This window comes from Curtobacterium sp. VKM Ac-2852, assembly GCF_013205045.1.
GTDB lineage: Bacteria > Actinomycetota > Actinomycetes > Actinomycetales > Microbacteriaceae > Curtobacterium > Curtobacterium flaccumfaciens.
Genome location: NZ_JABMLI010000001.1, coordinates 944343 through 1001397 on the forward strand (window position 1 = coordinate 944343; position 57055 = coordinate 1001397).

Sequence of the window (57055 nt, forward strand, 5' to 3'; positions counted from 1 at the left end):
GCGCACCGACGACGACGAGCCCGGCGGCGGCGACCTCGAGCGGGACGACCTGGGTGAGCGGCGTGAGGAACATCGACGCCAGGAACAGCAGGCCGGTGACGACCGAGGCCATGCCCGTGCGGGCGCCCTCGCCGATGCCGGAGGCCGAGTCGATGAAGACGGTGTTCGACGACACCGATGCGCCACCACCGGCGATCGCGCCGACGCCCTCGACGACGAGCGCCGACTTCAGGCGGGGGAACGTGCCGTCGGGCTTCGCGACACCGGCGGCCTTGGCCAGACCGGTCATGGTGCCCATGGCGTCGAAGAAGTTCGTGAAGACGAGGGTGAAGACGAGCATCGACGCGGCGAGCGGGCCGATGCGGGTGAAGGCACCGAAGACGTCGGCGTGGCCGACGAGCGACAGGTCCGGCACGGCGAACAGCGCGCTCGGCAGGCCGGGGGCGTTGAGGTTCCAGCCGGTCTTCGAGTCGACCGACGTCGGTACCTGGAAGATCGCCTGCAGGATGATCGCGATGATCGTGGTCGCGACGATGCCGATGAGCAGCGCACCCTTGACCCGGCGGGCCATGAGCGTGCCGATGATGATCAGGCCGATCAGGAACACGATGGTCGGCAGGGCGCCGACGGAGCCGTCCTCACCGAGCTGCAGCGGCGGCGACGCGAGCCCGGAGGACCGCACGAAGCCGGAGTCGACGAGCCCGATGAACGCGATGAACAGGCCGATGCCGACCGTGATCGCGGCCTTCAGCTGTGCCGGGACGGCGGTGAAGATCATCGTCCGGATGCCGGTCAACGCGAGGATCACGATGATCACACCGTTGATGACGACCAGCCCCATCGCCTCGGCCCAGGTGACCTGGTGCACGACGCTGACGGCGAGGAACGAGTTGATCCCGAGCCCCGCGGCGATGCCGAACGGCAGGTTCGCGATGATGCCCATCGCGATGGTCATGACGCCGGCGACGAGGCCGGTCGCCGCGGCCACCTGAGCGTTCTCGAGCCATCCGCCGCTGACGTCCTTGGCGGCCTGGTCGGCGCTGAACCCGCCGAGGATGAGGGGGTTCAGGATGACGATGTACGCCATCGTCACGAACGAGACGAGGCCACCGCGGACCTCGCGGGGGATCGACGATCCGCGTTGCGTGATGGAGAAGAATCGATCGAGGCCGGTCGCGAAGCGGTTCCGGGGCGTGGTGTCGGTCTGCGGGGCGCTCACCACGAGAGTTTAAAGGACGCTGGGTTTCGGGCGTGTCACACCGGTCTCACAGGTTGTGACAGCCGGGAGGCCCGTTCCACGCGGATCGCGCACCTCGCGCTGGGCGTCTGCCCGCGTTCTCCGGCCACGGCTGGTGTTGGATGAGCGGGTGACGTCACCCATGGACCGCGCCCGTGTCGAGGCCGCCGTCCGCGAGCTGCTGCTCGCCATCGGCGAGGATCCCGACCGCCCGGAACTCACCCGCACCCCCGCCCGTGTCGCCGACTCGTACGCCGAGTTCTTCTCCGGGATCGGCACCGACGCGGTCGCCATCGCCCGGGAGGGCACCGTGCACGCCGAGGACGGCGAGCGCGGTCGGCTCGTCATCGTCCGGGACGTGAAGTTCCGCTCCGTCTGCGAGCACCACCTGCTGCCGTTCCTCGGGGTCGCGCACCTGGCGTACGCGCCGGGTGACCGCCTCATCGGGCTCGGCACGCTGGCGCGGGTGCTCGACGCGGTGGCCTCCCGTCCGCAGCTGCAGGAGCGGCTCGGCGAACAGGTCGCCGCGACCATCGCCGAGGGGCTCGGCGCCGAGGGCGTCCTGGTGGTCCTCGACGCGCAGCACCAGTGCGTCACGACGCGTGGGGAGCGTCAGACCGGTTCGACGACCGTGACGGTGGCGGCGACCGGTTCGCTGGCCGACACGGCGGGACGGGCCGAGGCGATCGCGCTCATCGGCGCGGGGCGTGCGACCGACGCCGGGCACGACGCGAGTGCCGGGGCGGACGCATGACGGGCCTCCCCGACGGCACGGCCGGACCCGGCTGGATCGTGCCGGACCTGCGCCACCCGGTCCGGACGTTCGGCCGCCGCACCATCGATTTCGACCACCGCATCGCCGTGATGGCGATCGTGAACCGCACCCCCGACTCGTTCCACGACCGGGGCGCCACCTTCGAGCTCGACCGGGCCGTCGCCGCCTCGGTGAGGGCCGCCGAGCAGGGCGCCGACTGGGTCGACATCGGCGGCGTGAAGTTCGCCCCCGGCCCGGAGCTGCCCGCCTCCGACGAGATCGACCGCGTCGTGCCCGTCGTCGAGCAGCTCGCCCAGCAGTCCGACGTCGTCATCAGCGTCGACACCTTCCGTCCCGAGGTCGCCGCGGCGGCGATCGCGGCCGGGGCGACCGTCGTCAACGACACCACCGGCCTGTCCGACCCGCGGATGGCCGCCGTGGTCGCCGACTCCGACGCCACCGTCGTCATCACGCACTCGCTCGCCGAACCCCGACGGCCCCTGCCGGTGCCGCCGCAGTACGGCGACATCGCGGGCGAGGTCGTCGTGTTCCTGCGCGAACGGGTCGACCGGGCACTCGCCGCGGGCATCCCCGAGTCGCGGATCATCGTCGACCCGGGTCACGACCTGCACAAGAACACCGTGCACACCCTCGAGCTCACCCGTCGACTGCCCGAGGTCGTCGCGCTCGGCTACCCGGTCCTCGCCGCGGTGTCCAACAAGGACTTCGTGGGGGAGTCGCTCGGCCGCCCCCGCGGTGAACGGCTCTCCGGATCGCTCGCCGTGGCGACCGTGAGCGCGATGCTCGGCGCCCGGATCGTCCGGATGCACGACGTCGCCGAGAGCGTCGACGCGATGCGCATGGTCGAGGCCACCCTCGGATGGCGCACCCCCGTGGAATCGAGGCACAACACGTGAACATCCTGCCCCCGTCGATCGCGGACCTGTCCGACGACGACCTGCTCGAGTTCTACACCGCCGACGCCGGGGCCCCCTGGCTCCGCGTGAACTTCGTCGCCACGCTGGACGGTTCGGCCTCGGCCGCCGGGGTGTCCGGGTCGCTCGGCGGCGACGACGACCTGCGCGTCTTCGACCTGCTCCGGCGGGTGGCCGACGTCGTGCTCGTCGCCGCCGGCACGGTCCGCGACGAGGGCTACGGGCCGATGGTCCTGCACGACACCGACGTCGCCTGGCGGCGGGCCCACGGCATGCCGGACCACCCCGTGTTCGCGATCGTCACCGGGTCGCTGTCGCTCGACCCGACGTCGCGGGTGTTCACCGAGGCGCCGGTGCGCCCGATCGTCCTGACGTCGGCGACGGCGGCTGCGTCGTCGAAGGCCCGGGCGCTCGCCGAGGTCGCCGACGTCGTCCCCTGCAGCGCGGACGACGACCCGGACTCGGTGGACGCCGGACGGATCCGTGGGCTGTTGGCGGGCCGTGGCCTCGGGATGATCCACTGCGAGGGCGGGCCGTCGTTCCTCGGGGCGCTCATCGCCGCGGACGCCGTCGACGAGCTGACCCTGACGATCGACCCGTCGCTCGAGGGCGGGGCGGGGCCGCGCATCGCCCGGGGGTCCTCGCCGGAACTCCGGCGGATGCGACCGGCGCACGTGCTGCTCGGCGCCGGCGGCGTGCTGCTCACCCGGTACGTCCGGGCGCGCTGACCCCGCCCGTGCGGGCGTCGGGGGCGCGCTGACGCCCGTGGGCTAGGGTCGGGCGCGTGATCGACATCGTGGCGTCCGGGGTCCTCTTCGACATGGACGGGACCCTCGTCGACTCGACCGCGGTGGTGGAGGCGACCTGGACCCGGTTCGGGACCGCGAACGGCATCGACCCCGACGAGATCCTCGCGTTCTCGCACGGGCGGCAGGCGATCGACACCCTGCGGCGCTTCCTGCCCGACCTGCCCCTGGCCGAGCAGCAGCGGATCGCGGCGGAACTCGTCGCCGAGGAGACCGCGAGCACCGAGGGCATCCTCGAGATCCCCGGAGCCGTCGCCTTCGTGCAGCGACTCGTCGAACTCGGTGTCCCGGTGGCCCTCGTGACGAGCGCCCCGCGTGACCTCGCCGCGGGCAGGATGGCGGCCGCCGGGTTCGCCGTGCCCGAGGCCTTCGTGCCCTCGGAGGACGTCGAGCACGGCAAGCCCCACCCCGACGGCTACCTGCGCGGAGCTGCCCTGCTCGGCGTCGACCCGACCGACTGTGTGGCGTTCGAGGACGCCCCCGCCGGACTCGAGTCCGCCATCGCCTCCGGCGCGACCACGGTCGTCGTCGGGTCCCTCGAGCACCCGGTGACGGCCGGCCTGCACCGGGTCCACGGGTACGACGGCCTGACCGTCGAGCGCGACGGCGACGCCTTCCGCATCCGCGGCTGAGCGCGGCGCCCGCCCTGCCCGGCGCGTCGGCCCGCCGGCCGGTCAGGACTCCCCGCCCGGCCTGCGCTGAGTGGTCAGGAACCGTCGGCTGCGCCGCCGCCAGCCGACGCTTCGTGACCGCTCGGCGGACGTGAGCGGGGGGTTGCGACCGGTCGGGTGGCGGCCTGGAGGCCCGTGGCGGGCTGGCACCGTGCCTCCAGGCCGGCTGTGGGCGCGTCCACGGCGCCTCGCCGGCCGGTCGGGCGTCCCCGCCCGGCCTGCGCTGAGTGGTCAGGAACCGTCGGCTGCGCCGCCGCCAGTCGACGGTTTGCGACCGTCCGGCGGACGTGAGCGGGGGGTTGCGACCGGTCGGGTGGCGGCCTGGAGACCCGTGGCGGGCCGGCACCGTGCCTCCAGGCCGACTGTGGGCGCGTCCACGGCGCCTCGCCCGTCGGTCAGGGCACCCCGCCCGGCCTGCGCCCAGTGGTCAGGAACCGTCGGCTGCGCCGCCGCCAGCCGACGTTTTGCGACCGTCCGGCGGACGTGAGCGGGGTGTTGCGACCGCCCGACCGCCCGACCGTCCGACCGTCCGACCGGACCCCGAGCCGCCCCTGCACGCCTGCCCAGCCGACGCCGACGACCCTCGGGTGTGCGGCCGGAACGACCGGGCCGCGGAAGGAGCGATCATGGCAACCCTCGACGGCAAGAAGATCCTCGTCATCACGACGAACTACGGCGTGGAGCAGGACGAGATCGTCGTCCCCACCGAGCAGCTGCGTGAGCGCGGTGCCTCGGTGACCGTGGCGGCGAAGGAGACCGGCACGATCCAGACGCTGGTCGGCGACAAGGACCCGGGGCAGACGCTCGAGCCGGACACCACCATCGCCGGTGTCGACGCGAAGGACTTCGACGCCCTCGTGATCCCCGGCGGCACCATCAACGCCGACACGCTGCGCCAGGAGTCCCGCGCCGCGACGCTCGTGCAGGCCTTCGCCGAGGCGAGCAAGCCGGTCGCGGCGATCTGCCACGGTCCGTGGACCCTCGTCGAGGCGGGCGTGCTGTCGGGCAAGACCGTCACGTCCTTCCCGTCGCTGCAGACCGACCTGCGCAACGCCGGAGCCGAGTGGGTCGACCAGGAGGTCCAGGTCGACGGCGGCTTCATCACCTCCCGCACCCCGGACGACCTGCCGGCGTTCGTCGACGCGATCGAGAGCGCCCTCACCGCCTGAGCACTGCGCCGACGAGCGTCTCGCCGCTCGGCGACCGCGTCAGCCGAGCGCCACGGAGCGGGCCGTGCGGAGCACCGCGGGTCCGAGGGTGAGCACACCGTCGGACTCCGGGTCGCACCGCACGCCGCCCCGGCCCCGCATCGCCCGGAACGCCCCGGGGGCCACCTCGTGGTCCATCCAGGCGCAGGGGTTCGCCGCACGGTAGCCACGGAACCGGACCGGTCCGTCACCCGCGTCCGGCGTCACGCTCTCCAGCGAGAACGGCTCGCCCCGAAGTGCCTCGACGTCGGCGCCCCGCAGGAACACATTCCGCCGGGTCGCAGCGGGGTCGACGGTGGCACCGATGGCCTGACCGACGGCTTCGAGCCCCTCCAGGCCGATCACCGTGACCGAGGCGTGCACGTGCGCCCGGGCCGCGAAGTACCGGTCACCGACGATGCCCAGCCCGGCCCGCAGCTCGATCCGGTCGCGTGACTCGTCCGGATCGTCCGCGCGCACCGGCAGCGCGCCGTCGGCCGGGCGCCCCTCGTACCGGTGCCGCGGCGAGACGAGCAGCAGCGCGACCTCGACCTCGGTCCGGAACGGCAGGTCGTCGAGACCGGCCACGTCGTCTGCGGGAGTCACGTGGCCAACGCTAGCCGGGCCTCCCGGCCGTGCGCTGCTCCGTCCGATTCCCGCCAGTCGACGTCGGCGGCGCATGTCAGGCTGAGCCCATGACCAGCCCGGACACCGACGCGCAGCCCGACGCGCTGCACGCCGAACGGCACCGCGCCGTCGCCTCGCGCGACGCGCGCTTCGACGGCCAGTTCGTCACCGCCGTGCACTCCACCGGCATCTACTGCCGGCCCAGCTGCCCGGCCCGCACGCCGAGGGTCTCGGGCGTCACCTTCTACCGCACGAGCGCCGCAGCGCACCTGGCCGGCTTCCGCGCCTGCAAGCGCTGCCTGCCCGAGGCGACCCCCGGCAGCCCCGAGTGGGACCTGCGCGAGGACGTCGCCGGCCGGGCGATGCGGCTCGTCCTCGATGGTGTCGTCGAGCGCGACGGCGTGCCCGGGCTCGCCGCGCGCGTGGGGTACTCGGAGCGGCAGCTCAACCGCATCATGACGGCCGAGCTGGGCGCCGGGCCGAAGGCGCTCAGCCGGGCGCACCGGGCGCAGACCGCGCGGACCCTGCTCACCTCGTCCGATCTGCCCGTCGCCGACGTCGCGTTCGCCGCGGGGTTCGCCAGCGTCCGACAGTTCAACGACACCGTGCGCGAGGTCTTCGCCGTCACCCCGACCGAGCTCCGCGCACGCCGGTCCGGGGGAGTCGACGGCGCCACGGACGGCGGCGACGGCGCACTCCGCGTCCACCTGCCGGCCCGGGCACCCTTCGACGCGCAGGGCCTGCTCGACTGGCACGCGCTGCACGCCCTGCCGGGCACGGAGCAGGTGGACACCGACCCCGCCGGTCGAGTCACGTCGTACGGGCGGCTGGTCGACCTGCCTGGAGGCCCGGGTTGGTTCAGCGCGTCGGCCGCCGTCCCCGACGTGGCCGGGCGGGGCACCGGGATCGACCTGCGTGTGCGGGTCACCGACCTCTCCGACCTGCCGGCCCTCGTGGCGCGTGTCCGGGCACTGTTCGACCTCGACGCCGACCCGGTCGCCGTCGACGCCGTCCTCGGGGCCGTGCCCGAGCTCGCCGGACCCGTCGCCCGCGTGCCCGGTCTCCGGCTCCCCGGCGCGGTGGACGCGCACGAGATCGTGTTCCGCACCCTGATCGGGCAGCAGGTCTCGGTGGCCGCGGCGCGCACCGCGCAGAGCCGGCTCGTGGCCGCACTCGGTGCGACGGTGCCGGACGCCATCCGGCCAGGCGGGCTGCTCTTCCCGTCGGCGGCGGTGATCGCCGAACGCGGGCGCGAGGTCCTGCGCGGTCCGGCCGCCCGCGTCGACACGATCCTGCGGGTGGCCGCCGCGCTCGCCGACGGGTCCCTGGTGGTGGACGGTGGGCAGTCCCTCGGTGACCTGCGCGACGGACTCCTCGCGGTGAAGGGCATCGGGCCGTGGACCGCCGACTACGTCGCGCTGCGGGTCCGGCACCACCCCGACATCTTCCTCCACAGCGACCTCGCCGTACGGAACGGTGCACAGGAACTCGGGCTGCCCGGAACGGCGCGCGAGCTCTCCCTATGGTCGGAGCAGGTGGCCCCCTGGCGGAGCTACCTCACGATGCACTGCTGGCGACCGATCATCGACCGCGCGATGACCGCGACCGCCGGCGCCCGTGCAGCCCGTGCCCCCGAGGACCCCCGGAAGGACGACCGATGACCGACGCAACCATCCAGACCCTGGACACCCCCGACGGGCCGTTCACCGTGCTCGAGGACGCCGAGGGCAGGGTCCTCGCCTCCGGGTGGACCGACTCCGTCGAGCGGATCCTCGCCCGCCTGGCCGATCGCCACCGCCCCGACCGCGTGCTCGACGGCGTGGTCGCCTCGGCCGACGCCGTTGACGCCTTCTACTCGGGCGAGGTCGAGCACGCCATGCAGGTACCGGTCCGGCAGTTCGGCACCGAGCTCTTCACCGAGGGGTGGCGCCAGCTTCGCCGGATCCCCGCCGGCGGCACCCTGACCTACACCGGGTTCGCGGCGGCGATGGGCCGGCCCGACGCGGTGCGGGCGGCGGCGAGCGTGTGCGCCCGGAACGCCCCCGCGCTCTTCGTCCCGTGCCACCGGGTGCTGCGCTCGGACGGCACGCTCGGGGGCTTCGCGTGGGGGCTCGACGTCAAGCGGTCCCTGCTCGAACGGGAGTCGGTCGGCACCACGGCACTCGTCTGATTTGTACAAAACGCTCTAGAATGTACAGGTGAGCGAAGTGTCGATCTCCGAAGCCCGTGGCCGTCTGGCGTCGATCATCGACGATGCCCGACACGAACCCGTCTACCTGACCCGGCGGAACAAGCGCGTCGCCGCCGTGGTCGACGCGGCCGTCCTCGACCGGTTGCTCGAGGCGGCGGAGGACCTGGACGACCTGGTCGCCTACGACGAAGCCGTCGCCGAGAGTGCCCGCATCGGTGGCGAGAACGTCAAGTGGGACGACCTCAAGCGCGAACTCGGCCTCGGGTGACGTACTCGGTCGAGGTCATCCCGGCCGCGCAACGCGTCATCCGCAAGCTCCCGCTCGACGGACGGCGGCGGATCGAGGGGCTCCTCGCGATCCTCGCCGAGCACCCCCGACCACCCGCCGCACGCAAGCTCGTGAACCGGCCCGGGTGGCGAGTCCGCTCGGGGGACTACCGACTGATCTACCGGATCGACGACGGCGAGCTCGTCGTGGTGGTCGTCGACGCTGGGCACCGGCGCGAGGTCTACCGGGACCGCTGAGCCGGCAGCCGTCAGTCGTCAGTCGTCAGCCGTCAGCCGATCGCGCCGCGCAGGCTGTCCACGTGCAGCTCGACGAGCGCCAGGACCCGCTCCGGCGCACGTGCCGTCGGGTCCCACGTGTGCTCGATCGCCAGCCCGTCGATCAGCGCGTGCAGCCGGTCCGCCTCATCGGTCAGGTCGCGATCGGCACCGAAGCTGCCGTCCTCGCGCAGGATCTCCAGCGCCCGGGTGCACACCCGGCTGACCCCGTCGTTCAGGCGTCGGGCGCTCGCGGCCAGGTGTTCGTCGGTGCGCGCGAGCACGCCGAGCTGCACCTGCGCCAGGATCTCGGTCGTGCGCTCGGCGTCGAGCGGCAGCACCTGGGCGAGGACGTCCAGTGCGAGCGCACGACCCGTCGAACGCAGGGCGGCGAGCCGAGCGGTGACCCGTTCCTCGATGATCGTCAGGCAGTGCTCGCGCAGGGCGTCCTGCGTCGGGAACACGCGGCGGAGTGACGCCGGGGCGATGCCGGCCTCGTCCGCGACGTTCCGCACGGACAGTGCGCTGAGGCCGTCCCGCTCCAGGATCCGCAGGCAGGCCGCGGCCACCAGGGATCCCCGTTCCTCGAGGTCGACACGGCGGGGCACCGGGTCAGCCTACGGCTGGCTCGACGCGCCGGCCGGGTCCGCGGCTGCGGTGGTGACTCGGCGTGGCCAGATCGTGTAACTGATCGCCCACAGCAGTTCGACGCCCAGGACCACCCCGAGCAGTGCGACCGTGCCCTGCAGTTCGTCCGTGCGCTCCGGGTCCCCGACGACGAGGACGAGTCCGCCGATGATCCCACCGGCGATCAGCACGGCGAGCCCGGTCCGCAGCACGTCGCCCCAGCACCGGGCCGTGTACCGCCGTCCACTCAGGCGTTCCGGTGCCGGACCGCCGGCGAACCGGTGCGTGAACCGGACGTCCGCCCACGCGATCATCCGGTGCCCGTACGCGACCGAGAAGCCGATGTAGATCGCCGCGAGTCCGTGGTGCCACGACGCGGTCCCACCGCCGAGCAGGTCGACCGTGACGACCGCGAGCAGCACCACGTCGATCACGGGTGCCGCGACGAGCATCGCCGCACCCGTCCGCGGCCGGCGCAGCAGGTACCGGGTGGTCAGGCCGCCGAGGATCGCGACCCAGAAGGCGATCTCGCAGGCGACGATGGCGATGAGTGTCATGGTTCCCCGTTGCAGTGGCGGTGATCGTGTGAGTACAGGTGTACTCAAACAGCATGGCACGGCGACCACCACGGTGTCGAGCGGTGGGGTTCTGCCCCTGGAAGCGGGGGGAGACACGGGCTCCCACGCCTGCGACACTCGGAGGACCGGTAATCCGCACGGTCCCCTCCGAGGCCCGACGCATCGCCGTCGACAGCTCGCAAAGGACCCCATGCTCCCTCCAGTCGACCGAACGGTCGTCTCCTCCGACGGCACCACCATCGCCGTCTCCGAGGCGGGGGACGGGCCGGCGGTCGTCGTCGTGGGCGGTGCCTTCGACCACCGGGGGACCCCGTACCTCGACCGCGTGGTCGCCGAGCTCGGCTCGACCCACCGCGTGGTGACCTACGACCGCCGTGGCCGTGGTGCCAGCGGTGACTCCGCGACGTGGGCGATCGAGCGCGAGGTCGACGACCTGCGCGCCGTCGTCGAGAGCATCGGTGCACCGACCACCGCCGTCGGCATCTGCGTCGGCGCCGGCGTCGTCCTGCACGGGCTCGCCACCGGACTGCCCGTCGACGGTGCCGTCCTGTGGGAACCGCCGTACCGCGCATCGGTCGACCCCCACGCCGACGACGTCGTGTTCGCCGACCTGCTCGACGAACACGTCGGTGCCGGCCGCCGGGCCCAGGCCGTCCGCGGGTTCCTGACCCAGGTGCTCGGGGTCCCGATGGGCCAGGTCACGGCACTGCGGCTCAAGGGCTCGCTCTGGCGCTCCCTGGTCGTCGACGCCCACGTGCTCAGCCGCGAGGTCCGTGTGCTGAACGGCCTCGCCGTGCCCGAGCGCGTTGCTGCCGCCGTGGGGGTGCCGGTGCTCGTCGGCGCCGGTGGCGACGGACTCGAGTGGATGCGTCGTGCGGCCCGCGCCCTCGTCGACGCGGTGCCCGGTTCGGAGTACACCGAGGTGCCCGGGCAGGGACACGTCCCCGCCCCGGCGGCCCTCGGAGCCCTGATCGACCGCGTCCGGAGCCGGATCGTCTCGCCCAGCAGCTGACTGCGAGAGGATGGGCGGGTGAACGCACCCCGCCTCGGTCTCCTGCTCGACGTCGACGGGCCCATCGCCAGCCCGGTCTCCCGCACCATCGCGATCCCGAGCATCGTCGCGGACCTCGTCGCGCTCGCCGCCGAGGGCATCCCGATCGTCTTCAACACCGGGCGCAGCGACGCGTTCATCCGCTCCGAGGTCGTCGGCCCGCTGCTCGCCGGTGGCCTCGCCGAAGGTGGCCGGGTCCACGCCGTCTGCGAGAAGGGCGCCGTGTGGTGCTCGATCGGTCCGCAGTACGACGGCGGCATGGGCGAACTGACGGTCGCCGAGGACCTCGCGCTGCCGCGGGACTACGCCGACGAGATGCGCGAGCTGGTCCGCGACGAGTACGCCGACCTGGTGTTCTTCGACGAGACGAAGCGCGCCATGGTGTCGATCGAGCAGCGCGTCGAGGTGCCGAACGCCACCTACCTGGCTCGCCAGCCGGAGTTCGACGCGAAGGCCGTGGCAGCGCTCGAGCGTCGCGGGCTCGGTGTCCGCCGACTCGACGACGTCCGACCCGACGCCGACGGCGCCGTGCAGTGGCGCATCGACCCCACGATCATCTCGACCGACGTCGAGTCCGACCGCAGTGGCAAGGACCTGGGGGCCGAGCGCTCGCTCGAGCTCCTCGGGCAGGACGGCGAGCTCCCGGTCACCTGGCGCACCGTGGGGGACTCCCGCAGCGACTACGCCATGGCGGACTGGCTGCACGCCCACGGCCACGAGGTCGCCCACGTCGACGTCCGTCCCGCCGACGGGGTGCCGGCCACGCCGTACCCGGTGCTCACCGCCCCCGAGGGCGTGATCCACGACGAGGCTGGCGCCCGGTTCCTGGCGGACTGGCGCGCGGGCCGCTGACGCGAGCACAACCGCACCCCGCGACCGCGGCCCTGGACGCATCCGTCGGCCGACCGAGCGGTGCGTGCCGGACCGGTGCCGGGCCTCCTGGCCGTCGCCGGACCCGGCCACCGTCCGGGCGGACGCTTTGCGTGACACAGTGGTACACCAGTACCCTTCCGAGGTCCGCCGCCAGCCGATGACGGGATCCACCCCATGGCAACGAAGCTCCGCATCAAGTCGATCGAGGCCTCCCTGGCCGACTCCGAGGAGCAGGGCAGGTCCCTGAAACGCTCCCTGAAGACGTTCGACATCGCCGCGATGGGGATCGCGGTCGCCGTCGGCGCCGGCATCTTCTCGGTCGGCGCGAACGCCGCCGCGAACTTCGCCGGGCCCGGCGTCATCATCTCCTTCCTGCTCGCCGCCGTCACCTGCGGCCTGGCGATCATGTGCTACGCCGAGTTCGCGTCGACGATCCCCGTCGCCGGCTCCGCGTACACGTTCACCTACGCCACGATGGGTGAGCTCCTCGCCTGGATCGTGGGCTGGGACCTCATCCTCGAGACCCTCACGGCCAGTGCCGTGATCGCGAAGTACTGGGGTATCTACCTCAGCGAAGCGTTCAAGGTGTTCGGTGTCGGCCTGCCGAGCACGATCCAGCTCGGTCCGATCCCGTTCACCTGGGGTCCGGTGCTCATCGTCGGGATCTTCACGGTGCTCCTCGCCTTCGGCACCCGCCTGTCCTCGCGGGTGTCGGCGGTCATCACCGTCATCAAGGTCGCCATCGTCGTGTTCGTCATCGTCGCCGGTGCGTTCTTCGTCAAGGCCGCGAACTTCACCCCGTTCATCCCGCCGGCCGAGCCCGCCAAGGGCGCCGAGGGCAGCGTCTGGACCCAGTCGCTCGTGTCCTGGTTCACCGGTGCCGAGCCCGCCCAGTACGGCGTCTTCGGCCTGCTCGCCGCGGCGTCCCTGGTGTTCTTCGCCTTCATCGGCTTCGACGTCGTCGCCACCAGTGCCGAGGAGACCGAGAACCCCCAGAAGACCCTGCCGCGCGGCATCTTCATCGGCCTCGGCATCGTGACCCTGCTCTACGTCGGCGTCAGCATCGTCATCACCGGCATGGTCTCGTACCAGCGCCTGGCGGAGGAGAAGACGCCGTCGCTGGCCTCGGCGTTCAACATCGTCGGACTGCCGTGGGCCGCCGGCATCATCGCCATCGGCTCGCTGATCGGTCTGACCACCGTCGTCATGGTGCTGCTGCTCGGCCTGTCCCGCATCGTCTTCTCGATGAGCCGCGACGGCCTGCTGCCCCGCTGGTTCTCCAAGACCAACCCGAAGACGCAGACGCCGGTGCGCGTGCAGGTCGTCGCCGGTGTCGTCGTGGCGCTGCTGGCCGGGTTCACCGCGGTCGACAAGCTCGAGGGCATGATCAACATCGGCACGCTGTCGGCGTTCGTCCTGGTGTCGATCGGCATCGTCGTGCTGCGTCGGTCGCGGCCCGACGCCCCGCGGGCCTTCCGGGTGCCGTGGTCGCCGGTGCTGCCGATCATCTCGGCGGTGCTGTGCTTCTGGCTGATGCTGAACCTCGAGGTCGAGACCTGGCTGCGGTTCGTCGTCTGGCTGGTCATCGGCTTCGTCATCTACTTCGGCTACAGCCGTCGCCACAGCCGCGTCGGCCAGCGCATGCAGTAGGGCGGTTCCGCAAGACACCGGTGTTCGCACGTTGCACACCCGCACAACGCGGTTCGGCGTGTGGACACCGGTGTTTTGCTGCCCGCCGCCGCCGCCGCCGCCGCCGCCGCCGCGGCGCGTCGCTACGCGCCGACGAGCAGGAGCACGCCGAACGCGAGCATCACGACGGCGACCAGGCCGTCGAACACCCGCCAGGTCAGCGGCTTCTCGAACAGCGGCCGCAGCAGGCGTCCGCCGAACCCGAGCGCACCGAACCACAGGCAGCTCGCCGTGACGGCACCGATCGTCCAGAGCCACCGGTCGTCCGCACCCTGCTGGTTCGCCACCGACCCGAGGAACACCAGCGTGTCCAGGTAGACGTGCGGGTTCGCCCACGTGAAGACGAGCATGGTCAGCACCGCCGTCCGCATGGTCACCACCTGGCCGGGAGGCGCGGTGCGCGTCCGCCCCGCCGCCACCGTCGTGCCGGTGGTCGCGCCGACCCCCGCGCCCGCGCTGGCGCCCACCGCGCCATCGTCGGCCGCCTCGTCGGCCACGCGCATCGCGTCCCCCGAGGGCCGCAGCGCACGCCGCGCCGCGAGCACCCCGTAGGTGAGCAGGAACGCGGCACCGACGAACCGGACCACCAGGAGCGCCACGGGGAACCGTTCGACCACGGCGCCGACCCCGAGCACCCCGGCGACGATGAGCAGCGCATCCGAAGCGGCGCACACCACGACGGCAGCGGCCACCACCCGGAGCCCGGCGCTCACGGCGAGGCGCAACAGGTAGGTGTTCTGCACACCGATCGCGACGATCAGTGCGAGGCCGGTGCCGAGGCCGGAGAGCAGGGGCAGGAGCGTGGTCACGGTCCGACGCTAAGGCCCGACCCGGGTGTAGTACAGCTCACATTCCTGCAGCGCCGTAAGCTCAACTGCATGAGCCGGTTCCAGCGCGAGCACCTCGAGACGCTGCTCGCCGCCGTCGACCACGGCACACTCGACGCGGCCGCCCGCGCGCTGGCGATCACCCCGTCGGCGGTCTCGCAGCGGATCAAGTCCATGGAGCAGCTGGTCGGTCGGGTCCTGCTCCAGCGCACCACCCCGGTGCGCCCGACCGCGGACGGTGCAGTGGTGCTCCGGCACGCACGGCAGGTCCGGCTGCTCGACGAGGAGACCTCCCGAGCACTCGGCGGCGGCTCCTCGGTGGTGCCGTCGATCCCGCTGGCCGTGAACGCCGACTCGCTCGGCACCTGGTTCCTCGACGCCCTCGCCCTCGTCCGGGCCGACACCGAGGTGGTCTTCGACCTGCACCGCGAGGACCAGGACCGCACCGCCGAACTGCTCCGCGCCGGCACGGTGATGGGTGCCGTGACGGCCGAGGCGGATCCGGTCCAGGGCTGCTCGTCGGTGCCGCTCGGCATCGACCGGTACCGGGCGGTGGCGTCCCCGGCGTTCGTCGCCCGCTACCTCGGCGACACCGGCACCGAGCGGCGGATGCTCCGGCGGCTCGACGAGGTCCCGCTCGTCGACTACGACCGCGACGACGACCTGCAGCAGGGGTACCTGCGGCAGATCCTCGGCCACGCTCCCGGAGGCCCGCGCCACTTCGTCCCGACCTCTGCCGACTTCGCCCGTGCGGTCACGCTCGGGTTCGGGTGGGGGCTGCTGCCCGAGGCGCAGTGCCTCGAGGCGATCGACCGCGGTGTCCTGGTCGAGCTGGCCCCGGGTCGGCACGCCGACGTGGCGCTGTGGTGGCAGCGCTGGAACCTGGCGTCACCGCTCCTCGAACGGGTCACCGACGCCGTCCGTGCGACCGCCTCGTCGCGCCTGCACCCCGCGCGTCAGGTCTGACAGCGCGGACACCAGTAGGTGTCGCGCAGGGTGAGTTCCGAGTCGCCGAGTTCGCCGTGCCGGATCGGGGTCCCGCACCGCAGACACGGCTTGCCGGCGCGACCGTAGACCCAGAAGCGTCGCCCCGGGCGGTCGACGCCGGTGGTGACGCGGGCACTGCGGTCACGGTTCGCCAGGATCAGTCGGCTCGCGAGCGTGATCGTCCGCGCCGGGTCCGGTACCTGCCCGACCGGACGCGTGGGCAGCACACCGCGCAGGAAGCAGAGTTCGTTCCGGTACACGTTGCCGAGCCCGGCGAGCACCCGCTGGTCGAGCAGTGCCAACCCGACCGGGCGCTCGGGGTCCTCGGTCAGGTTGGCGAGCGCCAGGTCGGCGTCCCAGTCCGGGCCGAGCAGATCGGGCCCCAGGTGTCCGACGACCTCGGACTCCTGGTCGCGCGGCACGACCTCGAGCACCCCGAGGGCGAAACCGACGGTGGAGACCCCCTCGGCGTCCAGGATCGCCCGGGCCTGGTGCGCCGGGCGTCGCCAGCGGTCACCGGGCGCGTAGACGTCCCACCGGCCCTCCATCTTCAGGTGCGAGTGCACGGTCAGGTCGCCGATGCGGTGCAGCAGGTGCTTGCCGCGGGGGACGACCTCGTCGACGGTGCGGCCGACCAGGTCGAGCGTCGCGAACGCGGGGACCCGGAAGTCGCTCTTCGTCAGGACCTTGCCCGCCAGCGCGGTGTGCAGGCGGCGGGCAGCCCGGTAGACGGTGTCGCCTTCAGGCACGGGTCACCTCCGGCACGCGGTCGCTGCACTGCCGGGAGGCGCGGGTCGCCTCACACACGGAGCCGCAGCCCCTGCGGGGTCGCCGTGAACCCCGCGGCGCGGAGCGCGCCACCGAGCGGCGTCTCGAGCACGAAGTCCCCGTCGACCCGCTCGACCGAGAGCTTCCGCAGCCCGGTCCGGACGATGCCGGCGATGGAGGAGGCGGCGGCAGCGAGGTCGGCGGCGTCGTCGGTGAAGGTGAGCACCGACTTGCCCCCGCGCTCCACGTACACGGTGAGCTTGCCGTCGACGGTCGTCACCAGTGCGCCCGCCTTCCGGCCCGGGCGGTGGCCCCGCGTGGTCTTCGAGGCGCTCGCAGCGCCGCTCGCGACACCGTTCGCGGCGGTGCTCGTCACGGTGCCCGCCGCGCCGGCGACCTCGGCGTCGTCGGCGGCGACACCGTGGTCTGCGTCGCCCGTCGGCCACGGCAGCGAGGCCCCGAACGGGTTCGCCGGGTCGGTCGCGGCGAGCGTGAGCGCCTCGCGCTTCCGGTCCGGATCGTCGCGCTCGTCGTCGCCGAGTTCGCGAGCGTAGGTCCGCAGCCGGTCGACGGTCGGGCCGGTGGCGAACTGGGCGGCACCGAGACCCTCGACGAAGTACCCGCGACGGGCCCGGCCGGACTCCTCGAAGCGCGAGAGCACCCGGTACACCCCGGCGAAACCACCCCGGACGCCCTCGACCTGCACGGCGCCGCGGGTGACGACGCCGTAGCGTTCGAGCAGCTGTTCGGCGGTCGCGGCGGCCCGCACCGTCGAGTCGGACTCGGCCAGCGGCAGGAGTGACCAGCGTCCCCCGACGGACGGCGGCCCGGACTGCGTCGGCATCGTCGGACGCCGACGGCCGCGGTAGGCCCGAGCCCGCGGAGCACTCGAGCTCTTCGCCTTGCCACCGAGCATCGAGCGCAGCGGGGCGAACGTGTCGTTCGTGATCTGCCCGGCCCAGACCAGGTCCCACAGCGCGGTGGTGAGTGCCTGGTCGTCGCTGCTGCCCACGGCCTGGCCCAGCTGCCGGAAGAAGTACGCGCCACCGCCGGCCAGGGCACCGAGCACGTCCCGCTGCAGCTCGGTCGTCTCGTCCCCGGAGGGCTCGGCGAGCGTCGTCGCCGCGGTGTCGGCCAGGTGCAGGCGCACCCAGCCGTCGTTGCCGGGCAGGGTCCCCCCGCCGGACCACAGGACCTCGCCGGTGGCGGTGAGTTCGTCGAGCATGCTCGTCGCGTAGTCCGTGACGCGCGACGGCAGCACCAGGGTCTCCCAGGCGCTGGCGGGCAGGGCGACCCCGGCGAGCTGGTCGATCACCTGCAGGACGCCGTCGACGCCACGGAGCCCGCCGCGGGTCCCGTGCGTCTGCACGTGCTGCCACGCGGGCAGGAACCGGGCGAGGGTGTCCGGCGAGACCGGTTCGACCTCGTGCCGCAGGGCTGCGAGGGACTTCGTGCGGATCCGTCGCAGGACCTCGGCGTCGCACCACTCGGCGCCCTGGTGGTCGGGGCGGAACTCGCCCTCCACCACCCGGCGGTCGGCGACGAGTCGGCGCAGGGTGTCCTGCACGACGGCGATGCCCAGCCCGAGGCGACCGGCGGCCTCCTGCGCGGAGAACGGCCCGTGCGACCGGGCGTAGCGGCCGATCAGGTCGCCGAGGGGGTCGGCCACGGGCTCGATGAACGCCGTGGGCACCCCGATCGGCAGCGGGACCCCGAGGGCGTCGCGCAGACGGGCGGCGTCCTCGATCACGGCCCAGCGCGTCGCGCCGGCGTGCGAGAACGAGAGCACCCGGCGGTCGCGCTCCAGGACCTGGAGCGTGCTCCGCAGTTCGGCGGTGGCCGCTGGACGGTCGGCGGTGTCGGCGAGCCAGCTCCGGTCGACCGCTTCGTCGAGGTCGAGCGCGCCGACGAGCCGCAGCACGTCCACGAGTCCTTCGGCGTCACGGGCACGGCGGTCCGGCGACAGCCGCTGCAGGTCGCGCTCCACCGCGGTGATGACCGCCGGGTCGAGCAGCTCGCGCAGCTCCGCGCGTCCGAGCAGTTCGCCGAGCAGGGTCGAGTCGAGCGACAGGGCCGCTGCCCGGCGTTCGGCGAGCGGGGTGTCGCCCTCGTACATGAAGGCCGCGACGTACCCGAACAGGATCGACCGGGCGAACGGCGACGGCTGCTCGGTCTCCGTCTCGACCAGGCGGATCCGGCGTCCGGCGATGTCGTCGGCGATCCCGAGCAGCGCGGGCACGTCGTAGACGTCCTGCAGCACCTCGCGCACGGTCTCGAGCACGATCGGGAACGTCGGGTACTTCTGCGCGACCTCGAGCAGCTGCGAGGCCCGCTGCCGCTGCTGCCAGAGCGGCGACCGCTGCCCGGGGTTCCGTCGGGGCAGCAGCAGGGCGCGCGCGGCGCACTCGCGGAACCGCGCGGCGAACAGCGCCGAGCCGCCGACCTCGTCGGTGACCAGGGCCTCGAGGTCGTCGCGCTCGAACACGAACAGGTCGGCGCCCGGTGGCTCGGCGTCGGTCTCCGGGATGCGGACGACGATGCCGTCGTCGGCGGCCATCGCGTCACCGTCGATGCCGTGCCGTTCGCGCAGCCGTGCGGCGACGGCCAGGGCCCACGGCGCGTGCACCTGCATGCCGTAGGGCGAGTGCAGGATGAGCCGCCAGTCCCCGAGCTCGTCGCGGAACCGCTCGATGACGAGCGTGGTGTCGTTCGGCACGTGACCGGTGGCCGCGCGCTGGTCGCGCAGGAAGGTCAGCAGGTTGGTGATCGCACGCTCGTCCAGTCCACCGGCGGCGACGCGGGCGCGGGCGTCGTCGTCCGAGGCACCCTCGACCTCGCGCACGAACGCACCGGTCGCCCGGCCGAGCTCGGCGGGCCGGCCGATGCCGTCGCCCTTCCAGAACGGCACGCGTCCGGGCTGCCCGAACGCCGGGCTCACGACGACGCGGTCGTGGGTGATCTCCTCGATCCGCCAGCTCGTCGCACCGAGGGCGAAGACGTCGCCCACGCGCGACTCGTAGACCATCTCCTCGTCGAGCTCGCCGACGCGGGACGCCTTCTCGCCGACCATGAAGACGCCGAACATGCCGCGGTCGGGGATCGTCCCGCCGCTCGTCACCGCGAGTCGCTGTGCACCGGGGCGCCCGGTCAGGGTGCCGTGCACGCGGTCCCAGACCAGCCGTGGCCGGAGTTCGGCGAACTCGTCGCTCGGGTACCTGCCCGTGACCAGGTCGAGCGTCGCCTCGAACGCCGATCGGGGCAGGCCGCTGAACGGGGCGCTCCGCCGCACGAGCTCGAACCAGTGCTCGACGTCGAGGGTGTCGATCGCCCCGGCGGCCACGGTGTGCTGCGCCAGGACGTCGAGCGGGTTCGCCGGCACCGAGATCGACTCGATCTGACCCGTGACCATCCGCTCGACCGTGACCGCGCTGTTGACCAGGTCGGCCCGGTGCTTCGGGAACAGCACGCCGCGGGAGATCTCACCCACCTGGTGGCCGGCGCGACCGACGCGCTGCAGGCCGCTCGCGACCGACGGCGGCGCCTCGACCTGGACGACCAGGTCGACCTCGCCCATGTCGATGCCGAGCTCGAGTGAACTCGTCGCGACGACGCACCGCAGCCGACCGGACTTCAGGTCGTCCTCGATGATCGCGCGCTGGTCCTTCGACACCGAGCCGTGGTGTGCGCGGGCGAGCACCGGGACGGAGGCGTCCGAGCCCCCGCCGCCCGTCTGCCCGGACCCGCCGATCAGCTGCGCCGGCGGTCGCTTGGCCCCCTGTGGTGCGACGGCGTGCGCCGAGGTGCGGGCCGGTGACTGTGGTCGGCCCCGCGCCACGGGGAGCCCGTCGTCGTCCGGGGACGCCCCCGCCGGCACCAGCACGCCGTCACCGGCGGCGGCGAGCACGCGTTCCTCGTGGATCTCGTTGAGCCGGGCCGTGAGTCGTTCGGCCAGCCGGCGCGAGTTCGCGAACACGATGGTCGAGCGGTGTTCCTCGATCAGGTCGACGACACGTTCTTCGACGTGCGGCCAGATCGACCCGTTCGTCGGCGACTCGGACGCGTCCGCGCCGACCGGCGGCGCCCCGAGCTCGGTCATGTCGTCGACGGGCACGACGACCCGCAGGTCGAAGGTCTTCTGCGCAGGCGGCGCGATGATCGTCACCGGTGCACGGCCGCCGAGGAACCGCGCGACCTCTTCCGGCGGGCGGACGGTCGCGGACAGCCCGATGCGCTGCACCGGCTTGTCGAGCAGGTCGTCGAGGCGCTCGAGCGACACGGCCAGGTGTGCACCGCGCTTGGTCGAGGCGACCGCGTGGACCTCGTCCACGATGACCGTGTCGACGTTCACCAGGGTCTCGCGCGCCTGCGAGGTGAGCATCAGGTAGAGCGACTCGGGCGTGGTGATGAGGATGTCCGGCGGCTGGCGCAGGAGCTTCTGGCGGTCGGACGACGGGGTGTCACCGCTGCGCACCCCGACCGTGACGTCCGGCGGTTCGGTGCCCAGGCGCCGAGCGGTCTGGGTGATGCCGACGAGCGGGCTCCGCAGGTTGCGCTCGACGTCGACGCCGAGGGCCTTGAGCGGCGAGACGTAGAGCACCCGCGTGCGCTGCTTCGCCGGCGGACGGTCCGTCGCGCTGATGAGCCGGTCGATCGACCACAGGAACGACGCCAGGGTCTTGCCGGAGCCGGTCGGGGCGATCACGAGTGCGTGCTGCCCGGTCGAGATGGCGTCCCACGCCCCGGCCTGCGCCGGCGTCGGTGCGTCGAAGGCGCCGCGGAACCACTCGGTGGTCGCGGGGGAGAAGCGCTCGAAGACGTCCGTCATGGTCCCTCCCATCCTGCCCGCCACCACCGACAGCAGGCCGAGCGCACGTACCCCTTGACAGAGCGATAGTTACCGATCTATCGTAAACACATCGCGATACGACGAAGACGATCAGGTCAGACCGGTCGCGAGCCGACTCAGCACGATGAAAGGACTCCTCATGCGCCCCTCGTACGACGACGACAGCAACACGTCCCCCCGCGACCAGCGCGGGTTCGGCCCGCGCGGCCCCCGCTTCGGCGGCGCGCGGCAGCACCACGGCGCCGGGTTCCCCGGCCGTGACCGCGGTGACCACGACCACGGCGGCCGCGGCTTCGGTGGCCGCGGGTTCGGCCCCGGCTTCGGCCCGGGCATGGGCTTCGGCCCCGGTTTCGGCGGGCCCGGCTTCGGTCGCGAACGCCGTCGCCGCGGTGACGTCCGCCTCGCGATCCTCGGTCTGCTGGCCGAGGGCCCGCAGAACGGGTACGCCGTGATCAAGACCATCGCCGAGCGCACCGGCGGCGCCTGGAAGCCGAGCCCCGGCTCGGTCTACCCGACGCTCCAGCAGCTCGTCGACGAAGACCTCGTGGTCTCGTCGGGCGACGGCCGCAAGACGCTCTTCGAGCTCACCGACGCCGGCAAGGCCGAGACCGAGGCCAAGGCCGACGAGATCGCTGCGGCACTCGACGGGGCCCCGGGCATCCCGGACGCCCAGCGCGAGTTCTTCGAGGCGCTGCGGAAGACCATGGGCGTCCTGCAGATGTACCGCAGCACCGCGACCGAGGAACAGGCCAAGGCCGCCACGGCCAAGGTGGACCAGCTCCGCAAGGACCTGCTCCAGATCCTCGCCGACTGACGGACGTCACCCATGACGGACAGGAGGCCCGGTGCCAGCTGGCACCGGGCCTCCTGTCCGTCGTCGTGCGCCTACACCGCGTCGACGAAGGCCGCCACGTCCGCCAGCTCCGCCGTCGACACGGCGTGCGGCAGGCCCGCGTAGGAACGGTCGGTCACGTCGGTGTGCGCTGCGGCCCACGCCTGCGTCCGGGCGGTGGCCTCGGGCGGGATCACCGGGTCGAGGTCACCGTGCCCGAGGAACACCCGTGGTCGCACGGCCGACACGGCCTCGTCGCGGGAGTCCGTGATGCCCGGCACGACGAACCCCGACAGCGACACCGCGAACGCGAACGCCGCGGGCCGGGCGCGCAGGAGCTGGAGCGCCATCGAGCCGCCCTGCGAGAACCCGAGCAGCCCGATCCGCGGGTGGTCGGCGGCGACGGAGTCGATCCAGTCGAGCACCTCGGCGGTCGCGGCGTCCACCGCCTCGGGCGCTGGGGAGCCGGGCGCGCCGAGCGGGTACCAGCTGAAGCCGGGCCCCCACGGCATCGGCGCGCGGAGCGACGCGACGGTCCACGCGGGCGGCAGCGCGGGGGCGAGCCCGAGCAGGTCGTGCTCGTTCGAGCCCACCCCGTGCATCGCCACGAGCAGGGGTGTGCCCCGCCGGTCCGAGGCACTCCGTGTCCACTGCACCAGGTCCGCATCGATCATGTGGACAACGCTAACCATCCCCAACTCCCGCGCCTTCCGCCGAACTCGCCGCCGTCCCTGGTAGACACGGTGCATGTCCTCGCTGCGCACCCCCGATCCCGACTCCGGCTGGCTGTCCGACGAGGAGCTCGCGAACGTCCGCCGTCGTCTGCCGATCTGCTACGTCGAGGCGGTCCCCGTCCGCACCGACGGCCTCGGCGTCGTGACCGAGGTCGGCGTGCTCCTGCGTGTCTCCCCGAGCGGTCTCATCGCCCGCACCCTGGTGTCCGGCCGCGTGATGTTCGGCGAGTCGATCCGCACCGCACTGTTCCGCCACCTCGAGAAGGACCTCGGACCGATGGCGTTCCCGCAGCTGCCCTCGAGCCCGACGCCGTTCACCGTGGCGGAGTACTTCCCGCTGCCCGGCGCCTCGGTGTACACCGACGAGCGGCAGCACGCGATCTCGCTGGCGTACGTCGTCCCCGTCACGGGAACGTGCGAGCCCCGGCAGGACGCCCTCGAGCTCACGTGGATGAGCCCGATGGAAGCCGCGTCCGACGCCGTCGCCGACGAGATGGAAGGTGGCCGCGGCGCACTGCTGCGGGCCGGCCTGGCATCGGTCGGCGCTCTGCACTAGCCCGATCGGGGCGTCCACGCCCGGCGCACGAGGAAGCCCGCGCACGACGAAGCCCCCGGATCCGATCGGATCCGGGGGCTTCGCAGCGCGGTCGCGAACCGGCTTAGTGCTTGTCGTCCTTGAAGCTGTCGGCGACGCCGTGCGCGGCGTCCTTGACGTCGGTGACGCCCTGCTTCGCCGAGGCCTTGCCCTGGTCGGTCTGGCCTTCGGCCTTCAGCCGGTCGTTACCGGTCGCGTTGCCGGCGGCTTCCTTGACCTTGCCTGCCGCCTTCTCAGCGGCGTTCTTGATGTCATCGATGCCAGCCATAGGCACTCCTTCCAGAAGCGGACGTGTTCCCCGTCAGCCGCTTGCGCGGCATCCGGTGAGTGAGACCGTACGCCCGGCGGAGTACCCCACCCCCAGCCCCCGCCAAGGTTCGTGCGAGCCCGGACGCAAAACACCGGTGTTCACGGAACACACCGCGGGATGCGGGGGTTCGAAACGTGAACACCGGTGTTTTGCGTGCACCGACGGGCTCAGGCCGAGCGGGTCAGGCCGCGTGGGTCAAGCGCGCAGGTCAGTGGCGGTCGGCAGCGCCGGCCGGACGGGAGGCGCGGCGCGAGCCACCACGACGGTTGCCGCCCGACTCGTTGCCGGACCGACCCGCGGCGTAGCCGCCCTCGGACGACCAGACGGCCGACGAGCCGCCGCGCACGACGTCGCTGCTGCCCGAGCGACGGTTGCCGCCGCTGCGGCGACCACCGGTCGAACCGGCGGCCGCGGCACCGGAGCGCCCGGCACCCTCGGTCCGTGCGCCACGGGCCGGACGGCCCTGACGGCCCCCGGCCGAACCGGCGGACTCGCCAGCCGAGCCGGAGCGCGCGGGCTGCGCCGCGCCTCCAGACCGACCGCCGCGACCACGGCGACGACCGCCGCCGTCACCGGCGGACTCGGCCGAGCGCTGCTTGGGCTGACGCTGCTGGGTGGGCTGCTCCTCGGCGACGTGGCGGATCGGAGCGACCTCGCCGACGAGCGCGGTGACGGCCGGGGAGGTCGCCGTGACGTGCTGCGGGGTGACCTTGATCGCGGCTGCACGCATCATCTGCGCGACGTCGCGACGCTCGGCGGGCATCGTCACCGTGACGACGTCACCGGACGAACCGGCACGCGCCGTGCGGCCCGAGCGGTGCAGGTACGCCTTGTGCTCGGTGGGCGGGTCGACGTGCACGACGAGCTCGACGTTGTCGACGTGCACACCGCGGGCGGCGACGTCGGTGGCGACGAGCACGAGGGCCTCACCGGAGGAGAACTTCGCGAGGTTGCGCTCACGGGCACCCTGCGACAGGTTGCCCTGCAGGTCGACGGCCGGGATCCCCTGGCTGCTGAGCTGCTTGGCCAGGCGCTTGGCGTGGTGCTTCGTGCGCATGAAGAGGATGCGGCGACCGTTGCCCGAGGCGAGGGCGCTCACGAGGTGCTTCTTCGCGTCTGCGTCGGCGACCTCGAACAGGTGGTGGGTCATCGCCTCGACGGGGCTGTTCGCCTCGTCGACGGAGTGCATCACGGGGTTGTGCAGGAACTTCTTGACGAGCTTGTCCACGCCGTTGTCGAGCGTGGCGGAGAACAGCAGTCGCTGCCCGTTCTCGGGCGTCGCCTGCATGATCTTGGTCACGCCGGGCAGGAAGCCCATGTCGGCCATGTGGTCGGCCTCGTCGAGGACGGTGACCTCGATGTCGCCCAGGTTCACGTGGCCCTGCTGCATGAGGTCGGCGAGGCGACCCGGGCAGGCGACCACGACGTCGACGCCGCCGCGCAGGGCGTCGACCTGGCGACCCTGACCGACGCCACCGAAGATGGTCGTGGTGTTCAGGCCCATGGCCTTGGCGAGCGGGGCGAGGGCGACGTCGATCTGCGTCGCGAGCTCACGGGTCGGCGCGAGCACCAGGGCGCGGGGGCGGCCGGCGCGGCGCTTGCGGCCGCTGGCGGCGAGGCGGGCGACGAGCGGGATCGCGAAGGCGATGGTCTTGCCGGAGCCGGTGCGGCCGCGGCCGAGGACGTCCTTGCCCTGCAGGGAGTCCGGGAGGGTGTCCGCCTGGATGGGGAACGCCATGTCCTTGCCCTGGTCGGCGAGGACGGAGACCATCGGCGCGGGGACGCCGAGGTCGGAGAAACGGATGTCTTCGGTGGTCATGGTGACCTTTCGAGCCGGAGCAGTCCGGCTGTGGGCGCGCTCTGAGGCAGCGCGCGGGCGGGATGCGCGCCAACGGATGTGGCTGGCGCAGTCGCCGCAGCAGAGAAGCCTGGGCACCTTCGTGAGGTGCTCGATCATCGACCGGAGTCTGGAGACAGCTGGTCGGGAGTTCGGGGCGTCCGTACGACGCACGAGGCGATCGGCGCCTCGAGTACGACCAGCATAGCGTGCACATCCCCGGAACGGCGAGGGCAGGGTCGTTCGCCCGTGGCGTGCGAGGATTCCGGGGTGCGCACGCCATCCGTCCTGTTGACCACCGCGATGGCCCTGGTGGCCGTCCTCGGCACCGCCGGCTGCGCCGAGGCCGCCACGACCAGCGCGGCCGGGAGCTACCGCAACCTGCCGACCTCGGGCCGCGTGGACTACCAGCTCGGCGGCGGGTACACCCCGCCCTCGGGCGTGACGATCGTCGAGCGCGACAGCACCGACCGCCCGGCGAAGGGCAAGTACAACATCTGCTACGTCAACGGGTTCCAGACGCAGCCCGAGGCCGCCAGCACGTGGAAGAAGTCGTACCCGTCGGCGATCCTCCGCGACCGTGCGGGCAAGCCGGTGTCCGACCCGGGGTGGCCGGACGAGATGCTCCTCGACACCCGGACCGCGGCGAAGCGTGCCCTGATCACGAAGGTGCTCGCGAAGACCGTCGCCCGCTGCGGTGACCGCGGGTTCGACGCGGTGGAGTTCGACAACCTCGACTCGTGGACCCGGAGCGGCAAGCGGCTCACCCGTGCCGGTAACCTGGCGCTGGCGAAGTCGCTCGTCGCCGAGGGACACCGGCACGGGCTGGCCGTCGGGCAGAAGAACACCCCGCAGCTCGGGGCGTCCGGCAGGAAGCAGACCGGGTTCGACTTCGTGGTCGCCGAGGAGTGCGTGCAGTACCGGGAGTGCGCCGCGTACACGAAGGCCTACGGCGGACGGGTCATCGACGTCGAGTACTCGGACACCCTCAAGGGCCCGTGGGCGTCGGTCTGCGGGCTGGGGAGCCGTCCGGCCATGACGATCCTGCGTGACCGTGACCTGGTGACCCCGACGGACGACGCGTACGTGTACGAGCACTGCTGAGCGCTCGGAACGGTCCTTCCCGGAACGACCAGGTACGCCCGGAAGCGCCAGCCAGCCACCCGCGCCCGCACGCCCGCCGGCGCTAGGCCGGCCAGGCCTCCCGCAACGCGGTCGCCGCCTGGTCCGCCGACAGCCCCGCCGAGCGGGCCGCAGCGGCCAGGGCACGAGCGGCCTCGGCCACGGCGTCCGGTACCGCTGCCGGCCGCACCACCCGGGTGCCGGCGCCCCGTGCGGTGTGCACGAGCCCGGCCTCCTCGAGCAGCTGGTAGGCCTTCGCGACGGTGCCGGCGGCGAGCCCGAGCTCGTCCGCCAGCCCACGCACGCTCGGCAGCCGTTCGCCGTCCACCAGGTACCCGGCGGTGATCTGCGCGGCGATCTGCGATCGGACCTGCTCGAACGGCGGCACGCGGCCACCGACGTCGAGGGCGACGAGTCCTGTCATGCGTTCCACCCTAGAAGTCGTACTGCTCGCCGACGGGGATCGGGACCGGCACGGTGTTGCCCGGAGGCGCGAGCGGGCACGCCCACGCCGGGTCGTACGCGCACGACGGGTTGTAGGCGAAGTTGAAGTCGAGCACGAGCGACCCGAGGTCGTCGCCGCCCAGGTCCGAGCCCTTGATGGTGTCGAGCAGGTAGCGTCCGCCGCCGTAGGTGCCGCGGGCCTTGCCGGCGCTGGCGTCCTTGACCGGGACGAACACCCCGCCCGCGTAGCCGCCGTGCTTCCAGACGTCGAGCGTGCCGACCCCGGGGACCCGCACGAGTCCGAGCCGGTCGAAGTGGACGACGCCGTCGGTGCCGGTCTCGAAGTCGAACTCGGCGGGCTCCGTGGCCTCGATGCGCACCTGGAACCGCCACGCGGGGTCGTAGTCCGGCACCGGCAGGGACTCGAAGTCGCGGGCGTCCTCGTCGAGCAGCGGCGACGCCGGGTGCTCCGCGAACATCGCGTCCCGGGTCTCGCGCCAGAGCGCGTGCGCCGTCTGGGGGTCCGGGGTGGCGCGGACGCGGCGGTACAGGTCGAACGTCATCCGCCGCCAATCCGTCGTCGCCAGCGTGCTGCGCACGCGGTCGTCGGTCGTCGGCTCCTGGGGGCGCGTCTGGCTCACGTGGTCGAGGCTACGCCCGCTCCGCGGTGGACGGGAGGCCCGACCCGCGTCACGTCACTCGCCGTCGGTCCGCCAGGTGGGCGCGAGGGCGCGCATCCGGAACGCCCGCCACTGCCAGATGACCCACATGCCGGGCCACAGGGCGAGCCCGAGGACGGCCGGTCGCATCCGGTAGGTCAGGCGGTCGAGCAGCAGGGTGCGGCCTCCCGGTGCGGGGACGACGGCCATCCGGTGCGACATCGTCATCCGCCCGAACAACCCGGACGTGCCGCCGCCGTTGTCACGCTGCACGGGGACTCCCCGGACCTCGTACAGGTCGAGGTCGACGTGCGTGTCGCCGCTCGGCACCAGCCCGAAGGCGTCCGCGGTGATCGGGTGCGGGTGCCCGGGCTCCCAGCGCTCCGGGAACCCCCGGGGGTCGCGCGAGCGGTACGCCAGGAACGGTTTCGTCACCGCCACCATCACGGACGGGGACAGCAGGGCATCGCGCACGGCGTCGACCGGCGCATCGAGGACGATCCGGAGGCCGACGTGCATGACGGTGACGCTACGCCCGCGGGCTGGACGGCGCGCCGTGGCCCGCTGGGCGAGACGATGCAGACGCGACGATGCCGGCGCGACGATGCCGGCGCGACGACGCAGACGCGACGCCTCAGGCGTGCCGGGCCGACCGACGGCGGGATCCCTCGGCGCGGTCGTGCCGCCGGAGCCGCTCGGCCAGCGAGAGGCGGACCGCCGGCCACTCCGACGCGATGACGGAGAACACCACGGTGTCGCGCAGGGTGCCGTCACGGCCGATCGCGTGGTTCCGGAGCACGCCGTCCTGCTTGGCGCCGAGGCCCGCGATGGCCGCTCGGGACTGCAGGTTGTGCCAGTGGGTGCGGAACTCGACCGCGATGCACTGCCACGCCTCGAACGCGTGGGACAGCATGAGCAGCTTCGACTCGGTGTTGATCCCCGATCGCTGCGCGGACCTGGCCAGGAACGTGCTGCCGATCTCGACACGGCGGTTGCCCGAGTCGATGTTCATGAAGGTCGTCGCACCCACCACCCGGCCGGTCGGGCGGTCCCGCACGGCGAAGGGCACCATGCGGCCGGCCTCGTGCTCGGCGAGCCGCCGGTCGATCTCGGCCTCGACCTGTGCCGGGGCGGGCACCGAGGTGTACCAGGTGCGCCACAGATCGCCGTCCGCGACCGCCGCCCGCAGGTCTTCCGCGTGCTCCTGCCCGAGGGGCTCGAGCGTCACACGGTCGCCGGTCAGGGTGGGTACGGGGGCGATCTCCATGACCATGCATCCTAGGGTCGACGACCCTGGCGGAACCCGGTCGGACGGCGACCCTGTGGAGAGGGACAGCATCGCCCGGGCGGCTATCGTGACGGACGTGGCAGAACGCACCCAGGAGAAGTACCAGGTCCGGTTCGCGTGGGGTCCCGGAGGTGCGGCTCGCATCGCCCACGGCACCCACCTGCTCGTCTGGGTCGACGCCCTGCCGCCGACTCCCGACGCCGCTGCACAGCGTCGCGCGCTGCGGAACGTGACCGCCCAGCTGCCGCAGGGTCCGGAGGTCGTGCTCGGCCACCTCGGCAACGCGGCGGCGGTCGCGGAACGGGTGACGGGCCTCCAGGCCGCACGCGGTGACCGGTGCGTCGTCGCGATCGTGGCCGCCGGGCTGCACCACACCGCTGCCCTCGACGACGCGGCCGAGGCGGCGGGGGAGTCCGTCGACGTCGCCGACGCACCCGACTTCGCCGTCGAGGACCTGCTCGCCGCCGGAGCCGTCGTCGACGCGCTCACCGAGGTCGGCATCGACCACACCTCACCCGAGGCCGCCGCGGCCTGCGCGGCGTACACGGGGCTGCGCCGCGCAGTGCGGCACCTGGTCAGCGCGTCCGAGGGAGCCGCCGTCCTGAGCCGTGACGACGTGCACGCGGCGCTCGCCGCGGGCCCCGGCCTGACCGTCCTGCGGGAATCGGGGGAGCGCGCGTAGCGTTCGCCCCGTCACGGAACCAGCGAGCGAAGGAGCAACGCCATGAAGGCAGTCGTCGGCGACACGGTGATCGCGGAGGCCCCCGAAGAGGACCTCATCAAGATCGAGGGCAACTGGTACTTCCCGCCGTCGAGCGTGAAGACCGAGCTCTTCACCGAGAGCCCCACCCAGTACCACTGCCCGTGGAAGGGCGACACCCAGTACTTCACGGTGAACGTCGACGGACAGGCGCTGCAGGACCGCGCGTGGTCGTACCCGACGCCGATCCCGTCGTCGTTCGACCGCGTCGGCAAGGACTACTCGGGCTACGTCGCGTTCTGGAAGGACGTCCAGGTCGTCGAGTGACGACCGCCCGTCACCCTGACCGGTCGTGCCTCAGCCGGTCAGGGTGAGCACGACCAGTGCGACGTTGAGCGCCACGATGACCGCCGCGATCACCCACGCCACCACGCGGGTGGGCGCGGCGTTCACGTCGGTCCCCATCACGCTCCGTCGCGACGTGTAGACCACCAGGGGCACGATCGCGAAGGCGATCCCGAAGCTCAGCACCACCTGGCTGACGACGAGCAGCATCGTCGCGTCGGCGTTCAGCGCGAGCAGCACGATGGCGGGCACCAGGGTGATCGCGCGCCGGGCCACGAGCGGGATCCGCACGTGCAGCAGGCCCTTCATGATCTCCGCGCCGGCCATGCAGCCCACCGAGGTCGAGGCCAGGCCGGACGCGAGCAGGCCCACGGCGAAGAGCACCCCGACGACCGGGCCGACGTTCTCGGCGATGGCGCGCTGCGCACCGGGGATGGAGTCGGTGCCCGCGACTCCGGGCAGGGTGGCCGCGGCGAGGACGAGCATCGCGATGTTCACCCCACCCGCGACGATCAGCGCGAGCCCGACGTCCCACCGGGTCGCGACGAGCACCCGGCGACGCTCCGGCCCGGCGGGGACGTCCCCGTGGCGGTCCCGGGCGAGCGCCGAGTGCAGGTACACCGCGTGCGGCATCACGGTCGCACCGAGCATCGAGGCCGCGAGCAGCACGGACCCGGCGCCCTCGAACCGCGGCACGAGCCCGGCGACCAGGTCGGCCGGTGTGACCCTGGCGAACAGCAGCCCGGCGCAGAAGCCCACGGTCAGGATCGCGAGCATCGCCGTCACCACGGTCTCGAACAGGCGCGTGCCCCGGCGGCTGTGCAGGGTCAGCAGGAGCATCGAGACGAGCCCGGTGATGATCCCGCCGACCACGAGCGGCAGGTCGAAGAGCAGGTAGAGCGCCAGGGCGCCGCCGATGACCTCGGCGATGTCGGTCGCGGCGGCGACGATCTCGGCCTGGCCCCAGAACAGCAGGCGCGGGGTTCGGCGCATCCGCAGGCCGAGGTGTTCGGGCAGCGACTTGCCCGTCACCACCCCGAGCTTGGCGGACAGGTACTGCACCACCACGGCGCTGGCGTTCGCGGCGACGAGCACCCAGAGCAGCAGGTACCCGTACTCGGCTCCGGCCGTCAGGTTGGCGGCGACGTTGCCCGGGTCGACGTACGCGATGGCCGCCACGAAGGCCGGTCCGAGCAGGGTGAGCCCGGCTGCGCGACGACGCGGGGCACCGGATGGGTGCTCGTCGAGCCGGGGGCTGGCAGTGTCGGTCATGCACCGATCCTGCCAGAGAATTCGGTTAACCGAATCTTTTTCTTCGTCATGTCGTGGTGTTGGCCGGTCGCCGCTCGCGCGTGCGTGTGTCGGATGGTCAGGACTCGTCGGCTGGGACGCCGCCAGCAGACGGTCGGTGACCGCTCGGCCGAGGTGCGCGGGGTGTCGTGACCGCTCGCGGAATGCGGACAGGAGGCCCGTGGCGGCGCCGCCACGCGCCTCCCGGCCGGTGGCTGGTCACGACTCGTCGCTTGCTTCGCGTCGGATGGTCGCAACCTGACGGTTGCGACGCCGTCGGGCGACGGTTGGTGACCGCTCGGCAGAGGCGAGCGGGGTGTCGCGAACGCCCCGGGCTCGACAACGAGAGGAAGGTGTCAGCTCGGGCTCACTCCGCGGCGCGGCGAGCGCGGTGCGCCCGGACCTTCGCCCGGTTGCCGCACCGCTGCATCGAGCACCAGCGACGGGTCCCACCGCGCGACGAGTCGTAGAACACCAGGCCGCAGTCCTCGGCCGAGCACCGGCTCAGGCGCGTCGGCCGGCCGTCGGCCTCGACGTCGTCGAAGCCGACCTCGGTGAAGAGCGCGACGGCGTCGCGCGCGACGCTCGACAGGGCCTGCGCCAGGCGGACCCGGTTCGCTCCGGCGCGGCGTCGGCCACCCGGGAGGCTCGGGGGCACGTCCGGCAGGGCGGCGAACAGGTTGACGGTGTCGATGTCGTCGGGCGCGGGGCGCGTGCGGCCGGCTCCGGCGCGCAGGCCCGCCGCCACGGCGGTGCGCTCCGCGGCGGTGCTCGCCGGCGCGGGGGCGGCGGCCACGGCGAGCCGGGCGATCGCGGCACGCAGGGCACGGGCGTCCTGCAGCTCGCGGGCGCTGGCGCCGACGTCGATGGGCTCGGTGTGCTCGCTGAGCCACTCGTCCAGGTCGGCCGGACTCGCGAGCAGCTCCCCGAGCTGCGACCGCGGTCGGCGTCCGGTGGGGTCGTCGGCGAAGCCACCCGTGTGCGCGAAGTCGAGCGCGATCCGTCCGGCGTCGAAGAACCAGGAGGAACCGGCGTCCGTGCGGATGTGCTGCCCCGTGTGCATCCGCCCAGGCTAACGGGTTACCGGCGCGCCTCCGTGCGTCGGGCACCTCATGCGGTAGTCGACGCCATCGTGGCCGCGTCGTCGTCCGCGGTCCGACGCCGCCACGTGATGACGTTCCGGGCGTCGAACCGCCGGGAACAGCGGGCGCAGGCCAGGGGACGGGTGGGCGTGCGGTACCGGAAGTGCTCGTGTCCCGCGGGGCAGGTGCCGATCCAGGGGGCGAGCTCGCTGGCGATCGGCCCGTCGTGCAGCCGGGAACCGGTGTACCCGATCGACGCGGCCGTGCGCTTCCACTTCGCTCCGTGTGCCGCCCGGGCGCCGGCGAGGGCGTGCGCGACCTCGTGCAGCAGGACCTGTTCGACGTCGTCGTCGGAGAACCGGGTGGCCAGGTGGCGGCTCACCGTGATCCGCTTCCGCGCGAAGTCGCACTGGCCCGCGCGGGTCTTGGCGTGGTCGAACCCGAACGCCCACGTCCCGGTGCCGAGGTGTTCGGCGATGAGCGCTTCGGCGCGGAGCCGGACGGCCTCGAGCGCGGTCACTGCTCGGAACGCGGGTCGGCCTGGCCCTTCTTCGCTGCCCGGGCCGCGATCCGGCCCCAGATGTCGTCGGCCTCGGTCCGGGCGGCGTCGGGCGCACCGAGCACGCGCCGGCGGATCGGCGGGACCTGCTTCACCGGCTCGGCGACGCGGGTCGTGGGTTCGTCGTCCTCGGCGCGGCGGGCGGCGACCTCGCGGGCAGTCCGGGGCCGGTCGGACGGTTCCGCCGGGTTCGTGATCGAGGCCCGCATGGCGGCCTCGACCGCGGTGCGCAGCGCGTCGGTGCGCTCGGACGGCGCGCCGGCCTGTCGGAAGGCATGGTACGCCCGCGAGAGTGCGGCGCGGGCCTCGTCGAAGCGGTCGTTCTCGAACAGCGACCAGCCCTCGATCTCAGCCGCGGCGCCCTCGAGCTCGGGCCACTCCTCGGTGGCGGCGGTGTCGCGGGCCATGGCGGCCTCGGCGGCGGCGCGGTCGTGCCGGCCGAGGTCGTGCAGGACGTGCGCACGACGGATCCGCGCGGCGACCTTGTCCTGGCGCTCCCCGGTGAACATCGCGAGGCGGAACACCTCTTCGGCGATGACGAGCGACTCGTCCAGACGGCCGAGCAGGCGGAGGAGCTCGGCCCGTTCGGCGAGTGCGTCGGTGCTGCGGCTCTGACCGAGGTCACGGAGCCGCTGGTGCACGGCGTCGACGTCGACCGCGGGTCGCAGGCTGATGGGCGCGAAGGTGCTGCCCGGGCTGACTCCGGCCGTCACGGGAGCCGCGTGGCGCGGTTCACGGGAACGGTCGGACAGGTCGGGCTGCTGGCGGTCGTCGGGCGGGAGGGACATCGGTTCGAGGGTAGCCGCGGTCTCCCGGGAGCGGTCGGTGCGACGCGCTCAGGTTGCGCGGGTGCAGCCGTCCGCGCGTACCCCCGGGACGACGAACGGCCCGCCGTGCCGGAGCGCGACGGGCCGTTCGGTCGAGGGGTCGATCAGGAGTTGGCGCCCACCGCGCCGGCAGCGGCCACGCCGGCGTAGGTGACGAACGTCGCGATGGTCGCGACGACCGCCAGGACGATCGCCAGGACGCCCCAGACACGACCGCGCTTGGCGACGGCCGCGATGATGCCCTGCACGAGTGCCCAGAGTCCGAGGAACGCGGCGATGCCGATCACGGCGATGCCGCCCACGAGCTGCGAGCGGACCTCCGGGTCGCTCATGACCTCGCTCTGCATCTGCTCGGGCGTGAGGTTCGTCGAACCGTTCTGCGTGATCTGGTCGATCACACCGCTGTTGCTGATGGCCGAACCCATGATGTAGCCGCCGACGACGCCGAGCACGAGCGCGAGCAGGCCGAGCACGAAGGCGATGATGCCGACGGTCTTCTTCTTCTTCTTGGGCTTCGGCTCGTCGTGGCTCTGCCAGGCCGGGGCACCGGAGTGCGCGGGCGCGGCGGCGTACGGCTGCTGGTCGTGGTGCTGGCCCTGGTCGTGGCGCTGCTGGTCGTTCCAGCTCGGCGTGCTCGACGGCTGGCCGTACTGCTGCTGGCCGTACTGCTGCTCGCCCTGCCCGTACTGCTCGCCGTACTGCGGGGTCGAGGTCGGCGCCGGGTCCACCCGCTCGCCGTACCGCGGGGCATCGGCGTCGGGCTGCTGCTGCTGCGGGGCGTCGCCCCAGCGCGGCGCCTGGCCGTCGCCCGTCCGGTCCTGGTCGTTCCGGTCGTCGTTCGTCATCAGGGTTCCCATCGCTCGGTCGCGCAGCTGCGCGGTCGTCCAGACCATCCTGACAGCCGGACCCGTCGAGTGCCCGAAGTCCGTCCCCGGCGACGCCGCGGGCGGGCGTCAGCCCCCGAACACGCTCCGGTTCGGCTCCGGCGACGCGACCGCCGTCTGGTCCGTGACGATCGGCGCCCCGGCGATGAACGACCGGAGCTCCGCACCGTGCACGACCTTGGCCGGCATCGGGTCGGACGAGTACCGTCGCGGCATGTCCGCCACCGGCAGGTCGGTCGGCGACCCGAGCAGCACGATGTTGCCGAACCGCCGGCCCTTGAGCATCCCGGTGTCCGCCACCGCCGCGACCGACGGCAGCACCGACTGCAGCGTCGACGCCTGCCCGCGGGCGAAGGCCAACCCGGCGCCGTCGGCCACGTTCACCGCGACGATTCCCGTCGGCGACAGGAACGCGGCGACCTCGCGGTAGAACTCGACGCTCGTCACGTGTGCGGGGATCTGCGAACCGCCGAAGACGTCCACCACCGCCAGGTCCACGGTGCCGCGGAGCCCGGCGGGCAGCTTGCCGAGGACCTCCCGGGCATCGCCGTACCGCACCCGGATCGACGCGCCACGGGGGAACGGCAGGGCCTCGCGCACGTGCTCGACCAGGTCACGCTCGAGCTCGATCACCTGCTGCCGCGAACCCGGGCGGGTCACCGCGACGTAGCGGGGCAGGGTGAGGGCTCCGGCGCCCAGGTGCAGTGCCGTGATCGGGCCGTCCGGCAGCAGGTCGATCGCGTGCCCGATCCGCCGGATGTACTCGAACGCAAGGTGGGTCGGGTCCTCGAGGTCCACGTGCGACTGCGGGGTGCCGTCCACCACCAGGGTGAAGGACCCCGGTCGGTGCCGGTCCGGCTCCACCACCGAGTACCCCGCACCGATCCGGAACCCGTCGAACGCATCAGCCATGCCGTCAATGGAACACCACCGCGATCACCACCCGCGCCCCCACCCCTGGTTGGTGTGCGCGCGGGCCGCCCGGAACGAGGCTGATCACACCGGTCGGGAACGCCCCGCCGGACCACCTCGAAAGGCACACCATGTCGGTCCAGCTCCTCGCGAACGTGCTCATCGGCCTCGCCCTCGTCGGCCTCCTGGCGTACCGGCAGGCGACCTGGCGGTTCCTCGACCCGGCGCGCATCTGGCGGGGTCCGCTCGTGATGGCGATCGTCGGCGTGGTCGTCCTCGCGCAGACCACGACGACCGTCACCACCACCGACGTCGTGTTCCTCGGCCTCGAGGCCCTGCTCACCGTCGGTGTCGGCCTGGCGATGGGGGCCATGACCCGGTTCCGCACCGTCACGACACCGGACGCCAAGGGCCGCACCCTGCAGTCCCGCACGGGCTGGCTCGGCGCCGCGCTCTGGCTCGTCCTGATCGCCGCCCGCATCGGGCTCGACGTCCTCGGCGGCCACCTCGGCGCGCACCTGCTCACCTCGACCGGCACGATCCTGCTCGTGCTCGCCCTGAACCGCGCCGCCCGTGCCCTGGTCGTCGACCAGCGCATCCCCCGCGGCGGCGACCGGTCGGAGGCCGCCCGCCGCGGCATGATGGTCCGGTGAGCCTGCCCACCGACCCGGACCAGACCGACCCCGCCGGGGTCCGGTCCCGCTCGGTGCTCACCTGGGGACTCAACGCCGTCGGGATCGCCGTGGTCTCCTTCTGGTTCGTCCGGAACGGCCTCCTGCTCCACCACCCCGCGTGGGTCTGGGTCCTCGGGGCCGTGGCGCTCGCCGCCTGGGCCGTCCGCGAAGGAGCACGGACGCCCCGCGTGCTCGTCGCCGCAGCCGGCGTGATGACCGCCGCCGGATCCTGCGTCGTGGTGCCGACCGACTCGCTCCTGGTCGTCCCGGTGATCGTCGGGCTCGTCGTCCTCGGCGCCGACCTCCGCCTGCCGGTCTGGACGGCCGCGGTCGCCGCGCTCGCCGCCGTCGTGGTGGTCGCCGTCACCGCGACGCTCGAGCAGGCGTCGGTGCAGCTCGTCCTCGGCGTGAGCGGCGGGCTGCTGCTCGGCGTGCTCGTCGGATTCAGCCGTCGGCAGGTCCGGATCACGACGGCGCAGGCCCGCGAGACCGAGCGGGAGCAGCAGCGCGCACGGCTCCTCGCCGACCGGTCGCGAGCGTCCCGGGACATCCACGACGTCCTCGCCCACTCGCTCGGCGGCCTGGTGCTGCAGCTCGACGCGGTCGAGGCCCTGCTCGAGGCCGGCCGCGTCGACGAGGCCACCCGCCGAGCCGGCGATGCCCGCGCGCTGGCCGCGGACGGCCTGGCTGAGGCGCGGCGTGCGGTGCACGCGCTCCGCGACGAACCGCAGCCCGACCAGCCGGAGCCGACCCGTGCCTCCAGCCCGTCCGCCGATCAGGCGTCGGGCCTGACGGCCCTGCTCGACGCGCACCGCTCGTTCGGCGGCGAGGTCGTCGTGCAGGGCGACGCGGCCCTCGCGGTCCTCGACGACGCCCACCGGGCCGCCGTGGTCCAGGTCGTCCGGGAGGCCCTCAGCAACGCCCGCAGGCACGCTCCCGGCCGCCCCGTGTCCCTGTCGGTGATCCGGGACGGCGACGCCGTGGACGTCGTCGTGGCCAACCCGCTGCCGAGCGGTGGACAGGGGTTGCTCGGGATGCGCGAGCGGTTCGCGGAACTCGGCAGCGAGGCCACGGTGGAGGCCGAGCGTTCCGACGACGAGTTCGTCGTCGCCATGCACCTGCCCGTCGACTGTTCGGTCGATGCAGAGACCGCGGACGCTGCGGGCGCCGCCGAGGACGACCGCTCGTGACGATCCGGGTGCTCGTGGTCGACGACCAGGCCATCGTCCGCGACGGCCTGGTGACGGTGCTGTCGCTCGTGCCCGACCTGCAGGTCGTCGGGCAGGCGGCGGACGGTGGCGAGGCGATCGCCGCGGTCGACCGGTACGTGCCCGACGTCGTCCTGATGGACCTGCGGATGCCGGGGGTCGACGGGCCGACCGCCACCGCGCGGATCGTCGCCGAGCACCCCGGGGTGGCGGTCCTGGTGCTGACGACCTACGCCGACGACGACTCCATCGTCACCGCGCTGCGGGCGGGAGCGCGCGGCTACCTGACGAAGGACGCCGGACGGGCGGAGATCGCGACCGCGGTGCGGGCGGTGGCCGCCGGGCAGTCGACCTTCGACGCGACCGTGGGGGCGCGGCTGGTGGCGCGCCTCGCCAGTGTTGCTGGTGCCGATGCCGGCGCCGCTGCTGGTTCCGCTGCTGGTTCCGCTGCGCCGGCGGGAGCTGATCCGGGCCGGTCCCTCGGTGCCCGGTTCCCGGACCTCACCCCGCGCGAACTGGACGTCCTCGAGCGGATCGCGGACGGCCGGACGAACCCGCAGATCGCCGCCGAGCTGTTCCTGACGGTCCCCACCGTGAAGTCGTACGTGAACCAGGTGTTCGCGAAGCTCGGGGTCCGGACCCGCGCCGAGGCCGTCACCCGCGTCCTGCGCTGACCGTCAGCAGCACCCCGTCGTCCCCAGGCGACGCACCGCGGACACGTGAATGCGTACACATGGACAACCAGCGGACGCCAAGACTCGTTGCGTACCGTTGACGACTGTCGTCACGACGCCAGAGCGTCGATGCGTGTGTGCCCCACACACCACGCGTCCGCCCGGACACCGTGACCACGACGTGCCCGTGAGCGCCCCCACCGCTCGAGCGTGCGCATCGTCGGCGTGATGCTGCGCGCCACCCCTCCGGCCACCCGCGCGCGCTGGCCGTCGAACGCACCGCACCCGATGACGAGTGCACCACTGCTGATCCGCCGCAGGAGACCTCCGTCATGACCGCCGACACCATGAGCGTGCCCACCGCTCGTTCCACCACCCCGGACACCCGCCGCGCCGGCACCCGACCCACCCGGGTGATCCGGGCCTCCCGACCGACCCGCGCTTCCCGGCCGTCGCGCGCTCCGCGTGCCTCCCTGTCGTTCCACGCCGACCGCGAGACGGCGCCCACCTGGATGCGGGTCGTCGGCACGGCGCTGCTCGTCGCCGGCGCCGGCCTGTCCGCCGCCGTCCTCGGCTGGCCCGGGGACGCGCCGGAGGTCGCCCTGCTGGTGCCGGCCCTGCTCGCCGTCACCCTCGGGGCGCTGCTCCTGCTCGCCCGTGCCGGGTTCACCGTCACCGAGCGGCACGTGACCCTGCACTTCCGTCCACTCCCGCCGCGGCGCATCCCGCGCCGGCGGATCACCGACGTCCGCCTGGTCGAGGCGGACGCGGCTACCTACGGCGGTGTCGGCCTGCGGATCCGTCGCGGCGTGCGCGCGCTCATCCTCACGCCGGGGCTCGGGATCGAGCTCACGGACGACCGGGGCCGGGTCACGTTCGTCCGCACGCGTCGACCGGAGGACGCGTTCCGTGCGCTGGCAGGACTGCCGGGCGGGCCGGGAGGCGCGGATCACGTCGAGCGCGAGCGTCTCGGTTGATCAGGGGCTCGGCTGAGCACGGGAATGGAAGCGGTGTGTGGCGGCTTATACACGCCACTGCCGAATCCGGTCAAGCCGGGACTGGACAGCGCGCCACGGAGCGAACTATGATGACAGTTCGCGCTCCCTGGCATCCGTGTCGTCATATTGCGGTCGACGCAGAGTTCTGAGACAGAAACTCATCTCGCCCTGGTGCAGCCGGACCCGTATATGGCGGCGGGTACCGCTCACGGAGATCATCCCACACGTGCACCGACGTTCCGCGTCAGGCACGCGTCGGCGTGGTCGCAGGGCTTGCATCTCAGGGTTCGCCGAGCGATCAATCCACTCACCTACACACTGCTCGTCAGTGTCGGCCCGACGGGGCCTACCGGAGGTCACACCCTTGGCTGCTGCGCCCAACGCATCCACCAACCCCAAGAACGGTCGCAACCACTCGCGACTCTCGTTCGCCAAGATCACGGACACCCTCACGGTTCCTGATCTGCTCGCACTCCAGACGGAGAGCTTCGACTGGCTCGTCGGCAACGACGTCTGGAAGGCCCGCCTCGCCGAAGGGCAGGAGCAGGGTCGTACCGACCTCGCGCTGCACTCGGGGCTCGAGGAGATCTTCGAGGAGATCTCCCCGATCGAGGACCTCGGCGAGACCATGCAGCTCTCGTTCACCGCGCCGGAGCTCGAAGACCCGAAGTACTCGATCGACGACTGCAAGGAGCGCGGCAAGACCTACGCCGCTCCGCTGTACGTCAACGCCGAGTTCATGAACCACATGACGGGTGAGATCAAGACGCAGACGGTCTTCATGGGCGACTTCCCGCTCATGACCGAACGCGGCACGTTCATCATCAACGGCACCGAGCGCGTCGTCGTGTCGCAGCTCGTCCGTTCGCCCGGCGTGTACTTCGAGCGCCAGCAGGAGAAGACCTCCGACAAGGACATCTACTCGGCGCGGATCATCCCGTCGCGTGGTGCCTGGCTCGAGTTCGAGATCGACAAGCGCGACCAGGTGGGCGTGCGCATCGACCGCAAGCGCAAGCAGTCCGTGACCGTCTTCCTCAAGGCCCTCGGCCTGACGAGCGAAGAGATCATGGACGAGTTCCAGGGCTTCGCGTCGATCGAGTCGACCCTCGAGAAGGACGCCGTCCTCACGAAGGAAGAGGCGCTCAAGGACATCTACCGCAAGCTCCGTCCGGGCGAGCAGGTCGCTGCCGAGGCCGCGCGTGCGCTCCTCGACAACTTCTACTTCAACCCGAAGCGTTACGACCTGGCGAAGGTCGGCCGCTACAAGGTCAACCGCAAGCTCGGCATGGACGCCCCGCTGTCCGACTCGGTGCTCACCGTCAAGGACATCGTCGCGACGATCAAGTACCTGGTGTCGCTGCACGCTGAGCGCACCACGATCGACGGCGTCCGTGACGGCGAACCGGTGCAGCTGCGCCTCGACGTGGACGACATCGACCACTTCGGCAACCGTCGCATCCGCGCCGTCGGCGAGCTCATCCAGAACCAGGTCCGCACGGGTCTGTCCCGCATGGAGCGCGTCGTCCGCGAGCGCATGACCACGCAGGACATCGAGGCGATCACGCCCCAGACGCTCATCAACGTGCGTCCGGTCGTCGCCGCGATCAAGGAGTTCTTCGGAACGTCCCAGCTGTCGCAGTTCATGGACCAGAACAACCCGCTCGCGGGCCTGACGCACAAGCGTCGTCTCTCGGCCCTCGGCCCGGGTGGTCTGTCCCGTGAGCGTGCCGGCGTCGAGGTCCGTGACGTCCACCCGTCGCACTACGGCCGCATGTGCCCGATCGAGACCCCGGAAGGCCCGAACATCGGCCTGATCGGTTCGCTCGCGTCGTTCGGTCGGATCAACTCCTTCGGCTTCATCGAGACCCCGTACCGTCGCGTCGTCGACGGCGAGGTCACGAAGACCATCGACTACCTCACCGCTTCGGAAGAGGACGACTTCGTCGTCGCGCAGGCCAACGCCCCGCTGACGAACGACTTCCACTTCGCCGACGACAAGGTGCTCGTCCGCAAGAAGGGTGGCGAGGTCGAACTCGTCGCCAAGGACGAGGTCGACTACATGGACGTCTCCCCGCGCCAGATGGTGTCGGTCGCGACGTCGCTCATCCCGTTCCTCGAGCACGACGACGCGAACCGCGCCCTCATGGGTGCGAACATGCAGCGTCAGGCCGTCCCGCTGCTCCGTTCGGAGTCGCCGCTCGTCGGCACCGGCATGGAGGGCTACACGGCCATCGACGCCGGCGACGTCGTCACCGCCGACAAGGCCGGTGTCGTCTCCGAGGTCTCGGCCGACGCCGTCACCCTGCAGCTCGACGAGGGCGGCACGCAGACCTACTACCTGCGCAAGTTCGACCGCTCCAACCAGGGCACGAGCTACAACCACCGCGTCATCGTCTCCGCAGGCGAGCGCGTGGAGCAGGGCGAGGTCATCGCCGACGGTCCCGCAACGGAGAACGGCGAGCTCGCGCTCGGCAAGAACCTCCTCGTCGCGTTCATGCCGTGGGAGGGCTACAACTACGAGGACGCGATGATCCTGTCGCAGAACCTCATCAAGGACGACACGCTCTCCTCGATCCACATCGAGGAGTACGAGGTCGACGCCCGCGACACCAAGCTCGGCAAGGAGGAGATCACCCGTGACCTCCCCAACGTCAGCCCGGACCTGCTGGCCGACCTCGACGAGCGCGGCATCATCCGCATCGGTGCCGAGGTCCGCCCCGGCGACATCCTCGTCGGCAAGGTCACGCCGAAGGGCGAGACCGAGCTGAGCGCCGAGGAGCGTCTGCTCCGTGCCATCTTCAACGAGAAGTCGCGCGAAGTCCGCGACACCTCGCTCAAGGTGCCCCACGGTGAAGAGGGCACGATCATCGGCGTCAAGGTGTTCGACTCGCAGGACGGCGACGACGAGCTCGGCTCGGGCGTCAACCAGCGCGTGGTCGTCTACATCGCCCAGAAGCGCAAGATCACCGCGGGTGACAAGCTCGCCGGTCGTCACGGCAACAAGGGCGTCATCTCGACCATCCTCCCGGTCGAGGACATGCCGTTCCTCGCCGACGGCACCCCCGTCGACATCGTCCTCAACCCGCTCGGCGTCCCCGGCCGCATGAACTTCGGCCAGGTGCTCGAGATCCACCTCGGGTGGCTCGCCAAGCAGGGCTGGAACGTCGAGGGCATCCAGGACTGGGCCGAGAACCTGCCGGAGGCAGCGCACAGCGCCGAGCCCGGCACCAAGGTCGCCACCCCGGTGTTCGACGGTGCGTACGAGCGCGAGATCGAGGGCCTCCTCGACTCGACCCTCCCGAACCGCGACGGCGAGCGCCTGATCGGCTCGTCCGGCAAGGCGCAGCTCTTCGACGGCCGCTCCGGCGAGCCGTTCCCGGAGCCCGTCTCGGTCGGCTACATGTACATCCTCAAGCTGCACCACCTGGTCGACGACAAGATCCACGCGCGTTCGACCGGTCCGTACTCGATGATCACGCAGCAGCCGCTGGGTGGTAAGGCGCAGTTCGGTGGACAGCGATTCGGTGAGATGGAGGTGTGGGCGCTCGAAGCGTACGGCGCCGCCTACGCCCTCCAGGAGCTCCTGACGATCAAGTCCGACGACATCCTCGGCCGCGTGAAGGTCTACGAGGCGATCGTCAAGGGCGAGAACATCCAGGAACCCGGCATCCCCGAGTCCTTCAAGGTCCTCATGAAGGAGATGCAGTCGCTCTGCCTGAACGTCGAGGTCCTCTCGGCCGACGGCCAGGCGGTCAGCCTGCGCGACAACGATGACGAGGTCTTCCGCGCTGCGGAGGAGCTGGGCATCAACATCTCCTCGCGGTTCGAGTCGTCCTCTGTCGACGACATCTGATCCCGCCCGTACATCGAAGCCTGAATCAGCAAGAGAGAAGAACATTGCTCGAAGCAACTTCCTTTGACGCCATTCGGATCGGCCTCGCGACCGCCGAGGACATCCGTCAGTGGTCGTACGGCGAGGTCAAGAAGCCGGAGACCATCAACTACCGCACCCTGAAGCCCGAGAAGGACGGTCTGTTCGGCGAGCAGATCTTCGGACCTTCCCGCGACTGGGAGTGCGCCTGCGGCAAGTACAAGCGTGTCCGGTTCAAGGGCATCGTCTGCGAGCGCTGCGGCGTCGAGGTCACCAAGTCCTCGGTCCGTCGTGAGCGCATGGGCCACATCGAGCTCGCTGCCCCCGTCACGCACATCTGGTACTTCAAGGGCGTCCCGTCGCGCCTCGGGTACCTCCTCGACATGGCGCCGAAGGACCTCGAGAAGGTCATCTACTTCGCGGCGTACATGATCATCGACATCGATGAAGAGGGCCGTCACGCGGACATGCCGGGTCTCGAGAACGAGATGCGTCTCGAGATCAAGACCCTCGAGGGCCAGCGCGACTCGATCATCGCCGACCGCCTCAAGAAGCTCGAGGACGACCTCGCAGCCCTTGAGGAAGAGGGTGCGAAGGCCGACGTCAAGCGCCGCACCAAGGACACCGCCGAGAAGGAGATGTCCCAGGTCCGCAAGTCGTTCGACGAGGACATCACCCGTCTCGAGCGTGTGTGGGAGGACTTCCGCAACCTGAAGGTGGGCGACCTCAAGCCCGAGGACGCCGTCTTCCACGAGCTCCAGGACCGGTTCGGGATCTACTTCGACGCCTACATGGGCGCCGAGGCGATCAAGCTCCGGCTCGAGGCGTTCGACCTGGCCGCCGAGGCCGAGGCGCTGCGTCTGCAGATCGCCGAGGGCAAGGGCCAGAAGAAGATCCGCGCGATCAAGCGTCTGCGCGTCGTCAGCTCCTTCCTCGCCACCGGCAACTCGCCGGCCGCGATGGTGCTCGGCGTCGTGCCGGTCATCCCGCCGGAGCTGCGCCCGATGGTGCAGCTCGACGGTGGCCGTTTCGCCACGTCGGACCTCAACGACCTCTACCGTCGTGTGATCAACCGCAACAACCGTCTCCGCCGCCTGCTCGACCTCGGTGCCCCCGAGATCATCGTGAACAACGAGAAGCGCATGCTGCAGGAAGCGGTCGACGCGCTGTTCGACAACGGTCGTCGTGGACGTCCGGTCACGGGTACCGGCAACCGCGCCCTGAAGTCCCTGAGCGACATGCTCAAGGGCAAGCAGGGTCGTTTCCGCCAGAACCTGCTCGGCAAGCGCGTCGACTACTCGGGCCGTTCGGTCATCATCGTCGGCCCGCAGCTGAAGCTGCACCAGTGCGGTCTGCCCAAGCAGATGGCGCTCGAGCTCTTCAAGCCGTTCGTGATCAAGCGCCTCATCGACCTGTCGCACGCGCAGAACATCAAGTCGGCCAAGCGCATGGTCGAGCGTTCGCGTCCGCAGGTGTGGGACGTACTCGAGGAGATCATCCGCGAGCGCCCCGTCCTGCTGAACCGTGCGCCGACGCTGCACCGTCTGGGCATCCAGGCGTTCGAGCCGCAGCTCGTCGAGGGCAAGGCCATCCAGCTCCACCCGCTCGTCTGTGCTGCGTTCAACGCGGACTTCGACGGCGACCAGATGGCCGTGCACCTGCCGCTGTCGGTCGAGGCCCAGGCCGAGGCCCGCATCCTGATGCTCGCCTCGAACAACATCCTGAAGCCGTCCGACGGCCGCCCGGTGACCCTGCCCGCACAGGACATGATCATCGGTCTGCACCACCTCACGACCGTCCGCGAGGGCGCCGTGGGCGAGGGCCGTGCGTTCTCGTCGGTGGCCGAGGCGATCCTGGCGAACGACCAGCACACGCTGCACCTCAACGCGATGGTGAAGATCCGCATGACGGGTGTCCACTTCGCCGAGGGTGAAGCACCCGAGGGCTACGAGCAGGGCGACACCGTGCTGCTCGAGACGACCCTGGGCCGTGCGCTCTTCAACGAGACCCTGCCGGCGAACTACCCGTTCGTCCAGAAGGTCACGGACAAGGGCGTGCTCTCCGCGATCGTCAACGACCTGGCCGAGCGCTACTCCAAGACCGAGACGGCCGCTGCGCTGGACCGGATCAAGGACGCCGGCTTCTACTGGGGCACCCGCTCCGGTGTGACCGTCGCCCTGTCGGACGTCGTGACGCCTCCTCGCAAGAAGGAGATCATCGCGGGCTACGAGATCCAGGCCGCCAAGGTGCAGGGTGAGTTCGACAAGGGTCTGATCACCGACTCCGAGCGTCGCGCCGACCTGATCAAGATCTGGACCGAGGCCACGAACGAGATCGCGCAGGAGATGCGCGACAACTTCCCGGTCGACAACACCATCAACCGCATGGTGTCGTCCGGTGCTCGTGGTAACTGGCTCCAGGTCCGCAACATCGCCGGTATGCGTGGTCTGGTGAACAACCCGAAGGGCGAGATCATCGCCCGCCCGATCATCAACTCGTACCGCGAGGGCCTGACCGTGGCGGAGTACTTCATCGCCACCCACGGTGCTCGTAAGGGTCTTGCCGACACCGCGCTCCGTACCGCGGACTCCGGGTACCTCACCCGTCGTCTCGTGGACGTGTCGCAGGACGTCATCATCCGCGAGGACGACTGCGGCACGACGCGTGGCCTCGAGCTGCCGATCGCGACCGTGGACGCCGACGGCAAGCTCGTCCGCGACCCGCGCGTCGAGAACACCGTGTACTCCCGCACCCTGGCCACCGAGGCCGTGGACGCACAGGGCACGGTCGTGGCAGAGGCCGGTGAGGACGTCGGTGACGTGCTCCTCGAGAAGCTGCTGGCAGCCGGTGTCGAGAGCATCAAGGTGCGCTCGGTCCTGACCTGCGAGTCGGCCGTCGGCGTCTGCGCGAAGTGCTACGGCCGTTCGCTCGCCACCGGCAACCTGGTCGACATCGGCGAGGCGGTCGGCATCATCGCCGCGCAGTCCATCGGTGAGCCCGGTACCCAGCTGACGATGCGTACCTTCCACACGGGTGGTTCGGCCTCGGCCGACGACATCACCCAGGGTCTGCCGCGTGTCACGGAGCTCTTCGAGGCGCGTACCCCCAAGGGCGCGTCCCCGATCGCCGAGGCCCCCGGCCGCGTCGTGGTCGAGGACACGGACAAGGGTCGTCGGATCATCCTCACGCCGGACAACGGCGACGAGCCGTTCATCTACCCGGTGCTCAAGCGTGCGACGCTCCTCATCGAGGACAACCAGCACGTCGAGCTCGGCGAGCAGTTCATCGCCGGCACCGTCGACCCGAAGGAAGTCCTCCGGGTCAAGGGTGTCCGAGAGGTCCAGAAGCACCTGGTCAATGGTGTGCAGGACGTCTACGGCTCGCAGGGTGTGCCGATCCACGACAAGCACATCGAGGTCATCGTCCGCCAGATGCTCCGCAAGGTCACCGTCGTCGACCACGGCGACACCGACCTGCTGCCGGGTGAGCTCGTCGACCGGTCGCGCTACAACGCGCTGAACCGTGCGGCGCTGCAGGAGGGTCGCAAGACCGCCTCGGCTCGCCAGGAGGTCATGGGCATCACGAAGGCGTCCCTCGCGACCGAGTCGTGGCTGTCCGCCGCTTCCTTCCAGGAGACCACCCGCGTGCTCACGCAGGCGGCCATGGAGGGCAAGCAGGACCACCTCGTCGGCCTCAAGGAGAACGTCATCATCGGTAAGCTCATCCCCGCCGGGACGGGCCTCAGCCGGTACCGTGACGTGGACGTGAACGCGACCGAAGAGGCGAAGGCGGAGCGGTACCCCAACCGCATCTTCGCTGACGACTCGTCGTTCTCGGACGCCGACCTGAGCTTCGTCGACTTCGACAGCTTCTCGTCGGACGACTTCACGCCGGGCACGTACAACTGAGCCTGATGTGATCCCACGAAGGCCCCGTCTCCGCAAGGAGGCGGGGCCTTCGTCGTGTCGTCACCACGTGACGGCCTGGAGGCGCGGTGCGGGCCCGCCACGGGCCTCCCGTCCGCCGTGGGGTCGCGGCTAGAGCGCGCGGCCCGCGCCGTTGTCGCGGCCGGAACCGCGACCGGTCTCGTCGACCAGCGAGAACAGGCTCAGCACGTTGCCGTCGGGGTCGCGGACGTCGAACCAGTCGACCGCCCCGTCGACGCACTCGACGGGGCCGATGTCGATGCCGAGCGCGCCGATGCGTGCGTGCTGCGCGGCGACGTCGTCGACGCCGAAGCGGACGCTGACCGGGTTCTCCTCGGCCTGTTCGTCGACGTAGAGCTGGATCCAGATGCCGCCGACCTCGTACTCGGCGACGCCGTCCTCGGGCTCGAGGTCCGGCTCGGTGCGCTCGAAGACCGCGCCGTACCAGAGGCAGGACGCCTCGATGTCGCTGACGGGCAACCCCACGGTCACGCTCGTGATGTCCATGACTCATCATGTGCCCGGGTGGGGGCGCGCGTCGAGAGGGATTCCGCGGTGCCGCGCTGTCCGGCCCGCGGCGGACGGTGACCTTGTTCCTCCACACCCCCGTGTGACGCCGACGTTCTCCACGGACCGCTCGCCAGGACTCCGGGAACGGTGCGGGGTCCGGGAGGCTGGCGGACATGCACCCTGCGACGACCACCGCGAACCGGCCGAGGCGTCCCCCGGACCGGGGCCGAACCGGTCGTGGACCCCAGTTCTGGGTGCAGCCGGACCCCCTCCGCCCCCTCTTTCTGGGACTGCGGTCGGCGAGGGCCCCAGAAGTAGCGTGGTCGGGCGCCACATCCCTGGTGGCGCATCACCCGACGACGTCTCGCCGTGCGCGAGTCCAAGGAGGCACGGGACTCATGGCGACCCTGTCCGAGATCCTCATCCTGAACGGCGCCCTGCCGATCGAGCACCTCGATGCGATGACGGGTGACGAGGACCTCGACGAGCGCGCCATCCGCGGCCTGGTCGACCAGGGCGTCGTGAGCGAGGCCCAGTTCATCACCGCCCGGGCCGCGTCGAACAACTCCCGCACCGTCCCGCTGAGCGACTACCCGGTCGACGGCACCGCGGTGTCGATCCTGCCGGCGGCACTGTGCCGTCGCCACGGCGTGCTCGGTGTCGGGTTCGAGGGCGACCTGCTCATCCTCGCGATGGTGAACCCCACGAACGTGCTCGCCATCGACGACGCCCGGACGGCGTCCGGCCGGGCGATCAAGCCGCTGCAGGTCGAGGAGCGTGACCTCGTCGCTGCCCTCGACCGGTACCTGCGCGCCGACGACGAGCTGAACGACCTGACGTCGTCGCTCGAAGAAGAAGCGTCGACGACCTCGAAGGCGCAGGTCGACATCGCCGACGGCGCCCTCGACGACGTGCCGATCGTCCGCTTCGTGAACCTGCTCGTGTCGCAGGCCATCCAGGACCACGCATCCGACATCCACATCGAGCCCGGCGAGCACGAGGTCCGGATCCGGTACCGCATCGACGGCGTGCTGCACGAGATGGCGCCGGCGCCGAAGAACATCCAGAACGGCGTGATCAGCCGCCTGAAGATCATGAGCGACATCGACATCGCCGAGCGTCGCAAGCCGCAGGACGGCCGCATGTCCGTGCGGCACGGCGGCCGGCAGATCGACCTCCGCGTCGCGACGCTGCCCACCGTGTGGGGCGAGAAGGTCGTCATGCGGATCCTCGACAACACGAACACCTCGTTGACCCTCAAGGACCTCAACCTCCTCGAGCAGAACTTCCAGGCGTACCAGCGGTCCTACTCGAAGCCGTACGGCATGATCCTGGTCACCGGTCCCACCGGTTCGGGCAAGTCGACGACGCTGTACACGACCCTCAACGCCGTGGCGAAGCCCGAGATCAACGTCATCACGGTGGAGGACCCGGTCGAGTACCGGATGGCCGGCATCAACCAGGTGCAGGTCAACCCGAAGGCCGGCCTGACGTTCGCGTCCGCGCTCCGCTCGATCCTCCGATCCGACCCCGACGTCGTGCTGCTCGGTGAGATCCGCGACCACGAGACCGCGCAGATCGCGATCGAGGCGTCGCTCACCGGGCACCTCGTGCTCTCGACCCTGCACACCAACGACGCTCCGTCGGCCGTGACCCGCCTGACCGAGATGGACATCGAACCGTTCCTGGTCGGATCCGCCCTCGACTCCGTCGTCGCCCAGCGGCTCGCCCGCCGACTGTGCGACCGGTGCAAGGCGCCCGCCGTGTACGAGATCGAGCAGCTCCGGGCACTCGGGTTCCTGGCGCCCGGCGACGAGATGCCCGCGTTCTTCGCCCCGGTCGGCTGCGCGGTGTGCTCGAACACCGGCTACCGCGGCCGCATCGCCCTGCACGAGGTCATGACCGTCACCGAGGAGATCGAGCGGCTCGCCGTCGGTCGTGCCTCGAGCGCGGAGATCAGTCGCGTCGCCCAGCAGCAGGGCATGCTCACGCTCCGCCAGGACGGCTTCGAGAAGGTCAAGCTCGGCATGACGAGCGTCGACGAGATCCTGCGCGTCGTCGCGTGACCGGGGAACAGGACGAGCAGATGACCGACTCCGTGTACGACATCACCATGCCCGGCGACGAGCCCGTCGCCGGATGGCACCCCGGCACCCCCGGCGCCGAGGTCGGCTCCCGCCGTGCCGCGCGTCTGGCCGCTGCCGCTGCCGCCCCGCCCGAGCAGGTCTACGACCTGACGGACGACTCGGCGGTGTGGCCCGCGCCCACCGGCACGCCCGTGGCCAGCCCGATCGCCGGGTCCGTGGGCGGTCCGGTCGCTGCGCCCGTGGGGCAGTCCGCCACCGCCCCGGCGACGCCGCCCGCCGCGGTGCCGTCCTCGACCGCCACCTACGGGTACGCCGAGCCAGCGACCCAGCAGCTGCCGGCCATCGCCTACAGCGGCGCCCACCACGCCGCACCGGCGGCACCCGCTCCGGTTCCCGCCCCCGCCGCGGCATCGGCCGGCGACATCGACTTCGCCCGGCACGCGCGTGAGGTCGCCGACCCCGACCTCATCACCGCACTGGCGCAGGTCGTCTACCAGGGGGCCTCCGACCTGCACGTCACGGCCGACGCCCCGCCCACCGTCCGCGTCGACGGCTCGCTCCGGCCGGCCGTACCCGGAGGCGCGTGGTCGCGTGGCAAGGTCATCGCGGCACTCAAGACGCTGCTGTCCGCCGAACAGGCCGGGCAGTTCGACCACGACCAGGAACTCGACTTCGCGTACTCGCTGTCGCCGGAGTACCGCTTCCGCGTGAACTACTACCAGCAGCGCGGCAACTGGGGTGCGGCGTTCCGCATCATCCCCACCAGGATCAAGACGCTCAAGCAGCTCGGCATCCCCGCGCACGTCGGCGACTTCGCCGGCCTGCCCCGTGGCCTGGTCCTCGTCACCGGCCCGACCGGCTCGGGCAAGTCGACCACCCTCGCCGCGCTCATCGACCTGGTCAACGAGAGCCGTGCCGACCACATCGTGACGGTCGAGGACCCGATCGAGTTCATGCACGACCACAAGCGGTCGATCATCAACCAGCGCGAGGTCGGCGCCGACACCCACTCCTTCGCCTCGGCGCTCAAGCACGTGCTGCGGCAGGACCCCGACGTCATCCTGATCGGTGAGCTCCGCGACCTCGAGACCATCTCCGTCGCGCTCACCGCCGCCGAGACCGGGCACCTGGTGTTCGCCACCCTGCACACGCAGAGCGCACCCGGCACGATCGACCGCGTCATCGACGTCTTCCCGCCGCACCAGCAGGGGCAGATCCGCACCCAGCTCGCGGCCACCCTGCAGGGCGTCGTCTGCCAGACCCTCGTCCCGAAGGCCAACGGCGTCGGTCGGGTCGTCGCCACCGAGATCATGACGATCACCCCGGCCATCGGCAACCTCATCCGCGAGGGCAAGACGTACCAGATCACCTCGGCCATGCAGGCCGGCCGTGACCTCGGCATGCACACCATGGACCAGGACCTCGCCGAACTGGTCAACGTCGGCACCATCTCGCGCAAGGCCGCGATGGAGAAGGTCCACGACGAAGAGGGCTTCGACCGGCTCGTCCAGCGCGTCGAGTCCCCGTCCGACTCCTCGGCCGCCGCGATCGCCGCCAGCGGCATCGACTTCGGCGACAAGTTCTCCGGAGGCTACTGATGTCACTCGCGTTCGACTACCGCGGGCGCGACGGCGCCGGCAAGCTCGTGAAGGGCCGCCTCGACGCCGCGTCCGAAGGGGCCGTCGTCCAGCGCCTCCGGGGGATGGGCGTCTCGCCGATCGCCATCACCGAGGCGAAGGCCGGCACCGGGCTGCAGACCGAGATCAAGATCCCCGGGTTCGAGAAGGGCGTCGGGCTCAAGGACCTCGCGATCATGTCGCGGCAGGCCTCGACGATGCTCACCTCGGGCCTCTCGCTGCTGCGGACCCTCACGATCCTGTCCGACCAGACCGAGAACAAGAAGCTCAAGGACATCCTCGGCAAGGTCCGTGACGACGTCGAGCGCGGCGTCTCGTTCTCCGACGCCGTCGCGAAGTACCCGGTCGACTTCCCGCCGATCATGATCAACATGATCCGTGCGGGGGAGACCGGCGGCTTCCTCGACCAGGCGATGGACTCCATCGCGACGAACTTCGAGAAGGAGCACAAGCTCCGCTCGACGATCAAGTCGGCGATGACCTACCCGGTGGTCGTGCTCGTGATGTCACTGGTGGCGGTCGCCATCATGCTCATCTTCATCGTCCCGATCTTCCAGGACATGTTCTCGTCGCTCGGCGGAACGCTCCCGCTGCCGACGCAGATCCTCGTCTCCCTCTCGCACGCCATGCGGTACGTCGCGATCCCGCTCGCGATCGTCGTCGTGCTGGCGTGGCTCTGGTGGCGGGCGAACAAGAACACCGAACGCGTCCGGGCGTTCATCGATCCGATCACCTTGAAACTGCCGGTCTTCGGCCCGCTGCAGAAGAAGATCGTCATCGCTCGGTTCGCGCGCAACTTCTCGAACATGATCGGCGCGGGTGTTCCCATTCTGCAGGCATTGCGGATCGTCGGGGAAGTGTCGAACAACTTCGTCGTGAAGCGTGCGCTCGACAATGTCGCCGAAGCCGTGCGGAAAGGCGAATCGATTGCGGTGCCGCTCGCCGCACAATCTGTTTTCCCGCCGATGGTGACGCAAATGGTCGCGGTCGGTGAAGACGCCGGTTCCCTCGAGGTCATGCTCGAGAAGATCGCGGTGTTCTACGACGCCGAAGTCGAGGCGACCACCGACGCCCTGACCTCGCTGATCGAGCCCCTGCTCATCGCCTTCCTGGGGGTGGTGGTGGGCGGGATGATCATCGCGCTCTACATGCCGATCTTCCAGATCACCAACGTCGTGCAGAACGCTTCCTAGTCATTCCACCCCCATGCGGGGGCATTGTCGATATCGACCCTCCCCCGCACTGGGGGTGTTTTGCGCCCAGCATGGCCCCCGTTCTCGGGATTGGCCACTGGATGCGCCCCCAATACGCTGATCTGCGGCGGCCGAGCAAGCCCCGAACCCATTTCCCCGACATTCCCCGCAGAATGGAAAAACCATGTACTTCGCTCTCATGGGCAAGCTCGACGCTCGCCGCAAGGGTCTCCTGAAGGACGGCGAGAAGGGCTTCACGCTCATCGAGCTCCTCGTCGTCGTCATCATCATCGGCATCCTCGCCGCGATCGCCATCCCGGTGTACATCGGCGTGCAGAACAACGCGAAGGACTCGGCCGTCAAGTCGGACGTCACGAGTGCGAAGACCGCCGTGGTGAGCATCGCGACGAACGGTGACGCCACGTACCCCGCTGACAAGACGGACATCACCACCGCTGAGTACAAGAAGGCGGGCGCAACCGTCGGAGCAGACACGACGCTGACCTACACGGCCAGCACCGACAAGACCCTCTTCTGCATCCAGGGCACGAGCAAGGCGACCGGCAAGACCTTCGGCGCTACGGACGCTGCCGGTGTTGTCGAGGGCACCTGCGCTGCGGGCGTCTTCACAAAGAAGTAGACCCCGTAAAACGACAGTCGGGGCGGACGTTGACCTGTGGGTCACCGTCCGCCCTGACCTACTTCCACTCCGGCCAGAAGGGACGACATGATCTCGCGCATCGCCGAGCGACTGCGTTCCGCCCGTGAGGCCGACGACGGCTTCACGATCATCGAGGTGATGGTCGCCATGACGATCTTCGCCCTGATCGCAGCCGGCATCGCCGCCGGCATCACCGCTTCTCTCGTGCTCTCGAAGGACACCCGTGCTCGAGAGGTCGCCTCGACGATCGCGATGGAGGACATCGACGGCCTCCGCGACCTCCCGAGCATCTTCGACATCAAGAGCGGTACCGATTCGCCGAAGGTCGGTAACCAGACGTTCGCCCTCACGCGCAAGGTGTCGTGGACCCGGTCCTCGGGAAGCGCGACGGCCTGCGGCACCGGCGAAGGCGTGCTGTCCTACAAAGCCGTCACCGTCACGGTCGGCTGGAAGACGAGTGCATCGTCGTCCGGCTCGCAGCAGGTCACCATGTCGAGCGCCATCGCTCCGCTGACGAACATCAACTCGGACAGCACGGGTTCGATCCTGATCGGGGTCACGAACGCGAACGGCGTCGGGGTTGCCGGGATCATCCCGACGGTCACCGGCCCCGACGGGGTCACCATGCCCGCAACCGATGCTGAGGGGTGCACCTACGTCTCCGGAGTCGCTCCCGGCACGTACTCGGTGAAGATCGCTCGGAGTGGCTACGTCGACTCGAACCAGCAGGTCAGCCCGTCATCGCAGACGATCACCGTCGCTGCGGGCGCCTCCGGGGCTGCCGCGTTCAGCTTCGACGTGGCAGCGAAGTACACGTTCACGTACGCCTCCACCCCGGACGTGGGCGCGATGCTCCCCACCAACATGCCGACGACGCTCATCAACCCGACCTCCGGCACCACCCAACTGACGAACACCGCCGGGTCGGCGTCGCTGTTCCCGTACGGAAGCTACCGGGTGGTCGCCGGGTCGTACGTCGTCGACGCGTCGGGTACCTCGTCGTCGACCTGTCTCAGCCCGGAGCCGGGGTCCTGGACGACCCCGAATGCGAAGTCGAAGGTCGGGACACCCTCCGAACCGTTGAACAACAAGGCGACGATCACCGTGCAGATGGGGGCGGTCAAGCTCTCGGGCTTGACGGCGGGCAAGTTCCTGACCGCGAAGACGACGACGCCCGTGAACGGCGACCCGGGCTGCGCCGCAGGGATGACCCTGCAGTTCCCGAAGCTCGCAGCGGGAACTGCGTCGATCGCGTTGCCGTGGGGGACCTGGAAGCTCTACTCCGGGGACACGGCCGGATCCACCACGAACGCGCTCGCCCTGACGAACGAGAACGCCGCGATGGTCACGAACGGCGCCGTCCGGAGTGGTGCCGTGATGGTCGATCCCAGGCCGGTCAGCTGATGCGGGCGATCATCCATCGTCTCCACTCGGAGCAACGGGGCATCACGCTCGTCGAGCTCCTCGTGGCGATGCTCGTCACGTCACTGCTGCTCACGTTGGTCGGGAGCTTCTTCGTCTCGATGATCAAGGCCCAGCGGACGGTCTCGTCGGTCAACGACAGCACGCGGCAGGGCACGACCTCCATGACGCAGGTGAGCCGGTACCTGCGCGAAGCGTCCCGCGTGCAGTTGACGAAGACGACGAACCTGGCGGCGTTCGAGAGTGCGACGGCGACGAGCATGCGGTTCTACTCCGGCGTCGACCTCTCCACCTCCCGGGCCGGGCTCACCAAGGTCACGATCGACACCCAGGGCACGAAGCTCCGCATGCAGCTCCAGCGCGGCGACTGCCCGGCGAACGGGTACTGCACGTTCACCGGTACGACGAAGACCATCGTGCTGGCCGACGTCATCCGGACGAGCGCCGGCAGCAGCCCGCTGTTCAGCTACCGGAACGCCGCCGATGGCATCGTCACCCCGACAGCCGCAACCCTCGACTCGATCCGATCGGTCGACGTGACGCTCACGGTCGGATCCGTGACGGGGACGACCGCGAACGACACCACCTTCCAAGCGAACATCAACCTGCGCAACCTCGACTACGGCGCAGCGACGGAGTCATGATGCTCATCCGACTTGTCCGTGCCCTCCGCAGCCGTGACGACGAACGTGGCGTGGCGCTCGCGGCCGTCATCGGCCTCGGCGCGGTGCTCATGATCGTGCTCTCGCTGGTGGTCGCGACCGCGACGAGCGGCGCGACGAAGGCGTCGAACGACGACGACTACAACAAGGCGATGGCTGCGGCGTACGCCGGCCTGTCTGACTACCAGGGACGTCTCGCGGCGGACAACGCGTACGTGAAGTACGGGGTGCGGACCCCGTTCTCGGGTGAGAGCACGTACTCCACCGACACCGCGAACAAGGCCTTCGGAACGACCGTGGGCGGAACCTGGGCACCGGTCGTGGGGAGCACCGATCAGTTCTACCGGTACGAGGTCGACAACTCCGCCTACGCGAACACCGGCAAGGTCCGTCTCCGTGTCACCGGCAAGGCGGACGACGCGACCCGGACGCTCGTCGTCGACCTGCGCGGTGACGGCTTCGTGAACTACCTCTGGTTCACGAACTACGAGTCGCAGGACCCCGGCCTCACCGGTGAGACCACCACGACGACGAGTGGCGCTCCGACGACGACGCGGTGTACTTCCGCACACCGCAACGACAGCAACTGGAACTACTACACCAGCTGCGACGCGGTGCAGTTCGGTGCGGGTGACACGCTCGACGGCCCCGTCCGGACGAACGACGTCATCACCGCATGCGGTGCGACGTTCAACCAGGCCGTGTACGACACCGGAGCAGCCGACTTCTTCTACACGAGCAAGGAGACGAAGGTCGACTCGTCGTGCCGGACCTCGACGAAGTTCAACGGCGGTCTGATCCAGACCAGGGGCACCCTCCCGATGCCGAGCACGAACGCGAACATGAAGCAGGAGGCACGGACGGACATCCCCGACAAGGTCGCGAAGCCCGGCTGCATCTACACCGGGCCGACGTCGATCACCTTCCTGTCGGGTGGCAAGATGCGCGTCGTCTCACCGTGGACGAAGAAGACGCAGCTCTCCGGCGCCGCGAACGGCACGATCACCAGCGGCAGCACGAACGACGCACTCTGTGGATCGGTCTCGGCGCTGACCGGAGCGGGAGCGGTCATCCCGACCCTGCCGTCGAACCTGGTCTTCGTGCAGACGGTCCCCAGCGCCAGCGGAGATCCCAACTACTGGGCGCCCAACACGACACCGCCCCCGGGCGGAACCGTGAACGGGACCGTGAACGCCGGTTCGCCGGTCTACTGCCAGCAGAACGTGAAGGACGCCAGCGGCAAGACCACCTCTGACTACGGGAACGGACTCGGCTACCCGAAGAGCAACGAGTTCACCGGCAGCCTCGGTGACTCCGGGTACTACGGATGCCGGAACGGCGACGTCTTCGTGTCGGGTTCGTTCGGAGGGCAGATGACCCTGGCCGCCGAGAACTTCGTCTACGTGACCGGGAGCATCGTCTACCAGAACGGGCGTGGCTCGGACGACATGCTCGGCCTCGTGGGGCAGCGAGCAGTGTCCGTCTACAACCCCATCTCGTGCTCCTCCGGGACGAGCAGCACGTGCTCCACTTCGTCGGGTTCGTCCGCCAACCTCGCCCCGACCCGGAACATCGAGATCGATGCCGCCATCGCGAGCAACCTCGGCACCTTCAACGTGCAGAACAGCGCGTTCGGGTCGAACCTCGGCGTCCTGACGATCTACGGTTCGATCGCGCAGCAGTTCCGCGGCTCGGTGCGGACCTCGTACGGTTCGTACCTCACCGGCTACGCGAAGGCGTACGCCTACGACACCAGGCTGAAGACCTCGGCCCCGCCGAAGTTCCTCCAGCCCGTGTCGACGACGTACGGCGTGACGACCGAGACCGAGTCGGCCACGGCGTTCCGCGCCGACGGCACCCCGACGGGGAAGTGACCGTGACTTCCCTCGCCGGTGTGGCGCCCCTCGTCGCCGTG

At 71.1% G+C, this 57055-nt stretch carries 53 protein-coding genes (2 of these 53 only partly in view); 32 read left to right on the forward strand and 21 right to left on the reverse strand.

The annotated features are described in order from the left end of the window. Positions 1–1222: the 5' portion of an NCS2 family permease gene (locus HQQ79_RS04675; protein WP_027466783.1), read on the reverse strand. 254 nt of this gene lie to the left of the window's left edge; 1222 of the gene's 1476 nt are visible here — the first part of the coding sequence; it begins with the start codon at positions 1220–1222; its stop codon lies beyond the left edge, outside the window. A gap of 157 nt (positions 1223–1379) precedes the next feature. Between HQQ79_RS04675 and folE the strand changes: the two genes are divergently transcribed. The 5 genes from folE to HQQ79_RS04700 all read left to right on the forward strand — a co-directional run bounded on the left by folE (position 1380) and on the right by HQQ79_RS04700 (position 5572). Next, entirely contained in the window at positions 1380–1991 is a 612-nt protein-coding gene (gene folE / locus HQQ79_RS04680; protein WP_173033117.1) for a GTP cyclohydrolase I, read from the forward strand. Beyond that, positions 1988–2908: a dihydropteroate synthase gene (gene folP / locus HQQ79_RS04685; RefSeq protein WP_173032696.1), complete on the forward strand. Its 921-nt coding sequence runs from the start codon at positions 1988–1990 to the stop codon at positions 2906–2908. Before folE ends, folP begins: the two co-directional genes overlap by 4 nt. Further along, positions 2905–3654, forward strand: coding sequence for a pyrimidine reductase family protein (locus tag HQQ79_RS04690; protein ID WP_367948058.1), 750 nt, complete (start codon positions 2905–2907; stop codon positions 3652–3654). The genes folP and HQQ79_RS04690 overlap by 4 nt, the downstream gene beginning before the upstream one ends. Positions 3655–3710: 56 nt before the next feature. Then, a complete protein-coding gene (locus tag HQQ79_RS04695) occupies positions 3711–4364 on the forward strand; it encodes an HAD-IA family hydrolase (protein ID WP_173032699.1) in 654 nt (217 codons plus the stop codon). Positions 4365–5029: 665 nt separating this feature from the next. Continuing rightward, the gene (locus HQQ79_RS04700) at positions 5030–5572 is read left to right on the forward strand and encodes a type 1 glutamine amidotransferase domain-containing protein (protein ID WP_071245566.1); all 543 of its coding nucleotides are present in this window, start codon (positions 5030–5032) and stop codon (positions 5570–5572) included. A 39-nt stretch (positions 5573–5611) separates the two neighbouring features. Here the strand turns inward: HQQ79_RS04700 and HQQ79_RS04705 are convergent, their stop codons facing one another. Beyond that, on the reverse strand, positions 5612–6196 hold the full coding sequence (locus HQQ79_RS04705; protein WP_367948059.1) for a molybdenum cofactor biosysynthesis protein: 585 nt from the start codon (positions 6194–6196) through the stop codon (positions 5612–5614). Between the two features lie 89 nt (positions 6197–6285). Between HQQ79_RS04705 and HQQ79_RS04710 the strand changes: the two genes are divergently transcribed. Genes HQQ79_RS04710 through HQQ79_RS04725 form a run of 4 tightly spaced genes read left to right on the forward strand, consistent with a single transcriptional unit; the run spans position 6286 to position 8933 of the window. Beyond that, positions 6286–7878 (forward strand): AlkA N-terminal domain-containing protein, encoded by a 1593-nt coding sequence (locus HQQ79_RS04710; protein ID WP_173032701.1) that lies wholly within the window; start codon positions 6286–6288, stop codon positions 7876–7878. Next, on the forward strand, positions 7875–8387 hold the full coding sequence (locus HQQ79_RS04715; RefSeq protein ID WP_017885832.1) for a methylated-DNA--[protein]-cysteine S-methyltransferase: 513 nt from the start codon (positions 7875–7877) through the stop codon (positions 8385–8387). Before HQQ79_RS04710 ends, HQQ79_RS04715 begins: the two co-directional genes overlap by 4 nt. A 28-nt stretch (positions 8388–8415) precedes the next feature. Continuing rightward, on the forward strand, positions 8416–8676 hold the full coding sequence (locus HQQ79_RS04720; protein WP_027466775.1) for a type II toxin-antitoxin system Phd/YefM family antitoxin: 261 nt from the start codon (positions 8416–8418) through the stop codon (positions 8674–8676). Next, entirely contained in the window at positions 8673–8933 is a 261-nt protein-coding gene (locus HQQ79_RS04725; RefSeq protein ID WP_173032703.1) for a type II toxin-antitoxin system RelE/ParE family toxin, read from the forward strand. Before HQQ79_RS04720 ends, HQQ79_RS04725 begins: the two co-directional genes overlap by 4 nt. A gap of 32 nt (positions 8934–8965) precedes the next feature. Here HQQ79_RS04725 and HQQ79_RS04730 read toward each other — a convergent pair whose 3' ends face one another. Together HQQ79_RS04730 and HQQ79_RS04735 are read right to left on the reverse strand one after the other, a co-directional pair. Continuing rightward, positions 8966–9559 carry a TetR/AcrR family transcriptional regulator gene (locus tag HQQ79_RS04730; protein ID WP_138802081.1) on the reverse strand — a complete coding sequence of 198 codons (594 nt, stop codon included), beginning with the start codon at positions 9557–9559 and terminating at the stop codon, positions 8966–8968. Between the two features lie 9 nt (positions 9560–9568). Further along, a complete protein-coding gene (locus HQQ79_RS04735; RefSeq protein WP_173032706.1) occupies positions 9569–10135 on the reverse strand; it encodes a hypothetical protein in 567 nt (188 codons plus the stop codon). A 211-nt stretch (positions 10136–10346) separates the two neighbouring features. Here HQQ79_RS04735 and HQQ79_RS04740 point away from each other — a divergent pair, with 211 nt between their 5' ends. The 3 genes from HQQ79_RS04740 (at position 10347) to HQQ79_RS04750 (ending at position 13730) form a co-directional block, all read left to right on the forward strand. After that, entirely contained in the window at positions 10347–11168 is an 822-nt protein-coding gene (locus HQQ79_RS04740; RefSeq protein WP_051597007.1) for an alpha/beta fold hydrolase, read from the forward strand. Between the two features lie 18 nt (positions 11169–11186). Continuing rightward, positions 11187–12059, forward strand: a complete 873-nt coding sequence (locus HQQ79_RS04745) for a hypothetical protein (RefSeq protein WP_173032708.1) — start codon at positions 11187–11189, stop codon at positions 12057–12059. Positions 12060–12254: 195 nt separating this feature from the next. Then, positions 12255–13730, forward strand: a complete 1476-nt coding sequence (locus HQQ79_RS04750; protein WP_111056552.1) for an APC family permease — start codon at positions 12255–12257, stop codon at positions 13728–13730. Positions 13731–13852: 122 nt separating this feature from the next. Here HQQ79_RS04750 and HQQ79_RS04755 read toward each other — a convergent pair whose 3' ends face one another. Continuing rightward, positions 13853–14578 (reverse strand): LysE family transporter, encoded by a 726-nt coding sequence (locus HQQ79_RS04755; RefSeq protein WP_173032710.1) that lies wholly within the window; start codon positions 14576–14578, stop codon positions 13853–13855. A gap of 69 nt (positions 14579–14647) precedes the next feature. Here HQQ79_RS04755 and HQQ79_RS04760 point away from each other — a divergent pair, with 69 nt between their 5' ends. Further along, on the forward strand, positions 14648–15562 hold the full coding sequence (locus tag HQQ79_RS04760) for a LysR family transcriptional regulator ArgP (RefSeq protein ID WP_173032712.1): 915 nt from the start codon (positions 14648–14650) through the stop codon (positions 15560–15562). Here HQQ79_RS04760 and HQQ79_RS04765 read toward each other — a convergent pair. Next, positions 15553–16332 carry an Fpg/Nei family DNA glycosylase gene (locus tag HQQ79_RS04765; protein ID WP_110859462.1) on the reverse strand — a complete coding sequence of 260 codons (780 nt, stop codon included), beginning with the start codon at positions 16330–16332 and terminating at the stop codon, positions 15553–15555. The two genes, HQQ79_RS04760 and HQQ79_RS04765, sit on opposite strands and share 10 nt — an antisense overlap. A 50-nt stretch (positions 16333–16382) precedes the next feature. Then, positions 16383–21176 carry a DEAD/DEAH box helicase gene (locus tag HQQ79_RS04770; RefSeq protein ID WP_173032714.1) on the reverse strand — a complete coding sequence of 1598 codons (4794 nt, stop codon included), beginning with the start codon at positions 21174–21176 and terminating at the stop codon, positions 16383–16385. A 160-nt stretch (positions 21177–21336) separates the two neighbouring features. On the opposite strand from HQQ79_RS04770, the gene HQQ79_RS04775 reads away from it, so the two are divergent. Further along, positions 21337–22011 (forward strand): PadR family transcriptional regulator, encoded by a 675-nt coding sequence (locus tag HQQ79_RS04775; protein ID WP_027466765.1) that lies wholly within the window; start codon positions 21337–21339, stop codon positions 22009–22011. Positions 22012–22082: 71 nt separating this feature from the next. Here HQQ79_RS04775 and HQQ79_RS04780 read toward each other — a convergent pair whose 3' ends face one another. Further along, positions 22083–22703: an alpha/beta hydrolase gene (locus HQQ79_RS04780; RefSeq protein WP_173032716.1), complete on the reverse strand. Its 621-nt coding sequence runs from the start codon at positions 22701–22703 to the stop codon at positions 22083–22085. Between the two features lie 73 nt (positions 22704–22776). Between HQQ79_RS04780 and HQQ79_RS04785 the strand changes: the two genes are divergently transcribed. Further along, positions 22777–23319, forward strand: coding sequence for an NUDIX hydrolase family protein (locus HQQ79_RS04785; RefSeq protein WP_027466763.1), 543 nt, complete (start codon positions 22777–22779; stop codon positions 23317–23319). A gap of 103 nt (positions 23320–23422) precedes the next feature. Here HQQ79_RS04785 and HQQ79_RS04790 read toward each other — a convergent pair whose 3' ends face one another. Together HQQ79_RS04790 and HQQ79_RS04795 are read right to left on the reverse strand one after the other, a co-directional pair. Then, the gene (locus HQQ79_RS04790; RefSeq protein WP_027466762.1) at positions 23423–23626 is read right to left on the reverse strand and encodes a CsbD family protein; all 204 of its coding nucleotides are present in this window, start codon (positions 23624–23626) and stop codon (positions 23423–23425) included. Positions 23627–23876: 250 nt separating this feature from the next. Beyond that, positions 23877–25487, reverse strand: coding sequence for a DEAD/DEAH box helicase (locus tag HQQ79_RS04795; protein WP_027466761.1), 1611 nt, complete (start codon positions 25485–25487; stop codon positions 23877–23879). Positions 25488–25775: 288 nt separating this feature from the next. Between HQQ79_RS04795 and HQQ79_RS04800 the strand changes: the two genes are divergently transcribed. Next, complete coding sequence (locus tag HQQ79_RS04800; RefSeq protein ID WP_173032717.1) at positions 25776–26609, forward strand: endo alpha-1,4 polygalactosaminidase; 834 nt, start codon at positions 25776–25778, stop codon at positions 26607–26609. Positions 26610–26691: 82 nt separating this feature from the next. Here HQQ79_RS04800 and HQQ79_RS04805 read toward each other — a convergent pair whose 3' ends face one another. The 4 genes from HQQ79_RS04805 to HQQ79_RS04820 all read right to left on the reverse strand — a co-directional run bounded on the left by HQQ79_RS04805 (position 26692) and on the right by HQQ79_RS04820 (position 29003). Next, a complete protein-coding gene (locus tag HQQ79_RS04805; protein WP_035809483.1) occupies positions 26692–27051 on the reverse strand; it encodes a GntR family transcriptional regulator in 360 nt (119 codons plus the stop codon). Positions 27052–27061: 10 nt separating this feature from the next. Next, positions 27062–27634 carry a DUF1684 domain-containing protein gene (locus tag HQQ79_RS04810; RefSeq protein ID WP_051597091.1) on the reverse strand — a complete coding sequence of 191 codons (573 nt, stop codon included), beginning with the start codon at positions 27632–27634 and terminating at the stop codon, positions 27062–27064. Positions 27635–27766: 132 nt separating this feature from the next. Next, on the reverse strand, positions 27767–28249 hold the full coding sequence (locus tag HQQ79_RS04815; RefSeq protein WP_111056558.1) for a hypothetical protein: 483 nt from the start codon (positions 28247–28249) through the stop codon (positions 27767–27769). Positions 28250–28364: 115 nt separating this feature from the next. Beyond that, positions 28365–29003 carry a GNAT family N-acetyltransferase gene (locus tag HQQ79_RS04820; RefSeq protein ID WP_027466757.1) on the reverse strand — a complete coding sequence of 213 codons (639 nt, stop codon included), beginning with the start codon at positions 29001–29003 and terminating at the stop codon, positions 28365–28367. Positions 29004–29094: 91 nt separating this feature from the next. Between HQQ79_RS04820 and HQQ79_RS04825 the strand changes: the two genes are divergently transcribed. Further along, complete coding sequence (locus HQQ79_RS04825) at positions 29095–29700, forward strand: 2-phosphosulfolactate phosphatase (RefSeq protein ID WP_173032719.1); 606 nt, start codon at positions 29095–29097, stop codon at positions 29698–29700. A 42-nt stretch (positions 29701–29742) separates the two neighbouring features. Beyond that, positions 29743–30045 (forward strand): DUF427 domain-containing protein, encoded by a 303-nt coding sequence (locus HQQ79_RS04830; RefSeq protein WP_027466755.1) that lies wholly within the window; start codon positions 29743–29745, stop codon positions 30043–30045. A gap of 30 nt (positions 30046–30075) precedes the next feature. On the opposite strand, the gene HQQ79_RS04835 is transcribed toward HQQ79_RS04830, so the two are convergent. The 6 genes from HQQ79_RS04835 to HQQ79_RS04860 all read right to left on the reverse strand — a co-directional run bounded on the left by HQQ79_RS04835 (position 30076) and on the right by HQQ79_RS04860 (position 35617). Next, on the reverse strand, positions 30076–31335 hold the full coding sequence (locus HQQ79_RS04835) for an Nramp family divalent metal transporter (protein WP_173032721.1): 1260 nt from the start codon (positions 31333–31335) through the stop codon (positions 30076–30078). 385 nt (positions 31336–31720) lie between these two features. Next, positions 31721–32416 carry a CGNR zinc finger domain-containing protein gene (locus HQQ79_RS04840; protein ID WP_027466753.1) on the reverse strand — a complete coding sequence of 232 codons (696 nt, stop codon included), beginning with the start codon at positions 32414–32416 and terminating at the stop codon, positions 31721–31723. 47 nt (positions 32417–32463) lie between these two features. Further along, positions 32464–32955, reverse strand: a complete 492-nt coding sequence (locus tag HQQ79_RS04845; protein ID WP_173032723.1) for a SprT-like domain-containing protein — start codon at positions 32953–32955, stop codon at positions 32464–32466. Further along, entirely contained in the window at positions 32952–33782 is an 831-nt protein-coding gene (locus HQQ79_RS04850; protein WP_173032725.1) for a hypothetical protein, read from the reverse strand. The genes HQQ79_RS04845 and HQQ79_RS04850 overlap by 4 nt, the downstream gene beginning before the upstream one ends. A 143-nt stretch (positions 33783–33925) precedes the next feature. Continuing rightward, entirely contained in the window at positions 33926–34666 is a 741-nt protein-coding gene (locus HQQ79_RS04855; protein ID WP_173032727.1) for a DUF4064 domain-containing protein, read from the reverse strand. 108 nt (positions 34667–34774) lie between these two features. Further along, positions 34775–35617, reverse strand: coding sequence for a spermidine synthase (locus HQQ79_RS04860; RefSeq protein WP_071245518.1), 843 nt, complete (start codon positions 35615–35617; stop codon positions 34775–34777). A 131-nt stretch (positions 35618–35748) separates the two neighbouring features. Between HQQ79_RS04860 and HQQ79_RS04865 the strand changes: the two genes are divergently transcribed. The 6 genes from HQQ79_RS04865 to rpoC all read left to right on the forward strand — a co-directional run bounded on the left by HQQ79_RS04865 (position 35749) and on the right by rpoC (position 46950). Beyond that, a complete protein-coding gene (locus HQQ79_RS04865) occupies positions 35749–36270 on the forward strand; it encodes a hypothetical protein (protein WP_071245515.1) in 522 nt (173 codons plus the stop codon). Further along, entirely contained in the window at positions 36267–37481 is a 1215-nt protein-coding gene (locus HQQ79_RS04870; protein WP_173032729.1) for a histidine kinase, read from the forward strand. Before HQQ79_RS04865 ends, HQQ79_RS04870 begins: the two co-directional genes overlap by 4 nt. Continuing rightward, a complete protein-coding gene (locus HQQ79_RS04875) occupies positions 37478–38173 on the forward strand; it encodes a response regulator transcription factor (protein ID WP_173032731.1) in 696 nt (231 codons plus the stop codon). Before HQQ79_RS04870 ends, HQQ79_RS04875 begins: the two co-directional genes overlap by 4 nt. Positions 38174–38505: 332 nt before the next feature. Beyond that, complete coding sequence (locus HQQ79_RS04880) at positions 38506–39150, forward strand: hypothetical protein (protein WP_173032733.1); 645 nt, start codon at positions 38506–38508, stop codon at positions 39148–39150. A 385-nt stretch (positions 39151–39535) separates the two neighbouring features. Further along, the gene (rpoB, locus tag HQQ79_RS04885; RefSeq protein ID WP_027466749.1) at positions 39536–43024 is read left to right on the forward strand and encodes a DNA-directed RNA polymerase subunit beta; all 3489 of its coding nucleotides are present in this window, start codon (positions 39536–39538) and stop codon (positions 43022–43024) included. 44 nt (positions 43025–43068) lie between these two features. After that, positions 43069–46950, forward strand: a complete 3882-nt coding sequence (gene rpoC, locus HQQ79_RS04890) for a DNA-directed RNA polymerase subunit beta' (protein WP_027466748.1) — start codon at positions 43069–43071, stop codon at positions 46948–46950. A gap of 129 nt (positions 46951–47079) precedes the next feature. On the opposite strand, the gene HQQ79_RS04895 is transcribed toward rpoC, so the two are convergent. Beyond that, positions 47080–47475, reverse strand: coding sequence for a VOC family protein (locus HQQ79_RS04895; RefSeq protein ID WP_071245506.1), 396 nt, complete (start codon positions 47473–47475; stop codon positions 47080–47082). Positions 47476–47876: 401 nt separating this feature from the next. On the opposite strand from HQQ79_RS04895, the gene HQQ79_RS04900 reads away from it, so the two are divergent. The 8 genes from HQQ79_RS04900 to HQQ79_RS04935 all read left to right on the forward strand — a co-directional run. After that, positions 47877–49544: a GspE/PulE family protein gene (locus HQQ79_RS04900; RefSeq protein WP_027466747.1), complete on the forward strand. Its 1668-nt coding sequence runs from the start codon at positions 47877–47879 to the stop codon at positions 49542–49544. A 20-nt stretch (positions 49545–49564) separates the two neighbouring features. Continuing rightward, positions 49565–51163, forward strand: coding sequence for a type IV pilus twitching motility protein PilT (locus HQQ79_RS04905; RefSeq protein ID WP_301952532.1), 1599 nt, complete (start codon positions 49565–49567; stop codon positions 51161–51163). Then, entirely contained in the window at positions 51163–52395 is a 1233-nt protein-coding gene (locus tag HQQ79_RS04910) for a type II secretion system F family protein (protein WP_173032735.1), read from the forward strand. The genes HQQ79_RS04905 and HQQ79_RS04910 overlap by 1 nt, the downstream gene beginning before the upstream one ends. A 184-nt stretch (positions 52396–52579) precedes the next feature. Next, the gene (locus HQQ79_RS18880) at positions 52580–53035 is read left to right on the forward strand and encodes a type IV pilin protein (RefSeq protein WP_173032737.1); all 456 of its coding nucleotides are present in this window, start codon (positions 52580–52582) and stop codon (positions 53033–53035) included. An 87-nt stretch (positions 53036–53122) separates the two neighbouring features. Beyond that, complete coding sequence (locus HQQ79_RS04920) at positions 53123–54460, forward strand: prepilin-type N-terminal cleavage/methylation domain-containing protein (protein ID WP_173032739.1); 1338 nt, start codon at positions 53123–53125, stop codon at positions 54458–54460. Next, positions 54460–55122, forward strand: coding sequence for a PilW family protein (locus tag HQQ79_RS04925; protein ID WP_173032741.1), 663 nt, complete (start codon positions 54460–54462; stop codon positions 55120–55122). The genes HQQ79_RS04920 and HQQ79_RS04925 overlap by 1 nt, the downstream gene beginning before the upstream one ends. Further along, a complete protein-coding gene (locus tag HQQ79_RS04930) occupies positions 55119–57014 on the forward strand; it encodes a hypothetical protein (protein ID WP_216852168.1) in 1896 nt (631 codons plus the stop codon). The genes HQQ79_RS04925 and HQQ79_RS04930 overlap by 4 nt, the downstream gene beginning before the upstream one ends. Beyond that, positions 57011–57055, forward strand: the 5' portion of a protein-coding gene (locus HQQ79_RS04935) for an A24 family peptidase (protein ID WP_367948060.1). Its footprint extends 819 nt past the window's final position; the window shows 45 of its 864 coding nt (coding positions 1–45); it begins with the start codon at positions 57011–57013; the stop codon falls past the right edge of the window. Before HQQ79_RS04930 ends, HQQ79_RS04935 begins: the two co-directional genes overlap by 4 nt.

Excerpts from the sequence above, each read along its gene's own strand:
- folE (WP_173033117.1), top strand. The coding sequence starts at position 1,380 with ATGGACCGCGCCCGTGTCGAGGCCGCCGTCCGCGAGCTGCTGCTCGCC.
- folP (WP_173032696.1), top strand. The coding sequence starts at position 1,988 with ATGACGGGCCTCCCCGACGGCACGGCCGGACCCGGCTGGATCGTGCCG.
- HQQ79_RS04700 (WP_071245566.1), top strand. The coding sequence starts at position 5,030 with ATGGCAACCCTCGACGGCAAGAAGATCCTCGTCATCACGACGAACTAC.
- HQQ79_RS04710 (WP_173032701.1), top strand. The coding sequence starts at position 6,286 with ATGACCAGCCCGGACACCGACGCGCAGCCCGACGCGCTGCACGCCGAA.
- HQQ79_RS04715 (WP_017885832.1), top strand. The coding sequence starts at position 7,875 with ATGACCGACGCAACCATCCAGACCCTGGACACCCCCGACGGGCCGTTC.
- HQQ79_RS04735 (WP_173032706.1), bottom strand. The coding sequence starts at position 10,135 with ATGACACTCATCGCCATCGTCGCCTGCGAGATCGCCTTCTGGGTCGCG.
- HQQ79_RS04740 (WP_051597007.1), top strand. The coding sequence starts at position 10,347 with ATGCTCCCTCCAGTCGACCGAACGGTCGTCTCCTCCGACGGCACCACC.
- HQQ79_RS04750 (WP_111056552.1), top strand. The coding sequence starts at position 12,255 with ATGGCAACGAAGCTCCGCATCAAGTCGATCGAGGCCTCCCTGGCCGAC.
- HQQ79_RS04760 (WP_173032712.1), top strand. The coding sequence starts at position 14,648 with ATGAGCCGGTTCCAGCGCGAGCACCTCGAGACGCTGCTCGCCGCCGTC.
- HQQ79_RS04770 (WP_173032714.1), bottom strand. The coding sequence starts at position 21,176 with ATGACGGACGTCTTCGAGCGCTTCTCCCCCGCGACCACCGAGTGGTTC.
- HQQ79_RS04775 (WP_027466765.1), top strand. The coding sequence starts at position 21,337 with ATGCGCCCCTCGTACGACGACGACAGCAACACGTCCCCCCGCGACCAG.
- HQQ79_RS04780 (WP_173032716.1), bottom strand. The coding sequence starts at position 22,703 with ATGATCGATGCGGACCTGGTGCAGTGGACACGGAGTGCCTCGGACCGG.
- HQQ79_RS04785 (WP_027466763.1), top strand. The coding sequence starts at position 22,777 with ATGTCCTCGCTGCGCACCCCCGATCCCGACTCCGGCTGGCTGTCCGAC.
- HQQ79_RS04790 (WP_027466762.1), bottom strand. The coding sequence starts at position 23,626 with ATGGCTGGCATCGATGACATCAAGAACGCCGCTGAGAAGGCGGCAGGC.
- HQQ79_RS04795 (WP_027466761.1), bottom strand. The coding sequence starts at position 25,487 with ATGACCACCGAAGACATCCGTTTCTCCGACCTCGGCGTCCCCGCGCCG.
- HQQ79_RS04805 (WP_035809483.1), bottom strand. The coding sequence starts at position 27,051 with ATGACAGGACTCGTCGCCCTCGACGTCGGTGGCCGCGTGCCGCCGTTC.
- HQQ79_RS04810 (WP_051597091.1), bottom strand. The coding sequence starts at position 27,634 with ATGACGTTCGACCTGTACCGCCGCGTCCGCGCCACCCCGGACCCCCAG.
- HQQ79_RS04815 (WP_111056558.1), bottom strand. The coding sequence starts at position 28,249 with ATGCACGTCGGCCTCCGGATCGTCCTCGATGCGCCGGTCGACGCCGTG.
- HQQ79_RS04820 (WP_027466757.1), bottom strand. The coding sequence starts at position 29,003 with ATGGTCATGGAGATCGCCCCCGTACCCACCCTGACCGGCGACCGTGTG.
- HQQ79_RS04830 (WP_027466755.1), top strand. The coding sequence starts at position 29,743 with ATGAAGGCAGTCGTCGGCGACACGGTGATCGCGGAGGCCCCCGAAGAG.
- HQQ79_RS04835 (WP_173032721.1), bottom strand. The coding sequence starts at position 31,335 with ATGACCGACACTGCCAGCCCCCGGCTCGACGAGCACCCATCCGGTGCC.
- HQQ79_RS04840 (WP_027466753.1), bottom strand. The coding sequence starts at position 32,416 with ATGCACACGGGGCAGCACATCCGCACGGACGCCGGTTCCTCCTGGTTC.
- HQQ79_RS04850 (WP_173032725.1), bottom strand. The coding sequence starts at position 33,782 with ATGTCCCTCCCGCCCGACGACCGCCAGCAGCCCGACCTGTCCGACCGT.
- HQQ79_RS04855 (WP_173032727.1), bottom strand. The coding sequence starts at position 34,666 with ATGACGAACGACGACCGGAACGACCAGGACCGGACGGGCGACGGCCAG.
- HQQ79_RS04860 (WP_071245518.1), bottom strand. The coding sequence starts at position 35,617 with ATGGCTGATGCGTTCGACGGGTTCCGGATCGGTGCGGGGTACTCGGTG.
- HQQ79_RS04865 (WP_071245515.1), top strand. The coding sequence starts at position 35,749 with ATGTCGGTCCAGCTCCTCGCGAACGTGCTCATCGGCCTCGCCCTCGTC.
- HQQ79_RS04880 (WP_173032733.1), top strand. The coding sequence starts at position 38,506 with ATGACCGCCGACACCATGAGCGTGCCCACCGCTCGTTCCACCACCCCG.
- HQQ79_RS04895 (WP_071245506.1), bottom strand. The coding sequence starts at position 47,475 with ATGGACATCACGAGCGTGACCGTGGGGTTGCCCGTCAGCGACATCGAG.
- HQQ79_RS04900 (WP_027466747.1), top strand. The coding sequence starts at position 47,877 with ATGGCGACCCTGTCCGAGATCCTCATCCTGAACGGCGCCCTGCCGATC.
- HQQ79_RS04905 (WP_301952532.1), top strand. The coding sequence starts at position 49,565 with ATGACCGACTCCGTGTACGACATCACCATGCCCGGCGACGAGCCCGTC.
- HQQ79_RS04910 (WP_173032735.1), top strand. The coding sequence starts at position 51,163 with ATGTCACTCGCGTTCGACTACCGCGGGCGCGACGGCGCCGGCAAGCTC.
- HQQ79_RS18880 (WP_173032737.1), top strand. The coding sequence starts at position 52,580 with ATGTACTTCGCTCTCATGGGCAAGCTCGACGCTCGCCGCAAGGGTCTC.
- HQQ79_RS04920 (WP_173032739.1), top strand. The coding sequence starts at position 53,123 with ATGATCTCGCGCATCGCCGAGCGACTGCGTTCCGCCCGTGAGGCCGAC.
- HQQ79_RS04925 (WP_173032741.1), top strand. The coding sequence starts at position 54,460 with ATGCGGGCGATCATCCATCGTCTCCACTCGGAGCAACGGGGCATCACG.
- HQQ79_RS04930 (WP_216852168.1), top strand. The coding sequence starts at position 55,119 with ATGATGCTCATCCGACTTGTCCGTGCCCTCCGCAGCCGTGACGACGAA.